Annotated in this window: 53 protein-coding genes, 1 tRNA gene and 1 pseudogene (2 of these 55 running past the window's edge); 27 read left to right on the top strand and 28 right to left on the bottom strand. The window is 70.5% G+C overall.

What is annotated here, in order from left to right:
• A protein-coding gene (locus C4V41_RS28100) for a shikimate kinase (protein ID WP_235030424.1) crosses the window boundary here: on the bottom strand, nt 1–234 show its start. The gene continues 276 nt to the left of window position 1, outside the view; 234 of the gene's 510 nt are visible here — the first part of the coding sequence; the start codon lies at nt 232–234; its stop codon lies off the left edge, out of view.
• Nucleotides 235–272: 38 nt separating this feature from the next.
• Here C4V41_RS28100 and C4V41_RS28095 point away from each other — a divergent pair, with 38 nt between their 5' ends.
• Nucleotides 273–554 carry a hypothetical protein gene (locus tag C4V41_RS28095; protein ID WP_103958957.1) on the top strand — a complete coding sequence of 94 codons (282 nt, stop codon included), beginning with the start codon at nt 273–275 and terminating at the stop codon, nt 552–554.
• A gap of 13 nt (nt 555–567) precedes the next feature.
• Nucleotides 568–951 carry a ChaB family protein gene (locus C4V41_RS28090; RefSeq protein WP_103958956.1) on the top strand — a complete coding sequence of 128 codons (384 nt, stop codon included), beginning with the start codon at nt 568–570 and terminating at the stop codon, nt 949–951.
• Nucleotides 952–1,011: 60 nt separating this feature from the next.
• Here the strand turns inward: C4V41_RS28090 and C4V41_RS28085 are convergent, their stop codons facing one another.
• Genes C4V41_RS28085 through C4V41_RS28075 form a run of 3 tightly spaced genes read right to left on the bottom strand, consistent with a single transcriptional unit; the run spans nt 1,012 to nt 4,148 of the window.
• Nucleotides 1,012–2,838: a transketolase gene (locus tag C4V41_RS28085; protein WP_103958955.1), complete on the bottom strand. Its 1,827-nt coding sequence runs from the start codon at nt 2,836–2,838 to the stop codon at nt 1,012–1,014.
• 31 nt (nt 2,839–2,869) lie between these two features.
• Nucleotides 2,870–3,883, bottom strand: coding sequence for an SDR family oxidoreductase (locus C4V41_RS28080; protein ID WP_103958954.1), 1,014 nt, complete (start codon nt 3,881–3,883; stop codon nt 2,870–2,872).
• A gap of 7 nt (nt 3,884–3,890) precedes the next feature.
• A complete protein-coding gene (locus C4V41_RS28075; protein ID WP_146103810.1) occupies nt 3,891–4,148 on the bottom strand; it encodes a hypothetical protein in 258 nt (85 codons plus the stop codon).
• 55 nt (nt 4,149–4,203) lie between these two features.
• Here C4V41_RS28075 and C4V41_RS28070 point away from each other — a divergent pair, with 55 nt between their 5' ends.
• The 3 genes from C4V41_RS28070 to C4V41_RS28060 are packed head-to-tail and all read left to right on the top strand — an operon-like array spanning nt 4,204 to nt 6,280.
• The gene (locus tag C4V41_RS28070; RefSeq protein WP_235030423.1) at nt 4,204–5,247 is read left to right on the top strand and encodes a DNA topoisomerase IB; all 1,044 of its coding nucleotides are present in this window, start codon (nt 4,204–4,206) and stop codon (nt 5,245–5,247) included.
• Nucleotides 5,248–5,292: 45 nt separating this feature from the next.
• Entirely contained in the window at nt 5,293–5,541 is a 249-nt protein-coding gene (locus tag C4V41_RS28065; protein WP_103958951.1) for a BON domain-containing protein, read from the top strand.
• Entirely contained in the window at nt 5,534–6,280 is a 747-nt protein-coding gene (locus C4V41_RS28060) for a metallophosphoesterase family protein (RefSeq protein ID WP_200824277.1), read from the top strand. Before C4V41_RS28065 ends, C4V41_RS28060 begins: the two co-directional genes overlap by 8 nt.
• A gap of 32 nt (nt 6,281–6,312) precedes the next feature.
• Here C4V41_RS28060 and C4V41_RS28055 read toward each other — a convergent pair whose 3' ends face one another.
• The 3 genes from C4V41_RS28055 to C4V41_RS28050 form a co-directional block, all read right to left on the bottom strand.
• Nucleotides 6,313–8,094, bottom strand: coding sequence for a PP2C family protein-serine/threonine phosphatase (locus C4V41_RS28055; RefSeq protein WP_103958949.1), 1,782 nt, complete (start codon nt 8,092–8,094; stop codon nt 6,313–6,315).
• A 135-nt stretch (nt 8,095–8,229) separates the two neighbouring features.
• Nucleotides 8,230–8,379, bottom strand: coding sequence for a GPGG-motif small membrane protein (locus tag C4V41_RS63170; RefSeq protein WP_020543887.1), 150 nt, complete (start codon nt 8,377–8,379; stop codon nt 8,230–8,232).
• 188 nt (nt 8,380–8,567) lie between these two features.
• Nucleotides 8,568–9,062: a DUF1360 domain-containing protein gene (locus C4V41_RS28050; RefSeq protein ID WP_103958948.1), complete on the bottom strand. Its 495-nt coding sequence runs from the start codon at nt 9,060–9,062 to the stop codon at nt 8,568–8,570.
• Nucleotides 9,063–9,158: 96 nt separating this feature from the next.
• Here C4V41_RS28050 and C4V41_RS28045 point away from each other — a divergent pair, with 96 nt between their 5' ends.
• The gene (locus C4V41_RS28045) at nt 9,159–9,755 is read left to right on the top strand and encodes a nucleotidyltransferase (RefSeq protein ID WP_103958947.1); all 597 of its coding nucleotides are present in this window, start codon (nt 9,159–9,161) and stop codon (nt 9,753–9,755) included.
• On the opposite strand, the gene secA2 is transcribed toward C4V41_RS28045, so the two are convergent.
• From secA2 to C4V41_RS28025, 4 genes are all read right to left on the bottom strand, one after another.
• A complete protein-coding gene (secA2, locus tag C4V41_RS28040) occupies nt 9,756–11,957 on the bottom strand; it encodes an accessory Sec system translocase SecA2 (protein ID WP_103958946.1) in 2,202 nt (733 codons plus the stop codon).
• Nucleotides 11,958–12,078: 121 nt separating this feature from the next.
• Nucleotides 12,079–12,945 (bottom strand): DMT family transporter, encoded by an 867-nt coding sequence (locus tag C4V41_RS28035; RefSeq protein WP_103958945.1) that lies wholly within the window; start codon nt 12,943–12,945, stop codon nt 12,079–12,081.
• 159 nt (nt 12,946–13,104) lie between these two features.
• Entirely contained in the window at nt 13,105–13,920 is an 816-nt protein-coding gene (locus tag C4V41_RS28030; protein ID WP_103958944.1) for an SAM-dependent methyltransferase, read from the bottom strand.
• Nucleotides 13,921–14,009: 89 nt separating this feature from the next.
• The gene (locus C4V41_RS28025) at nt 14,010–15,089 is read right to left on the bottom strand and encodes an acyltransferase family protein (protein WP_103958943.1); all 1,080 of its coding nucleotides are present in this window, start codon (nt 15,087–15,089) and stop codon (nt 14,010–14,012) included.
• Nucleotides 15,090–15,240: 151 nt separating this feature from the next.
• Between C4V41_RS28025 and C4V41_RS28020 the strand changes: the two genes are divergently transcribed.
• From C4V41_RS28020 to C4V41_RS28010, 3 genes are all read left to right on the top strand, one after another.
• The gene (locus C4V41_RS28020) at nt 15,241–15,585 is read left to right on the top strand and encodes a hypothetical protein (RefSeq protein ID WP_103958942.1); all 345 of its coding nucleotides are present in this window, start codon (nt 15,241–15,243) and stop codon (nt 15,583–15,585) included.
• 97 nt (nt 15,586–15,682) lie between these two features.
• Nucleotides 15,683–16,057: a VOC family protein gene (locus C4V41_RS28015; protein WP_103958941.1), complete on the top strand. Its 375-nt coding sequence runs from the start codon at nt 15,683–15,685 to the stop codon at nt 16,055–16,057.
• 155 nt (nt 16,058–16,212) lie between these two features.
• The gene (locus tag C4V41_RS28010; RefSeq protein ID WP_200824276.1) at nt 16,213–17,202 is read left to right on the top strand and encodes a DMT family transporter; all 990 of its coding nucleotides are present in this window, start codon (nt 16,213–16,215) and stop codon (nt 17,200–17,202) included.
• Here C4V41_RS28010 and C4V41_RS28005 read toward each other — a convergent pair.
• Complete coding sequence (locus C4V41_RS28005) at nt 17,129–18,265, bottom strand: FAD-dependent monooxygenase (RefSeq protein ID WP_103958940.1); 1,137 nt, start codon at nt 18,263–18,265, stop codon at nt 17,129–17,131. The genes C4V41_RS28010 and C4V41_RS28005 overlap by 74 nt on opposite strands.
• Before the next feature lie 75 nt (nt 18,266–18,340).
• On the opposite strand from C4V41_RS28005, the gene C4V41_RS28000 reads away from it, so the two are divergent.
• Nucleotides 18,341–18,895 carry a TetR/AcrR family transcriptional regulator gene (locus C4V41_RS28000; RefSeq protein ID WP_200824275.1) on the top strand — a complete coding sequence of 185 codons (555 nt, stop codon included), beginning with the start codon at nt 18,341–18,343 and terminating at the stop codon, nt 18,893–18,895.
• On the opposite strand, the gene C4V41_RS27995 is transcribed toward C4V41_RS28000, so the two are convergent.
• The 3 genes from C4V41_RS27995 to C4V41_RS27985 are packed head-to-tail and all read right to left on the bottom strand — an operon-like array spanning nt 18,892 to nt 22,626.
• Nucleotides 18,892–19,494, bottom strand: a complete 603-nt coding sequence (locus C4V41_RS27995) for a VOC family protein (RefSeq protein WP_103958939.1) — start codon at nt 19,492–19,494, stop codon at nt 18,892–18,894. The two genes, C4V41_RS28000 and C4V41_RS27995, sit on opposite strands and share 4 nt — an antisense overlap.
• Before the next feature lie 25 nt (nt 19,495–19,519).
• Nucleotides 19,520–22,021: an nSTAND1 domain-containing NTPase gene (locus tag C4V41_RS62030; protein WP_160150408.1), complete on the bottom strand. Its 2,502-nt coding sequence runs from the start codon at nt 22,019–22,021 to the stop codon at nt 19,520–19,522.
• Nucleotides 22,022–22,053: 32 nt separating this feature from the next.
• A complete protein-coding gene (locus tag C4V41_RS27985) occupies nt 22,054–22,626 on the bottom strand; it encodes a GNAT family N-acetyltransferase (RefSeq protein WP_103958938.1) in 573 nt (190 codons plus the stop codon).
• 106 nt (nt 22,627–22,732) lie between these two features.
• Between C4V41_RS27985 and C4V41_RS27980 the strand changes: the two genes are divergently transcribed.
• From C4V41_RS27980 to C4V41_RS27970, 3 genes are read left to right on the top strand one after another with little or no spacing between them, the layout of a single operon-like run.
• Nucleotides 22,733–23,935, top strand: a complete 1,203-nt coding sequence (locus C4V41_RS27980) for an acyl-CoA dehydrogenase family protein (protein WP_103958937.1) — start codon at nt 22,733–22,735, stop codon at nt 23,933–23,935.
• On the top strand, nt 23,932–25,095 hold the full coding sequence (locus tag C4V41_RS27975) for an acyl-CoA dehydrogenase family protein (protein WP_103958936.1): 1,164 nt from the start codon (nt 23,932–23,934) through the stop codon (nt 25,093–25,095). Before C4V41_RS27980 ends, C4V41_RS27975 begins: the two co-directional genes overlap by 4 nt.
• Nucleotides 25,092–26,135, top strand: coding sequence for an acyl-CoA dehydrogenase family protein (locus C4V41_RS27970; RefSeq protein ID WP_103958935.1), 1,044 nt, complete (start codon nt 25,092–25,094; stop codon nt 26,133–26,135). The genes C4V41_RS27975 and C4V41_RS27970 overlap by 4 nt, the downstream gene beginning before the upstream one ends.
• Here the strand turns inward: C4V41_RS27970 and C4V41_RS27965 are convergent.
• Nucleotides 26,106–26,726: a TetR/AcrR family transcriptional regulator gene (locus C4V41_RS27965; protein ID WP_103958934.1), complete on the bottom strand. Its 621-nt coding sequence runs from the start codon at nt 26,724–26,726 to the stop codon at nt 26,106–26,108. The genes C4V41_RS27970 and C4V41_RS27965 overlap by 30 nt on opposite strands.
• A gap of 144 nt (nt 26,727–26,870) precedes the next feature.
• Between C4V41_RS27965 and C4V41_RS27960 the strand changes: the two genes are divergently transcribed.
• Entirely contained in the window at nt 26,871–27,638 is a 768-nt protein-coding gene (locus C4V41_RS27960) for a nuclease-related domain-containing protein (protein WP_103958933.1), read from the top strand.
• Here the strand turns inward: C4V41_RS27960 and C4V41_RS27955 are convergent.
• On the bottom strand, nt 27,635–28,999 hold the full coding sequence (locus C4V41_RS27955) for a vWA domain-containing protein (protein WP_103958932.1): 1,365 nt from the start codon (nt 28,997–28,999) through the stop codon (nt 27,635–27,637). The two genes, C4V41_RS27960 and C4V41_RS27955, sit on opposite strands and share 4 nt — an antisense overlap.
• Complete coding sequence (locus C4V41_RS27950; RefSeq protein ID WP_103958931.1) at nt 28,992–29,831, bottom strand: AAA family ATPase; 840 nt, start codon at nt 29,829–29,831, stop codon at nt 28,992–28,994. The genes C4V41_RS27955 and C4V41_RS27950 overlap by 8 nt, the downstream gene beginning before the upstream one ends.
• A 101-nt stretch (nt 29,832–29,932) precedes the next feature.
• On the opposite strand from C4V41_RS27950, the gene C4V41_RS27945 reads away from it, so the two are divergent.
• Nucleotides 29,933–30,006: transfer RNA gene (locus tag C4V41_RS27945), tRNA-Lys, on the top strand.
• A 941-nt stretch (nt 30,007–30,947) separates the two neighbouring features.
• On the opposite strand, the gene C4V41_RS27940 is transcribed toward C4V41_RS27945, so the two are convergent.
• Nucleotides 30,948–32,084: a serine hydrolase domain-containing protein gene (locus tag C4V41_RS27940; protein WP_103958930.1), complete on the bottom strand. Its 1,137-nt coding sequence runs from the start codon at nt 32,082–32,084 to the stop codon at nt 30,948–30,950.
• A 136-nt stretch (nt 32,085–32,220) separates the two neighbouring features.
• Here C4V41_RS27940 and C4V41_RS27935 point away from each other — a divergent pair, with 136 nt between their 5' ends.
• A complete protein-coding gene (locus tag C4V41_RS27935) occupies nt 32,221–35,376 on the top strand; it encodes a BTAD domain-containing putative transcriptional regulator (protein WP_103958929.1) in 3,156 nt (1,051 codons plus the stop codon).
• Between the two features lie 170 nt (nt 35,377–35,546).
• On the opposite strand, the gene C4V41_RS27930 is transcribed toward C4V41_RS27935, so the two are convergent.
• On the bottom strand, nt 35,547–35,705 hold the full coding sequence (locus C4V41_RS27930; protein WP_200824273.1) for a hypothetical protein: 159 nt from the start codon (nt 35,703–35,705) through the stop codon (nt 35,547–35,549).
• Between C4V41_RS27930 and C4V41_RS27925 the strand changes: the two genes are divergently transcribed.
• Nucleotides 35,704–35,961, top strand: a complete 258-nt coding sequence (locus C4V41_RS27925) for a tyrosine-type recombinase/integrase (RefSeq protein WP_235030422.1) — start codon at nt 35,704–35,706, stop codon at nt 35,959–35,961. The genes C4V41_RS27930 and C4V41_RS27925 overlap by 2 nt on opposite strands.
• A 318-nt stretch (nt 35,962–36,279) precedes the next feature.
• Here the strand turns inward: C4V41_RS27925 and C4V41_RS27920 are convergent, their stop codons facing one another.
• Genes C4V41_RS27920 through C4V41_RS27910 form a run of 3 tightly spaced genes read right to left on the bottom strand, consistent with a single transcriptional unit; the run spans nt 36,280 to nt 38,636 of the window.
• Complete coding sequence (locus tag C4V41_RS27920; protein WP_103958928.1) at nt 36,280–37,245, bottom strand: NAD(P)-dependent alcohol dehydrogenase; 966 nt, start codon at nt 37,243–37,245, stop codon at nt 36,280–36,282.
• A 24-nt stretch (nt 37,246–37,269) separates the two neighbouring features.
• On the bottom strand, nt 37,270–38,301 hold the full coding sequence (locus tag C4V41_RS27915; RefSeq protein ID WP_103958927.1) for a permease prefix domain 1-containing protein: 1,032 nt from the start codon (nt 38,299–38,301) through the stop codon (nt 37,270–37,272).
• Nucleotides 38,298–38,636, bottom strand: a complete 339-nt coding sequence (locus tag C4V41_RS27910) for a PadR family transcriptional regulator (protein ID WP_103958926.1) — start codon at nt 38,634–38,636, stop codon at nt 38,298–38,300. The genes C4V41_RS27915 and C4V41_RS27910 overlap by 4 nt, the downstream gene beginning before the upstream one ends.
• On the opposite strand from C4V41_RS27910, the pseudogene C4V41_RS66445 reads away from it, so the two are divergent.
• Nucleotides 38,604–38,927: pseudogene (locus C4V41_RS66445) on the top strand (zinc finger domain-containing protein); the annotation flags it as partial. The gene C4V41_RS27910 and the pseudogene C4V41_RS66445 overlap by 33 nt on opposite strands.
• A gap of 288 nt (nt 38,928–39,215) precedes the next feature.
• Here C4V41_RS66445 and C4V41_RS27900 read toward each other — a convergent pair.
• Entirely contained in the window at nt 39,216–41,537 is a 2,322-nt protein-coding gene (locus C4V41_RS27900) for a right-handed parallel beta-helix repeat-containing protein (protein WP_103958925.1), read from the bottom strand.
• 172 nt (nt 41,538–41,709) lie between these two features.
• Between C4V41_RS27900 and C4V41_RS27895 the strand changes: the two genes are divergently transcribed.
• On the top strand, nt 41,710–42,084 hold the full coding sequence (locus tag C4V41_RS27895; protein WP_103959250.1) for a hypothetical protein: 375 nt from the start codon (nt 41,710–41,712) through the stop codon (nt 42,082–42,084).
• Nucleotides 42,085–42,394: 310 nt separating this feature from the next.
• Here C4V41_RS27895 and C4V41_RS27890 read toward each other — a convergent pair whose 3' ends face one another.
• Complete coding sequence (locus C4V41_RS27890; RefSeq protein ID WP_146103809.1) at nt 42,395–43,219, bottom strand: hypothetical protein; 825 nt, start codon at nt 43,217–43,219, stop codon at nt 42,395–42,397.
• A gap of 92 nt (nt 43,220–43,311) precedes the next feature.
• Here C4V41_RS27890 and C4V41_RS27885 point away from each other — a divergent pair, with 92 nt between their 5' ends.
• The 3 genes from C4V41_RS27885 to C4V41_RS27875 all read left to right on the top strand — a co-directional run bounded on the left by C4V41_RS27885 (nt 43,312) and on the right by C4V41_RS27875 (nt 44,448).
• Nucleotides 43,312–43,485, top strand: a complete 174-nt coding sequence (locus tag C4V41_RS27885) for a hypothetical protein (protein ID WP_200824272.1) — start codon at nt 43,312–43,314, stop codon at nt 43,483–43,485.
• A gap of 41 nt (nt 43,486–43,526) precedes the next feature.
• Nucleotides 43,527–43,943 carry a RidA family protein gene (locus tag C4V41_RS27880; protein WP_103958923.1) on the top strand — a complete coding sequence of 139 codons (417 nt, stop codon included), beginning with the start codon at nt 43,527–43,529 and terminating at the stop codon, nt 43,941–43,943.
• Between the two features lie 166 nt (nt 43,944–44,109).
• Nucleotides 44,110–44,448, top strand: a complete 339-nt coding sequence (locus tag C4V41_RS27875) for a hypothetical protein (protein ID WP_146103808.1) — start codon at nt 44,110–44,112, stop codon at nt 44,446–44,448.
• Nucleotides 44,449–44,518: 70 nt separating this feature from the next.
• Here C4V41_RS27875 and C4V41_RS27870 read toward each other — a convergent pair whose 3' ends face one another.
• Nucleotides 44,519–45,064: a mycothiol transferase gene (locus tag C4V41_RS27870; protein WP_235030421.1), complete on the bottom strand. Its 546-nt coding sequence runs from the start codon at nt 45,062–45,064 to the stop codon at nt 44,519–44,521.
• 173 nt (nt 45,065–45,237) lie between these two features.
• On the opposite strand from C4V41_RS27870, the gene C4V41_RS27865 reads away from it, so the two are divergent.
• The 4 genes from C4V41_RS27865 to C4V41_RS27850 are packed head-to-tail and all read left to right on the top strand — an operon-like array spanning nt 45,238 to nt 51,511.
• Nucleotides 45,238–47,004: an ATP-binding protein gene (locus tag C4V41_RS27865; RefSeq protein ID WP_103958920.1), complete on the top strand. Its 1,767-nt coding sequence runs from the start codon at nt 45,238–45,240 to the stop codon at nt 47,002–47,004.
• A 9-nt stretch (nt 47,005–47,013) separates the two neighbouring features.
• Nucleotides 47,014–48,153, top strand: a complete 1,140-nt coding sequence (locus tag C4V41_RS27860) for an exonuclease SbcCD subunit D (RefSeq protein WP_103958919.1) — start codon at nt 47,014–47,016, stop codon at nt 48,151–48,153.
• Nucleotides 48,153–50,573, top strand: coding sequence for an AAA family ATPase (locus tag C4V41_RS27855; RefSeq protein WP_103958918.1), 2,421 nt, complete (start codon nt 48,153–48,155; stop codon nt 50,571–50,573). The genes C4V41_RS27860 and C4V41_RS27855 overlap by 1 nt, the downstream gene beginning before the upstream one ends.
• Nucleotides 50,570–51,511 carry a hypothetical protein gene (locus tag C4V41_RS27850; RefSeq protein ID WP_103958917.1) on the top strand — a complete coding sequence of 314 codons (942 nt, stop codon included), beginning with the start codon at nt 50,570–50,572 and terminating at the stop codon, nt 51,509–51,511. Before C4V41_RS27855 ends, C4V41_RS27850 begins: the two co-directional genes overlap by 4 nt.
• Here C4V41_RS27850 and C4V41_RS65400 read toward each other — a convergent pair.
• Both C4V41_RS65400 and C4V41_RS27840 read right to left on the bottom strand, forming a co-directional pair.
• Nucleotides 51,508–52,974, bottom strand: a complete 1,467-nt coding sequence (locus C4V41_RS65400) for a protein kinase domain-containing protein (protein ID WP_103958916.1) — start codon at nt 52,972–52,974, stop codon at nt 51,508–51,510. The genes C4V41_RS27850 and C4V41_RS65400 overlap by 4 nt on opposite strands.
• Nucleotides 52,968–54,611 (bottom strand): serine/threonine-protein kinase, encoded by a 1,644-nt coding sequence (locus tag C4V41_RS27840; protein WP_103958915.1) that lies wholly within the window; start codon nt 54,609–54,611, stop codon nt 52,968–52,970. The genes C4V41_RS65400 and C4V41_RS27840 overlap by 7 nt, the downstream gene beginning before the upstream one ends.
• A 124-nt stretch (nt 54,612–54,735) precedes the next feature.
• On the opposite strand from C4V41_RS27840, the gene C4V41_RS27835 reads away from it, so the two are divergent.
• On the top strand, nt 54,736–55,123 hold the 5' portion of the coding sequence (locus C4V41_RS27835; RefSeq protein WP_103958914.1) for a class I SAM-dependent methyltransferase. Its footprint extends 272 nt past the window's final position; only the first 388 of its 660 coding nucleotides appear in the window; its start codon is at nt 54,736–54,738; its stop codon lies off the right edge, out of view.

The raw sequence follows: 55,123 nt of genomic DNA, 5'->3' as shown, positions 1-55,123 counted from the left end.
GATCACCTTGGGCTCGCCCGCCAGCTCGTGCAGCACGTGCTCGGCCTCGTAACGGTGCAGAACGTCGGCCCCGTCGCGGACGGCGAGCTGCGCGGCCGTGCCGCCGTACCGCTCCACGAGGAACGGGTCACTGTCGCTGAACGGCAGGTCAAGGGCGGCGGCGAGCAATTTGCCGGCGGTCGTCTTTCCGGAGCCCATGAGCCCGATCACCACGATTGGTTTGTTTTTCGCCATGTGGATAGAGGTTCCTTCGTGTTAAGGAGGTAAAGCCGATGACCATCGCCGGAAGCATCATCCTCATCATGCTCGGTGCGATCCTCACCTGGGCCGTCGAGTTCGACCTTGCCGGTCTCGACATCAACGTAGTTGGCGTCATCCTCATGCTGGGTGGCCTGGCCGGACTGCTGTTCGGCATCTACCGGATCGCTGTGACCCGCCGGGCCGTCGGCCCCATCGACGAGCCGGTGCACCGTCACGAGATCTACGAGGAGCCCGAGGCGCGCAGGACGACCGTCTACGAGGAGCGTCGCCGCTACGACGAACCGCCGCTGTAGGAGGTGTATCGACGTGCCAGGAGTCGACGAACTACCCGCAACCGTCAAACGCTCGCCGAAGAAGGCGCAGAACACGTGGATCAAGGCGCACGACTCCGCCGTCAAGGAATACGGCGAGGGGCGCCGCGCGCACATGACGGCGTTCTCCGCGCTGAAGCACTCTTTCGAGAAGGTCGGCGACCACTGGGAGCCGAAGCCGGCGAAGGGCCCGTCCGACAAGGGCGCCACGGACCGCTCCGGCCGGACGGACGAGGGCGTGAACGCCAACGCCACCAAGGAACATCTGCGGGGCGTGGCCGCCAGACTGGGCGTGGCCGGCCGGTCGCGGATGACCAAGCAGGAACTGGTGGATGCCATCAAGAAGGCGAACAGGAAGGCCACGGCGAAGTCTCGCTGATCGCCGTGCGCACCCGAGGGCCGACGAGAGATCGCCGGCCCTCCTTCCTGTCCATGGTGTTCACAGCAGCCGCTTGACGGCCGCCGCGATCGCCCGCCGGTCGATCTCCGCGTCGGCGAGCTGCTCTTCCGGGGTCGCCGAGCCGGGCAGCCCCGTCACGGCCAGCTTCACCACCCGCGGCCCCAGCTCGCTCACGGCCTCCAGCACCGCGTCGCCCAGCCCGCCCTCCAGCCGATGGTCCTCGACCGTGATCAGGTTGCCCGTCGTGGTGGCCGCCTCGATCAGCGCGGCCGTGTCGACGGGCTTGATGGAGTAGAGGTCGATCACCCCGACCGGGACCCCGGCCGCCTTCAGCTCGTCGGCCGCCGCCAGCGCCTCGTGCACGGTCACACCGGCCGCCACGATCGTGGCCCGGTCGCCGGCGGACTGCCGCAGCACCCGCGAACCGCCCACGGGGAACCGCTCGCCCGGCTGGTAGATCACCGGGGTGTCGCCCCGCGTGGTCCGCAGGTAGGAGACGCCCTCCAGGTCGGCCATCTCGGCGGTCAGCGCCGCCGCCTGGTTGGCGTCGCACGGGTAGAGCACGGTGCTGCCATAGACGGTACGGACCATGGCCAGGTCTTCCAGCCCCATCTGCGAGGGGCCGTCCTCGCCGATGGACACCCCCGCGTGCGACCCGACCAGCCGGATCGACGCCCCGCTCACCCCGGCCATCCGGACGAAGTCGAACGCCCTGGTCAGGAATGCCGCGAAGGTGGCCGCGTACGGGACCCAGCCGCGTACCTGCATGCCGATCGCGGCGGCGACGAGCTGCTGCTCGGCGATGTACATCTCGAAGAACCGCTCGGGGAACTCCTTCCCGAACGCCTCCGTCTTCGTGGAGTCGGCCACCTCGCCGTCCAGCGCGACGACGTCCCCCCGGGCCGCCCCGAGCGCCGCCAGCGCCCGCCCGTACGCCGTCCGCGTCGCCACCTGCCCTCCGACCTCGAAGGACGGCAGCTTCAGCGCCTTGCCGTCGAACCGGTACGGCGTCGCGTCCAGCTCGGGCGGATGCACCTCGACCCGCACCGAACGGGACCCGCCCAGCTCCTCCACCGCCTTGTCCGGATCCTTGAGCGCCTTCCCGTGGGCGCCCTCGCGGTTCTCGACCTCGAGCACCCCTTCGCCCTTGCGCGTCTTGGCCAGGATCACGGTGGGCCGCCTGCGCGTGTTGCGGGCGTCGCCCAGGGCGTAGTCGATCTGCCCGGGGTCGTGCCCGTCGATCTCGATCGTGTGCCACCCGAACGCCCCGAACCTGCGCGCGTAGGCCCCGGTGTCCCAGCCGTGCCGGGTGGGCCCGCGCTGACCGAGCCGGTTGACGTCCACGATCGCCGTCAGATGCGCCAGCCCCTCGGCCCCCGCGTGCTCGGCGGCCTCCCAGATGGACCCTTCGGCCAGCTCGCTGTCACCACAGAGCACCCACACCCGGTACGGCATCCGCTCCAGCCGCCCGGCCATAGCCACCCCGACCCCCACGGGCAGCCCCTGCCCGAGCGAGCCCGTGGCCACGTCCACCCAGGGCAGGCGCGGCGTCGGATGGCCTTCCAACCGGCTGCCCCGCCGCCGGAACGACAGCAGCTCCTCGTCGCTGACGGCGCCGGCCGCCTTGTAGAGCGAGTAGAGCAGGGGAGAGGCGTGGCCCTTGGAGAAGATCAAGTGGTCGTTGGCGGGGTTGTCAGGGTGGTCGAAGTCGTAGCGGAGGTGGCAGGCGAACAGCACGGCCATCAGGTCGGCCGCGGACATGGACGAGGTGGGATGGCCGGATCCGGCCGCCGCGGCCGCGCGTACGGAGTCGACGCGCAACTGCGCGGCCAGCTCGGCCAGGTAATGAAGATCGCGTTCAGGCATCGAGGCCCCCTAGAGTGAGTTTCAGCCCGTGCTAGGAGCGCTTGAAACGACGGTACGCGGCCACCGCGGCCGCCGCCGCGCCCCCGGCCAGCGTCAGCAGGACCGGCCGCCGGTGCTGGGAGAGCCAGACCTGCGGGCTGCGCGTGTGGGAGCGGCCGTCGAAGGTGCCGTGCGCGCCGTAGTCCGCCGACTCGTCCGCTGGCTTCCACAGGTTCGACACGCCGCTCGGCGCCTTCTCGTCCGTCTGCTGGGACTGGATGCCGGTCTTGGCCAGGTAGCGGTCCACCAGGGCCGGGGCCACGCGCTGCGCCAGCAGGGTGGCCACCGTGCTGGCTCCCACCCAGTACTCCTTGCGCTCCGGGTGCTCGGCGGCGTACACGATCGCCCTGGCGGCGACCTCCGGCTGGTAGATGGGGGGCACGGGCTGCGGATGGCGGCGGAGCTTGGACAGCACCCACTCGAACTGGGGCGTGTTGACCGCCGGCAACTGCACCAGCGTGATGCCGATGTTGCTCCGGTCGGCCAGCAGCTCCGTGCGCACCGACTCGGTGAAGCCCTTGACGGCGTGTTTGGCGCCGCAGTAGGCCGACTGCAGGGGGATGCCGCGATGCGACAGCGCCGAGCCCGTCTGCACGATCGCCCCCGCGTTGCGCGGCCCCATCAGCTCCAGCGCCACCTTGGTGCCCCAGACGTAGCCCAAATACGTCACGTCGGTCGTGCGGGCGAACTCGGCCGGCTCGATGTCGGTGAACTTCGCGAACACCGAGGAGAACGCGGTGTTGATCCAGACGGAGATCGGGCCCATCTCCGTCTCGATGCGCTCGGCGGCCTCCCGCACCTGGTCGTAGTCGGCGACGTCCGCCTCGTAGACCTGGCCCGTGCCGCCCTCCGTCCCGACGTCCACGGCGGCGGCGCCCAGGCCGGCCGTGCCCCGCGCGATGAGCGCCACCTTGGCGCCCTGGGCGCCGAGCTCGCGGACGACCGCACGCCCCACCCCGCCGCTCGCGCCCGTCACCACTACTACCCGCCCACGAAGTGGTGCCATGTCGAAATCAGCCCGCCTCTCCGTCACTCCGCTGCTTCTGACGCCGTACGGCCAGCACGATGTCGACGATGGTGACCACGGCCAGGGCCACGGCGATGCCGACCATGACCGGAGCCCCCGCGATGAGGCCCAGCACCGCGAACGCGAACAGGAACACCAGGGCGAAGGAGCCCACCCTGATGTGCACCACGTCGCGTGGCGTCGCGGGCACCATGGCATGACCTTTTCGGTCCCGTTCCTCGTGCCACTCTCCGTTATCAGACATGCCGCTCACCTGCCCTTCCCGTTTGCCGCCTAACGTCGGGGGTAGCCCGCCTTCCGTGCCCGAGGCAGAAGCACGTAAGGAGCCCCAGCCCGCCGGGCTGCACCCGAGCGACCAGAGCGAGCCGGGCATCTCGCGGCGCCGGCGCGGGCGCGGGTTCAGCTACCAGGGACCCGACGGGCGGCCGGTGCGCGACCCCGCCATCCTGGAGCGCATCAAGGCCCTCGTGATCCCGCCGGCCTGGACCGACGTGTGGATCTGCGCCTCGCCCGACGGGCACCTGCAGGCCGTGGGCACGGACACCGCGGGACGGCGGCAGTACCGCTACCACGACGTGTGGCGCGAGCAGCAGGACCGGGCCAAGTTCGACCGGGTGCTGGAGGTGGCCGAGCGGCTGCCCGCGTTCAGGAAGGCCGTGGACGAGCAGCTCCACGGGCGCGGCCTGACCCGGGCGCGGGTGCTGGCCACGGCCGCCCGGCTGCTCGACATCGGCTTCTTCCGCATCGGCGGCGAGAGCTACGACACCTACGGCCTGGCCACGCTCAGGATGGAGCACATCGTCTGCGCCAACGGCATCGTCACCTGCTCCTACCAGGCCAAGGGCGCCATCCTGCGCGAGGTCGAGGTGGCCGACCCGGCGGCCTGCAAGGTGCTCAGGGCGCTCAAGGCCGCGGGTGCGGAGGGCGACGAGCTGCTGCGCTATCGCCGGGCCGGCGGGTGGGCCGACATCAGGAGCGAGGACATCAACGAGTACCTGCGCGAGAGCATCGGGTACGAGGTGACCGCCAAGGACTTCCGCACCTGGCACGCCACCGTGCTGGCGGCCGTCGGGCTGGCGGTGTCGCGGCCCGCGGCCAAGGAAGGGACGGCCAGCAAGCAGCGGGCGATCGTCCGGGTGATGCGGGAGGTGGCCGAGTATCTCGGCAACACGCCGACCGTGGCGCGGGCGTCGTACGTGGACCCCCGGGTGGTGGAGGCGTACGACCAGGACAAGACCATCGCGGCGGCGCTGACCGAGCTGGGCGCGGACGCCGATTTCGGGCAACTTGCCACTGCGGGTCCGGTGGAACAAGCCGTTATTCGCCTGATTCGTGCCGTTTGAGCTGTTCATGCCCGGGCATGCGCCGACAAGAGAAGGAGGCGAGTGATGGAAGCTCCGCAGTACGTCGCGGCCCGTGTCCAGCAGGCGCTGGCCGAGGACGCGCGCACGCACGAGCTCGGAATCCGCGTCGACATACGAGGTGACCAGCTGTTCCTGCGCGGCGAGGTGTCCGGCTTCGAACAGCGGGAGAGGATCGGTCAGGTGGCGAAGGAGTCCGTGCCCGATCTCCACGTGCACAACGAGATCAATGTCGTGGAGGCGCCCAGGCCAGGGGAGGATGAGCATCTTGACTGACCTTCGGATCGCGGCCGTCGGCGACATCCACCTGGGCGAGGACGTCAGAGGCCAGTATCGGGCCAAGCTCGAAGGCATCGAGGACCGGGCCGACGTCCTCATGCTGGCGGGCGACCTGACCAGGCACGGCACGCTGGAGGAGGGCCGGCTGGTGGCCGACGAGCTGCGCGACCTGCCGATCCCGGCCGTCGCCGTGCTCGGGAACCACGACTACCACTCCGACATGCAGTACGAGATGGCGGGCGAGCTGCGCGACGCCGGGGTCATCGTGCTCGACGACGACGGCGTCGTGATCCAGTGCGGCGACCACAAGCTCGGCGTGGTCGGTGGCAAGGGGTTCGGCGGCGGGTTCGCGGGCAAGAGCGCCAGTGAGTTCGGCGAGCGCGAGATCAAGAACTTCATCGCCCACACCCGCTACATCGCCGAGGCGTGGAAGGTCGCGCTGAAGGAGATCGTGGCCGACCAGCGCGTGGTGCTGTCGCACTATTCCCCCATCAAGGAGACGCTGGAGGGCGAGCCGCCGGAGATCTACCCCTTCCTCGGGAGCTATCTGCTCGCCGAGGCGGTCGACACGGCCGGCGCCGACCTGATCCTGCACGGGCACGCCCACAAGGGCAGGGAGAAGGGCATGACGCCCGGGGGCATCAGGGTGCGCAACGTGGCGCTGCCCGTGATCGGCCGGGCGTACGCCGTCTACTGCCTGGAGTGCGACGACGGGTTCACCGGCGAGGGCGTCTAGAGCGCTTGCACGGCGAGGGCGTCTAGAGCCGTCTAGAGCACCCGTACGGCGATGACGCACACGTCGTCCTCGGCGCTCTCTCCTCCCATACGCCGCAGCAGGCAGGAGATGACCTCCTCCGGATCGTCGGCGGTGCACGAGCCGGCGGCCTGGACCAGGGCGTTCATGCCGGTGTCCAGGTCGTGGCCGCGCCGCTCGACGATCCCGTCGGTGTAGAGCACCAGCAGGTCGCCCGGTTCGAGCGGGGTGCGGGTCATGCCGTACTCGGTGGCGTCGAAGGCCCCCAGCATCATCCCGGGCACCGCGTCCACCAGCTCGGCCCGGCCCTCCCTGATCAGCACGGGTGCGGGGTGGCCGGCGTTCGTCCAGCAGAAGCTGTGGTCCTCCGGGTCGAAGTGGCCCACGATCGCGGTGCCGGTCACGGTGACGCCCTCGCTGGAGTGCACGATGAGGTCGTTCAGCCAGGTGGTGAGCTGCCCCGAGTGTGCCCCCGTGTAGGCCAGCCCGGCCAGGCCCGAGCGCATCTGCAGCATGATGCTGGCCGCGGTCAGCCCGTGGCCCATCGCGTCCCCGATCGCCAGCAGCACCCGGCCGTCGGGGATCAGGCGGGCCTTGAACCAGTCGCCGCCCAGCCGGGTGAGCTCCTCGCCGGGCAGATACCGTACGGCGGCCGTCAGCCCCGGCAACTGGATGAGGCCGCGGCGGATCGGCAGGATCGTGTTCTGGAGCTGGACCGTGACGCGGTGCTCCTCCTCAGCCCGCTTGCGCTGCCGGTGGGCCTGCTCGTGCGCGACGGCCAGGGCCCGCTCCTTGCGCCGGTTCTTGGTCACGTCCTGCACCAGGGAGCGCACCTTGACCGGCAGGCCGTCGGTGTCCAGGATCGGCTCGCTGAACACGCTGAGATGCCGGATCCCGTGCCGGTGCTGGATCCTGAACTCGCTCTCGACCGCCTCACGGAACTCCAGCAGTGAGCGGATCTGGTCCTCGATCACCGGCAGATCCTCGGGCACCACCACGGTCGGCAGTTCCTCCAGGGCCATCGGCCCCGCGGCGCGTTCGCGGCCGAACATCTCGTACATCTGGGCCGTCCACAGCGTGCGCGCCGTGGCCAGGTTCCACTCGCCCCAGCCCAGCTCGGCCAGGCGCTGGGCGCGTTCCCAGCCGGAGACCAGCAGCTCCTCGTCGTCGAGGGCCCGCCAGCTCACCAGCAGCCCGTCGTCCACCCGCGCCGCGCGCACGCTCAGCGTGGCCGGCCAGATGAGGTAGTCCATCACCTCGACGAACTCCACCGGCTCCCGGTGCACGGGATCGCCGGTCTCGTAGACGGTGTAGTAGTCGTCGAGCAGGCCCGAGCTGGCGACGCCCGGGCTGGCCGTCATGAGCCGGCACCCGACCAGCCCGGCGCCGGTCCGGCCGTCGAGGGTGCGGGCGTGCCGGTTGGCGGCCAGGATGAGGAAGTCCACAACGCGGCCCGTGGTGTCCTTGACGGGGGTGAGGTAGAGGGCCGAGGCGTGCACGGCCTCCAGCATCCCGTCCACCCAGGCGGGCGCTTCGAGGGGACTCCTGTCCTCCTCGGGCGGCCGTTCGACGCCCTTGGCGACCTCGACGAGCCCGAGCCCGCTGTGCTGCGCCGTCCTGGCGAGCTGTTCCGCTGCCTCGCCAGGACGGATGTTCAGCTGAGTGGCCAAGCGGGCGGTGGCCTCGTCGAGGATGGCCTCGCTGCGCAGGTCGTGCCGCAGCCGTGCGATCTGATCACGAACTCTCGCCGAGGCCGCGCCGGATTCGAAGCGGCTGAACGGCGGATATTTGCTCACACGTTCCTCATGCCCGAGGGGTACGGGCTAAGGATCGCTTATGACGATATTTCGGCAAAAGTAAGGTACCGCTGGGCCGTTCTCGAGGATCGGCCCAGCGGTAAGGATGGACTGGTATCAGGGCGCCTGACGCGCCTAGACATTGAAGATGCTGACCCCGCCAGGCCCGACCAGGAAACCGAGAACGATGAGCACGATCCCCCAAAGCAGGTCGCGCCGGGCCAGGATGACGTAGATCCCGGCGATGACGAGGATTACTGCGATGATCCAGAGCAAAGTAGCCATGCGCCAGCAACTGCCCTGGGGTACGCATCCCTAACATGTTTCCCTCCGCCGTTACGGGCCGGGGAAATTCCATGACGACATTCGGCTATCTCCTGTCGTGCGAGGAACACGGCCCTCAAGAGCTGATACGGCAGGCCAAGACGCCGGCGCCGTCTTCGTGACGAGCGCGAGGTCCTGCCGAGAGTCCGCTAGTCGCTTTCCCCCGCCGACTTCATGAGCTTCGCGTAGGCGAGCTGCAGCCAGTCCGAGATCGCCACCGCCGTCATCGTCGCTCCCACGAGCCTGGTGGCCTTGGGGGCGAACACCAGCCCGGCGGCGTACCCGGTGGCCACCCACTGCGCCAGGCAGAACGGGCAGGCGAGCAGCTCGCCGATCGCGCCGCGCGGCTTCTCCTGGACCTCGGAGGGGCCGGCCTGTCCCTCGTATCGGGTGAACGGGGCCCGGAGCGGGCTCGTGACGGGGTCCTTGGCCAGCCGCCGCGACACCTTGTGCGTGCACGCCGCCATCAGCAGCAGGTCCATCGTGCCGATCTCGTCGGGGGCCTTGCGGCCCGCCCACACCGCCGCGACGGCGGCCACCGCCACCGTGCCCCCGTACGCGCTGAGCAGCCCCAGATAGCCCTTGAGCGGCCGGTCGTGGCCGCCCTCGTAGTCCCGCTCCGTCTTTTCCAGCATTTCGGTCATAGCCCCTGGCGCTACCCCCAGGCCCTGCCCCTACTCGCGACGCGTGTTGCCCCAAGGGCAACGTCTAGTTGACGATCGTTTGGGTAGCCCGAACTCATGAGCAGCCACGGTCACGCCGTCACCGACGCCATCCTCGACACGCTCAAGCGCGCCAGCTCCGGGCTGAAGGATGCCGGAGTGAAGTTCGCGCTGGCCGGGGGGTGCGCGGCCTACGCGCGGGGCGCGGCGCCGTCGCTGCACGACGTCGACTTCGTGCTCACCGAGCACGACGTGCCCGCCGCCCTGGAGGCGCTGCGCGGGCTGGGTTTCCAGACGGCCAAGCCGCCGGAGGACTGGCTGGTCAAGGCGTACGACGAGGGCCGGCTGGTGGACCTGATCTTCCGGGTGTCCGACCTGGAGATCACCGACGAGCTGCTCGACCGGGCCGAGCCGCTGAAGGCGTCGGCGGTGATCGTGCCCGTCCTGGAGGCCACCGACCTGGTCATCTCGTGGCTGCTGCCGCTGTCGGAGCACGCCTGCGACTATGGCGCGCTGCTGGCCCAGGTGCGGGCGCTGCGCGAGCAGGTCGACTGGCCGCGGGTGGCCGCCGTGACGGCGCACTCGCCGTACGCGGCCACGTTCATCACCCTGCTGGAACGGCTGGGCGTGCTCGACGGCCCGATCGAGCCGCTGGGCGACCCCAAATGGCCCTGATCAGCCGCGCCGCGTCGCCGCGGTCACCCGCTTGAGGATGCGGTCCCACTCCGTGCCGAACGGGTTGTCCTGCACCAGGTAGGTCCACGTCGCCGTCGGCCGCCCCAGATCCGGCTCCGGCGCCTCGAACGACTCCAGCGAGCGCCGCTCCACCTCGGCCAGCATCGATTTGTACTCCGCCACCGCCTCCCGCTGGAACTCGTCGACCGGGCTCATCCGGCCCAGCGCGCGCAGGTGGATGCCCTCGCGCAGGTCCGTCAGGAACGCCAGGTGCTCGGTCCAGCAGTTGTCGATGGCGTGCAGGACGATCTGCCTGGCCACGTCTTCGCGGGTCTCCTCGTCCATCGACTCCCAGCGCTCGGGGTCTTTGCCGGCCAGCGCCTTGCCGGCGGCGTCGCCGTGCAGGACCTTGTCGCGCCACTCCAGGATGAGCTCGCGCTGGTGCTCAAGCAGGCGCGTGAAGCGCCAGGTGTTGCGGTGGATCTCCAGGTTGACGCCCTCGGCGACACGCTGGGCGTGGCCGACCAGGTAGGCGCCGCGCCGGTGGCGGACGATGCCGTCGGCGTCGGCGGCGGGCGGCCGCTCGTCGGGGACGAACTGGGTGATCAGGTCGTCCTGCATGCTGACGAAGAACACCGAGCCGCCCGGGTCGCCCTGGCGGCCCGCGCGGCCGCGGAGCTGGTCGTCGAGGCGGCTGCTGGCGTGGCGGCCGGAGCCGATCACGTAGAGGCCGCCGAGCTCGGCGACGCCCTCACCGAGGCGGATGTCGGTGCCGCGGCCCGCCATCTGGGTGGAGACCGTGATGGCGTCGCGCTCGCCCGCCCTGGCGATGATCGTGGCCTCTTCGGCGTCGTTCTTGGCGTTGAGCACGACCGGCTCCATGCCGCGCCGCTGCAGCAGCTTGGCGAGGTTTTCCGACTCGGCCACGTCGAGCGTGCCGATGAGGATGGGGCGGCCGGTGGCGTGCGCCTCCTGGATCTCCTCCACGAGCGCGGCGTCCTTGTCGGGGACGGTCGGGTAGAGGCGGTCGGGCTCGTCGGTGCGCACACAGGGCTGATTGGACGGGATCACCGCGACCTTGAGACCGTAGAACTCGCCGAGCTGCTCGCTGACGGCCACGGCGGTGCCAGTCATGCCGCAGATCTGCGGGTAGCGGCGGATCAGGCCCTGGACGGTGATCGAGTCGAGGATCTCGCCCTTCTCGCTCGGCGGCAGCGCCTCCTTGGCCTCCACGGCCGCCTGCAGGCCGTTGGGCCAGCGCTGCAGCAGCGCCACCCGGCCGCGCGAGGGGTTGATGAGCTGCACCTGGCCGTCGCGCACGATGTAGTCGACGTCGCGGGCCAGCAGCGCGTGGGCGTGCAGGGCCAGGTTGAGCTCGATCAGGTTGCCGGGCTCGTGCTCGTCGTAGAGCTCGACGCCGAGCAGGTTTTCCACGCTGTCGGCGCCCTTGGGCGTCAGGTAGACGTTGCGCGCCTGCTCGTCGATCTCGTAGTGGTAGCCGCGGACGAGCTGCCTGACCAGCGCCGCCATCTCCGGCACCGCGCTGCCCGGGTCGGCCGCCCCGGCCATCACCAGCGGCACGCGGGCCTCGTCGACGAGCACCGAGTCGGCCTCGTCGATCAGGGCCACCTCGGGCGCGGGCACGATGAGGTCGCCGGCGTCGGTGCGCAGCCGGTCGCGCAGCACGTCGAAGCCGATCTCGCTGACCGGCCCGTAGGTCACGTCCTTCGCGTACGCCGCGCGCCGCTCCTCCGGCGTGGAGCTCTGCCCGATCCAGCCCACGGTGACGCCGAGCGCCTCGTAGAACGGGCCCATCCATTCGGCGTCACGCCTGGCCAGGTAGTCGTTGACCGAGATGACGTGCACCCGCTTGCCCTGCAGCGCGTAACCGGCCGCCGCCATGGCGCCGGAGAGGGTCTTGCCCTCGCCGGTCGCCATCTCCGCGACCTTGCCGTCGAGCAGGGCCAGCGTTCCGAGCAACTGCACGTCGTAGGGCCGCAGGCCCAGCGTCCGGTCGGCGGCCTCGCGCGCGATGGCGCAGAACTCGGCCAGATCGTCCATCTTCGGCTCGGGCAGCTCGTCGAGCTCACCGATCCGGGCGGACCGTCCGTCGGCCGCCTTGACGATCTTCTGGTAGGAAGTCAGGGGAACCCCGCCTGGACGATCCAGGAGGTTCCTCAGTATTCCCTTAATCGAGGCCACAGTTCCTCCAACGCGCGCTTCGCCGACACCGTTCCCTCTTTCAAGGGAGGGCCGCGGAGCGACGATACGGCAAGCGTCGCCGTACCGGACCCTAACTCATCCGGCGCCCTGCGCCGTCACATCACGCCGCATCGGCACGTGAGGCGAGTACGGCGACGGCGGCCAGCAGCAGCGCGCACCCGCACCAGGCCAGGGGCGTGAGCCGCTCGCCGAACAGCGCCACGCCGAGCAGCGCCGCGCCCACCGCCTCGCCGAGCGAGATGATCGACACCGTGGTGGCCCGCAGCGCGGTGAGCGCGCGGAAGAACAGCCCGTACGCGAGCGCGGTCGGCACCGCCCCCAGATAGGCCAGCAGCCCCAGCGACGTCCAGCTCACTTCGGGCACCACCCCTTCCATCAGCGCGAACGGCGCCAGGCACACCGCGCCGACGAGGAACCCGCCGATCGCCATGCCGCGCGGGTCGTCGTCCTTGTGGCGGCGGGAGAAGAGCGTGACCCCGGCGTACCCGGCGGCGGAGATCAGGGCGAAGGAAATGCCCGCCATGGACGACGCGCGGGCCTGCAGGGCGCTCTCGCCGGTGAGCAGGGCGAGGCCGGCCAGCGCGGCGGCCAGGGCGGCGAGCGCGGTCCTGCCGAGCCGCTCGTGGAGCAGGAAGCGGCTGCCCAGGGCGGTGAAGACGGGGGTGGCGCCCATCGTCACCACCGTCGCGACGGCCACGCCGGACTGGGCGATCGCGGCGAAGTAGGCGGCCTGGTAGACGGCCATCCCGACGCCGGCGATCAGGACGCGCCCGTTGATCGCGCGCAGGACCGGCCGGGCCAGGACGAGGAGGAAGACGGCGCCGAGCAGGTAGCGCCACAGGGACACGCCGAGCGGGCCGAGGCCGCCCGTCTGGAAGAGCAGGGATCCGGCGGCGCCGCCGGTGCCCCAGGCGGTCGCGGCGACGGACACGTAGAAGGCGCCCCGGCGGGCGGAGACATGGGTCATGACAGGGGTGCTCCGAAAGGAGTGGTCGAAAGAGGGCCCGTATGCGGGCAGCGACCACCCCCGGATCTGTCAGACCCGGAAAATCAGGAAATGCCGCCCGCTACAGGGCGGGCGGAGGGGAACAGATCAACCGGTGCGGCATGCGGCCACCTTATCGCCTCAGGGCTTCCGCGCGACCCCGCCCAGCAGGAGCTCCTCCCAGGGCGCCAGCGGGCCGGGGATGCGCTCGTCGGGATGCCACTCGGGAAAGTGCACCACCCCGGGCTCGACCAGCACCAGGCCGTCGAAGAAGCGCAGGATGGCGGCCTCGTCGCGGAAGAACCCGGTGCCCATGGTGGCCTGCAGCATGACCTCCAGCGCCTTGGCCTTCGGGTTGTCGGAGGCCAGGAAGTTCGAGGCGGCCAGGTAGCTGCCGGGGGCCAGGGCGTCCATGTAGCGCCGGATGAGCGCGTGCGGGTCCTCCTGGTCGGAGAACAGGTGCAGCAGCCCGATGACCAGGATCGCCGTGGGCTGCCGCACGTCGATCAGGGCGCGCAGGGACGGGTGACCGAGCACGGCGTCCACGTCGCGGGCGTCGGCGGTGATGGCGTCCGCGTACGCGTTGCCGTGCAGGATGGCCCGCGCGTGCGGCTCCACCATGGGGTCGATGTCGACGTAGACCACCCGGGCCGCCGGGTCGGCGAACTGGGCCACCTCGTGCGTGTTCTCCACCGTGGGCAGCCCGGCGCCGAGGTCGATGATCTGCCGGATGCCCGCCTCGCGGATCAGGAAGTCGACGACCCGGCCGATGAAGGCGCGGTTGCACCAGATGAGATCGACCACCTCGGGCACCGCGGCCTTCAGCTTGCGGGCCACCGACCGGTCGGAGGCGAAGTTCTCCATGCCGCCGAGCAGCGCGTCGTGCACTCTCGCCACACTGGGCCGCTCAGGATCGACTCCGGGAGGAGCCCACTCGTGTCCGCCATCGAGACTCATCCTGCTCCCCTTACACTCCGTGACGCGGATCGTATCCACATCAGGGGCTCCCGGTCCGCTTCTGGCGAGCGGTTGTCAGGACAGTCAGCTCATCCTGTCGGGCTCCCCACGGGTTGCTTCGACTCGACCGGCTCGCGTTTCGACAGCAGCCGCTTGATCCTCGGGGCGAGCGGTCGCTCGACGAACCGGTGCACCAGGTACGCGGCCCCCAGCATCACCAGGATCAGCCCCACGACCAGCACGTACTTGTTGACCGTGCCCTCCAGCCTGGCCAGCAGGATGAAGCCGACGTGGGCGTGCAGCAGATACAGCGGGTACGTCAGCGCTCCCGCCGCCACCATCCCCGGCCGGGCCAGCGGCCGGGTCACGCGCAGGGCCACGAACGTCATCACCAGGAAGATGAGCACGACCACGGCCGTGATGATCACGGGCGAGTACGTCACCGAATACCGGTTACCCACCGACTCGGAGAACCCGATGGCCCGGTAGACCGCGTTGCCCAGGCAGATCGGCACCAGCAGGGCGATCTGCCAGTTCAGCCCGAACCGGTAGAACATGAACAGCGCCATGCCCGCGATGAAGTAGTGCGAGAACTCCGACTGCACGATCAGGTCCGCCTTCCCCGGCAGGATCCCGAACTGCACCAGGAACGTCAGCGCCAGCCAGCCCCACAGGGCCGCCATGACCCGGCCCTTGGTCATCCCGATGAAGGTCAGGGCCAGGATGAGGAAGTAGAACCGCATCTCCGCCCACAACGTCCAGTAGACGACGTCCACGTTGTCGATATTGGGGACCGCCTGGAACATCGTCAGGTTGGCCAGCACCTGCGGCAGCGTCACCGAGAACAACTTCTGCCCCAGGGTCACGGTGACGACGGCCGTGACCGCGAGGCCCACCCAGTACGCGGGATAGAGCCGCACGACCCGCGACACCACGAACTGGCGCGGGGTCCTGCCCCACGCGCTCATCAACACGACGAACCCGCTGATCAGGAAGAACAGGTCCACGCCCAGATAGCCGTACTTCGCCCACGCGCTCTCGGCGACGAAGGTCACGTTCGTCTTGCCGTTCGCCCACCCCGAGAACAGGTAGTGGAAGAGCACGACGAACAGCGCGGCCAGCAGGCGGAGGCCGTCGATCTCGTATAACCGCTCTGACTTGACTCGCATGTTGTCTCCCGTCCGATGGCAAGAGGGTGGTGGCAACAGCTTGATAGATGGTTAAAGAACGTCAAACGTATTCTTACGGGTTTACCGGGATACTGACGGGTAGCTGGGTCTATGCCCGAGAAGACGGAAAGAAGAGAGGGGACGAGCTTCGATGGAGCTCTGGAACTATCGTCCTGACGTCTACGACCGTGGGCAGGCCCTGGACCTCGTGGGTTACCACGTTCAGGCCACCGACGGGAAGATCGGGTCCGTCGATGAGGCGACGTACGAGGTCGGCGAGAGCTACCTCATCGTCGACACCGGCCCGTGGATCTTCGGTAAGAAGGTCATGCTTCCGGCGCAGGTGATCACGAGCATCGATCCCCAGGAACGCAACGTGTTCGTGGCCCGGACCAAGGCCGAGATCAAGGCCGCGCCCGAGTTCGACGAGGACGCGTTCAAGGAAACCGAGTACCGGACGCGGCTGGGGGACTACTACGGCCGCTTCCCTGGGTGACCGCGCGTCGCACGATGGGGCCGCGCCCGGTTTTTCCGGGCGCGGCCCTTTCGTGTACCTGACAGAAGATGGCAGGTACGGCTGGGAGGCTGGTCCCATGACGACGAAAGCACGGCTTCTGGCCTTCAGCATCGACTGCTCCGACCCCAAGGCGCTGGCCGCGTTCTACCACGAGGTCACCGGGATGGAGATCACCTACTCCGAGGACGAGTACGCCGCCATCAGCGACGGCACCACCAGCGTCTACTTCGGCCGCGTCGCCGACCGCAAGCCGGTCACGTGGCCCAGCCCCGACAAGCAGTTCCACTTCGACTTCCGGGTCCCGGACGTCGAGAAGGCGGTCGCGGAGTACGTCGCACTGGGGGCCACCAAGCCCGAGTTCCAGCCGGGCGTCACCGACGAGGGCACCCGCTGGATCGTCCTCCAGGATCCGCAGGGTCACCTCTTCTGCGTATGCCCTGAGCAGGCATGACACACGGTGCGAAGCTCAAGGATCCGCCACATGTCCGTGCGGGTCGCACCCCCCAAGAGTTGAATTTTCAGCCTAAAGGATGATTCTGCCGCTTCGCGGGCCTCATAAGCTGGAGCAATGCTCTTGAAAGGATCCATGGCCCTGCGTGGGCCGCGATGACCTGGGTCGGCATGCTGATCGCCCTGGCAGGGGCGTTGGGCTACGCACTCGGCGCGGCCCTGCAGCAGTACGAGGCCGTGGCCGAGGGCGCCTCGCTCCGGCTGGTGCGGCGGCCTCGCTGGTGGATCGGCGGCGCCATCAGCTTCACCGGCGCCTGCCTGCACGCCGTGGCGCTGAGCTTCGCCCCGCTGGTGGCCGTCCAGCCGATCAGCGTGGCGACGCTGGTGTTCGCCGTGCCGCTGGCCGCGTTCATGTACGGGCGCAAGCCGTACCGCGCGGAGATCCTCGGCTCGATCGCCGTCGCCGTGGGCCTGCTCTGGCTCATGCTGCTGGTGCCCACGCACAACGTGACGCCCAGGCTGAGCGACGGCGCCGCGCTCGGGTTCGTGGCCGTGATCGCGGCCATCACGCTGGCCACCCAGTTCGCCGCGAGCCGGGCGCGCGGCTCGGCCAAGGCCCTGCTGCTCGCCGCCAGCGCCGGGGTGGCCACTGCCAGCGTGTCGACCTTCGTGCGCGTGGTCGGCGGCGGGATGGAGGGTGACTGGGGGCGGCTGATCCACTGGTTCAGCCTGGCCATCCCCGTGCTGCTGATCTGCGCGACGGTGCTGCTGCAGCGCTCCTACGCCGTGGGCTACTTCGGCATCGCCTACGCCGGGGTGCAGGTCATCGACCCCATCACCTCCGTGCTGGCCGGGGCGATCCTGCTCGGCGAGCCGCTGCCGACCAACCCCTCCACGGCCGTGCCCGCCGTGCTGGCCGCCGCCCTGACCATCGGCGGCACGATCACCCTGGGGCGGCTCACGCCCGACCACCACACGCCGGCCACCGTCAAGGCTCCGCTGGAGCGCACGGTCACCGTCAAGGCTCCGCTGGAGCGCACGGTCACCGTCAAGGCTCCGCTGGAGCGCACGGTCACCGTCCAGGGTCCGCCGGTGGACGCCACCGCAACATCTCGTCCATCGACCGCAACATCAGATCTGGGCTGAGCCGGGCCGCCGTCGCGAGTCCGTGGTCGCGCAGGCCGACCGCGATCGGGTTGCGCCACTGGGAGATCCGGCACAGCGCCGCCGACCGCCGTACGATCTTCGTGGTCCGCTCCATCCGCGCGGCGCTGTAGGCGGCCAGGTCGCCGCCGGCCACGTGCGCCAGCACGACCCCGTCCTCGATCGCCTGGCAGGCGCCCTGCCCGAGGTTCGGCGTCATCGCGTGCGCCGCGTCGCCCACCAGCGCCACCTTGCCCCGGTGATAGGCGGGCAGCGGCGTGGCGTGGTGATAGATGTCGTTGCGCAGGATCCGGCCGGGGCCGGCCGCCTCCAGCAGCGCCGGGATCGGGTCGTGCCAGGTCCCGAACCTGCGCAGCAGCTCCGCGCGCTCGTCCTGGTGCACGGTTCCGGCGGGCAGCGCGTCGGTGGCGTAGACGTAGACGACGTCGCCCTCCAGCAGGTGGATGCCGAACACCGTGCCCCGGCCCCAGCTCTCCGACCTGGGGATCGTCAGGCCATTGCGCGGTATGAGGCCGCGCCAGGCGGTCACCCCCGCGTACACGGGGCCGGGGTGCTCGGGGAAGAGCGCGCGCCGGGTGGCCGAATGGATGCCGTCGGCGCCCACGATGAGGTCGGCTTCGAGATCGCCGGCCTCCGTGCGTACGACGCCTTTCACCGCGTCCACCTCTGAGACGGCCGTGTCCAGGCGCAGGTGGTCGCGGCCGAGGGCGTCCGCCAGCACGTCCATCAGCGTGGCCCGCAGCAGGACGACCATCGAGTCGCCGTACCTGCTGTCCGCGCCCGCCTCGGTGGTGTGCACGAGCCAGGTCCCGTCCGAGCGCCGCAGGCCCACGCGCCCCTCCGCCGTGGACAGCTTGCGGATGTCGTCGCCCAGCCCGACGGCGTCGAGCGCCTTCAGCGCGTTGGCCGAGATCGCCAGCCCCGACCCGACGGGCTCGATCTTCGGCACGCGTTCCAGCACGGTCACGTCCCACCCCTTGCGGCGCAGCGCCACCCCGGCGGTCAGCCCGCCGACACCTCCGCCGATCACCACTGCCCTGGCCATCGCAGGCCCTCCTTCGTACTACGTCTGTAGTTTCAACATACTACGCCTGTAGTTAGCCCGGTAATATGGGGTCTCGTGAAACGCTCAGAGACGGTCGCCGACACGGCCATCACCCTGCTGGCCGAGCGGGGCATGCGGGGCCTCACCCACCGGGCCGTCGACGAGGCCGCCGGTCTGCCGCCCGGCTCCACCTCCAACCTGGCCCGCACCCGGGCCGCGCTGCTGGAGCTGACGCTGTCGCGGCTCACCGAGCTGGAGATGCGGGCGCTGGGCGCGGCCTACGAGAACGGGTCGTACGAGGTCGACGGGCTGCCCGCGCTCATGGCCGAGGCGCTGTTCGTGCAACTGGAGGACCGCAGGCGCACCCTGGCCCGCTACGAGCTGGCGCTGGAGGCGACCAGGCGGCCCGAACTCCGCAAGATCTACGACGAGGCCGGGCGCCGCTTCCGCGACCCGGCCGTGGTCATGCTGGCGACCCTGGGGTCATCGGATCCGGTACGTCACGCGCGCCAGCTTGTTGCCTTCGGCGAAGGGATCATGTTCGACGCCATCGTGGGGGCGGGCGCCGTGCCCACCCTCGACGAGATCCACGACGCCCTGCGCGATCTCCTCGCCGGGATGTTGCGCTAGATCGTGACCTCTCCGTGCCTCCCGGACAGCACGGCGGTCAAATGGGGGCGTGGGGAGGGCACGACGTCGGTGAAGACGCCGACGGCCGCCAGGTCCTTGGTGAGGGCGCCCGGGTCGGGGTGGCCGATCGTCAGGGACACCAGGCCGGCGGCCGGCAGGCCGCTCTCGGCCGGGTGCCGGGTGGCGCCCCAGTCGATGAGGAACGGCACCAGGCCCTGCGGCCGCGTGAGCCGCCAGCTCAGGAGGTCACCGGCCGGGGTGTGCCGCGACATGTCCCGCGCGTCGCCGGGGTCGTAGCCCTGGGCGCGGGCCCGCGCGACGGCCGCGTCGATGTCCTCGACCGCCACGGCCCAGCTCACCAGCGCCGCGCCCGTCAGCTCGTCGATCCCGAACGGCCGGGGATCGGGCGGCGGGTCCTGCTCGGGGTCCGGGCCGATGATCTCCAGGTAGCTCCTGCCGCCGAGCCCGATCAGGTGGTTGCGGGTGCCGAAGCCCGGGTGCCGGCCGCCTGGCGCGGCTCGTACGCCGAGCGAACCTTCGAGGTCCGCCACGGTCGCCGGCAGGTCCGGGGTCGCGTACACGAGATGGTCCAGGCTCATCACGGTGCCATTGTGCCCCGCCGGCTCAGCAGACCTCGCGGTAGAGGAGCTCCGGCAGGTGCCTGGCCCACTCCATGGGGGAGAGGCCGCCGTAGCGGGAGCAGACGTGCGCGGCGTGGTCTCTGGGGGCGGGCTCGCCGCGCAGGTCGAGGGTGAGTACGACGCCCCGGCCGGTCAGCACGCGCAACCGGTGCCCGTCCGGTGTGAAGACGGCCTGCGCCGGGCGGTCCGCCCCGGCCGCCGCCACCGGCCGGTCCACGATCAGGTCACCACCCCCGAGAGGCGGGCTCGGGCCGTCGGCGGGGTTTGGGACGTCGGCAGGGCTTGGGGCGTCGGCGGGGCTTGGGACGTCGGCGGGGCTTGGGGCGTCGGCGAGGCGCCAGACCCGTACGCGGTCGCTGTCCGTGCTGGCCAGCAGCCGCCCGTCCGGGCTGAAGCGCAGGTGCCCCGGCGAGGGCCGCAGCCGGTCGTCACCGGCGGGCACCCCGTCTAGGCCGTAGATCTGGATGCCGCCCTCCTCCGCGATCGCCACCTGGTCTCCACCGGGCGCGAACGTCGTGTACTCCCACGGCATCCGGTCCAGCCACGGCGCGGGCGACGTCCGGCCCGGCCGCCTGATCTCCGACCGCTTCCCCTCGAACACCAGCGCCACCCGATCCCCGGGCCCGACCACCACGTACTCGCCCACGTACGCCGCCCGCCGCGCTTTCAGGTCCCACGCCCACCGCTCGCCCGTCTGCCGGGCCGCCGCGAACAGCAGCCCGCCGCTCGGGCTGAACCAGGCCGACTGTTCCCCCGACGCCCCCAGCCCCCGCCCGAACGGCGGCCCGAGGGTTCTGGATGACAGGTCGAACAGGTACGAGCGGTCCACCCCGACCAGGGCCAGCGTGCGGCCGTCCGGCGACCAGGCCAGCGCCCGCACGCTCTGCACCGGCCCCGGCAGGGTGGCGATCGGGCGGCCGGACTCGAGGTCGTACAGCCGCAGCGTGCCCTCGTCCAGCGCCGCCAGCGTGGCCCCGTCGCCGGTGACGGCGTGCAGCGAGCGCGGCCCCGCGTACGGGTCGGCGAACACGTCCATGGCCGCGTCCGGGGCCGTCAGCGCCTTGCGGGCCTCGGGAATCGGCGCCAGCCGGTAGGCGGCCAGGCTCAGCTTGCGGGCCGTCACCGGGTCGGCCAGCCGCAGCGACTCGGCCCTGGACGCCGCCACCCGCGCCATCGCCTCGTCGAACCGCACCTCGGCGGCATCGCGCTGCCAGAGCGCGACCAGCGCCGCCACCAGCGCGACCGACAGCAGGCCCGCCAGCAGCCCCGCCGTGGCGGTCCGCCGCCTGCGCGCCCGCCGGCGTACCCGTCCGATGCCGGCGTCGAGAAAGGTCTGCTCGCCCGCGCTCAGCGTCACCCGCCGCCGCGCGCCCGCCGCCCACGCCAGCGCCCGGTCCAGCGGCTCGCCCTCGAAGAGCTGCGCCTCCCGCCGCCCGCCCGCCTCCCACTGCCGGGCCGCCCCCGCCAGCTCCCGGTGCACGGGCAGTCCGTCGCGCTCGCCGTCGAGCCACTCGTGCAGCCGCGGCCAGGCCCGGAGCAGGGCCGCGTGCGCGATGGACAGCCCGTCCCGCTCGCTGACCAGCCCCGCCTTCCCGTACGCCGCCAGCACCCGCTCGATCGCGGCCACCTCTTCGGCGCCGCGCCCGGCGACCAGCTCGTCCGGGGCGGCGCGGATCACGGTGTCGGTGCCGTCGGCGTCGAGCCCCACCAGCCGCAGGAACACGTCCGGCACCAGCTCCTGCTCCGCCGGGCTGAGCGCCAGATAGACGGCCTCGGCGCGGGCTCCCAGCGGCGGGTCGTCGATGGGCTCGGGAGGCAGCAGGCGGCCCTGCTGGGACTGGGGCGCGTCGAGCAGGGACATGAGGAGCTGGCGGGCGCTCGGGCGGCGTTCGGGGTCGCGGTCGAGCGCGGCGGCCACCAGCCCGCGTAAGGGGCGGTCGAGGCGCTCGCCGCCGCCTAATCGGTCGTCGGGGCCGTACGCGGCGAAGATCAGCAGCCGCCCCCACGCGAGCAGGTCCGCGGGCGGCCCGCCGAGATCGCCCGCCAGCCCCAGCCCGACGAGCCGGGGCCCCTCGGCCCCCAGGACGACCTTGTCCGGCGTGAGCGCCCCGTGCGTCGCGCCCGCCTCGTGCACGGCCGCCAGCGCGGTGGCCGTCGCGGCGGCCAGCCGGTAGAGGTCGTCGCCCGTGTACGGGCCGTGCCGGTCGACGACCTGGCGCAGGGTGGGGCCCTCGATGTACTCGCTGACCAGGTAGGGAGGCTCCCCCCACAGGCACGCCTCGGTCAGCCCGGCGACCGACAGGGAGCGCACGTGCCCGGCGGCCTCGGCGCAGGCGGCGAACCTGGCCCTGGCCTCGTCGTCCGGCAGGTCGGGCAGGCCCAGCGCATGGCGCGCGCCCGACTCGTCGTACGCCTCGCGGACGATGACCTGCCCGCCGGTGTCGAGCCGGGCACCGAGCCAATAGCCTCCCAGGCGATCAGTCATGCCGGATGAGACGCCGCCCTTCTACGGGTGGTTCACGCCAGGCGGGCCCTGTGCCGCGGCCACTCCTCTTCGAGGATGCCGAAATAGACGGTGTCGCGCCAGGTGCCGTCGGGCCTCTTGCGGTGGCGGCGCAGGGTGCCCTCGTGCACGCCGCCGATGCGCTTGATGGCGTTCTGCGACCGGAGGTTGAGCACGTCGGTCTTGAGCAGCACGCGGTTGTAGCCGACGGTGAAGGCGTGGCCGACGAGCAGCAGCTTGCAGTTCGTGTTCACCGCCGTGCGCCAGTGGGCGCGGCCGTACCAGGTCCAGCCGATCTCGATGCTCTCGTCGAACCCGGGCACGTCGGCGTACGTGGTCCAGCCGACGGCCCGGCCGCCCTCCTTCGGCACCACGGCGAACGGCACGTGCTTGTCGTCGTCGATCAGGCCGCGGGCGATCTTGCCCAGCTCCGCCTCGCTGCGCGGCGCGGCGACCGGCATCCACCGCCAGACCTCCTCGTCCCCGCCGCCGGCGGCGAACAGGTCGGGCACGTGGTCCATGGAGAGGGGCTCAAGCCGTACGACGTCGTTCTCGAGCACCACGGGAGCGGGAAGTTGCGCGGTCATGACGGCAACTTTAGGGCGTGCAAGAAGTCCTGATTATGGCCACCTGACCCTTTTTGCGGGGAACCACCTGTCGACACTCATACCGGCCGGTCGGTAGGCTCACGGCATGGACTTCGCCTTCGACACCGTCACCGAGGACCTGCGCGAGCGACTGCTCCGCTTCATGGACGAATGCGTCTATCCCGCCGAGCCCGCCTTCGAAGAGCAGGCGGCCACCAGCGGCTGGAGCCCGCCGCCGCTGCTGGACGACCTGAAGGACGAGGCCAGGAAGCGCGGCCTGTGGAATCTGTTCCTGCCCGGCGAGCACGGCGCCGGGCTGACCAACCTGCGGTACGCGCCGCTCGCGGAGATCATGGGCCGCAGCCCGTCCCTCGCCCCCACGGCCACCAACTGCGCCGCGCCCGACACCGGCAACATGGAAGTGCTGTCCATGTTCGGCAGTGAGTGGCAGCGCAAGGAGTGGCTGACCCCGCTGCTCGACGGCGAGATCCGTTCGGCGTTCGCGATGACCGAGCCCGACGTGGCCTCCTCCGACGCCACGAACATCGCCACCTCCATCGTCCGCGACGGCGGCGAATACGTGATCAACGGCCGCAAATGGTTCATCTCCGGCGCGATGAACCCCAACTGCAAGATCTTCATCGTCATGGGCAAGACGAACCCCGACGCGCCCAAGCACCGCCAGCAGAGCATGATCCTGGTGCCCCGCGACACCCCCGGGCTGCACATCAAGCGCGGCATGCACGTGTTCGGCTACACCGACGCCGACCACGGCGGCCACGCCGAGATCGTCTTCGAGGACGTGCGCGTGCCGGCGGACAACCTCATCGGCGAGGAGGGCGGCGGCTTCGCCATCGCCCAGGCCCGCCTCGGCCCCGGCCGCATCCACCACTGCATGCGCCTGATCGGCATGGCCGAGCGCGCCGTCGAGATGATGTGCCGGCGGGCCCTGTCCAGGACCACCTTCGGCAAGCCCGTGGCCCAGCAGGGCGTGGTTCAAGACTGGATCGCCGAGTCCCGCATCAAGATCGAGCAGGCCCGCCTGCTCGTCCTCAAGACCGCCTGGCTCATGGACACGGCGGGCAACCAGGGCGCCCACACCGAGATCCAGGCCATCAAGATCTCCACCCCGATCACGGTGGAGTGGATCCTCGACAAGGCCGTCCAGGTGCACGGCGCGGGCGGCGTCTCCCAGGACTTCCCGCTGGCCGCCCTCTGGGCGGGAGCCCGCTCCCTGCGCCTGGCGGACGGGCCCGACGAGGTCCACAAGCGGTCATTGGCCTATCGCGAGCTGAAGAGGTGGATGTGAACGAGGCGGAGATCAAGGAGCGGCTGGCGGCGTTCCTCGGGGAGCACGACCCTGACGGGGATCGGCTGGAGTTCCTGCGGGCCAGGTTCGACGCCGGGCTGGCCTGGGTGTGGTTTCCCGAGGGGCTCGGTGGCCTGGGGGCGCACCGGGAGCTGCAGCAGGTCGTCGAGCGCGAGCTGGTGAACACGCCGCAGATCAGCGCCGGGCTCCAGGGCATCGGGCTGGGGATGGCGGCGCCGACGATCCTGGCGTTCGGGACCGAGGAGCAGCGGCGCCGGTTCCTGCGGCCGCTGTGGACCGGGGAGGAGATCTGGTGCCAGCTCTTCAGCGAGCCCGGCGCGGGGTCCGACCTGGCCACGCTGGGGACGCGGGCGGTCAGGGACGGTGACGAGTGGGTGGTGGACGGCCAGAAGGTGTGGACGTCCGGGGCCCATCACTCCCGGTGGGCGATCCTGGTCACCCGTACCGATCCGGACGTGCCGAAGCACCGCGGGATGACGTACTTCATCTGCGACATGCACGCCCCCGGCGTCGAGGTGCGGCCGCTGCGGCAGATCACCGGTGAGGCCGAGTTCAACGAGGTGTTCCTGACCGGCGTGCGGCTCTCCGACGACCTGCGGCTGGGCGAGGTCGGCGACGGCTGGCGGGTCGCGCAGACCACGCTGATGAACGAGCGGGTCGCGATCGGCGGCGCGCCCACGCGGCGCGGGGGCGGCATGGTGGCCTCCGTGCTCGACGCCTGGCGCGAGCGGCCGGAGCTGCGCACGCACGAGCTGCACCAGCGGCTGCTGTCGTTGTGGGTGGAGGCCGAGGTGACCCGGCTGTCGGGGGCGCGGCTGCGCGAGCAGCTCGCCGCGGGCCATCCGGGGCCCGAGGGGTCGGGGATGAAGCTGTCGTTCGCCCGGCTCAACCAGGCGTTGTCGGGGTTCGACGTGGAGTTCAGGCGCGAGCTGGGCTACGGCGACTGGACGTTCCGCCGCTCCGAGGACGTCGACTTCTACGGCCGTGACCCCGGTTACCGCTATCTGCGGGCCAAGGGCAACTCGATCGAGGGCGGCACGTCCGAGATCCTGCGCAACATCATCTCCGAGCGGGTGCTCGGCCTGCCGTCGGAACCCCGCGTCGACAAGGACGTGCCCTGGAAGGACCTGCCGCGATGACGCTGCTGTACTCGGAGGTCGAGGAAGAGCTCAGGTCCGCCGTGCGCGGGCTGCTCGCCGATCGGTGCCCGCCCGCCGCGGTGCTCAAGCGGATCGAGTCCGACCCGTACGACCTGGACCTGTGGAAGACGCTGGCGGGCGAGATCGGGGTGGCCGGGCTGCTCGTTCCCGAGGATCTGGGCGGCGCCGGCGCTTCGGCGAGCGAGGTGGCCGTGGTGCTGGAGGAGCTGGGCCGGGCGGTGGCGCCGGTGCCGTTCTTCACCAGCTCGGTGCTGGCCACGCAGGCGCTGCTGCCCACCCGTGATCCGCTGCTCCGTGAGCTGGCCGAGGGCCGGATCACGGCCGCGCTGGTGGTGTCGTTCGCGGCGTCGCCGTACCGGCCGGAGCGGGGTGCGGAGGTGCGGCTGGAGGGTGACCGGCTGACCGGCACCGTCACCGGGGTGGCCGGGGCCGAGGTGGCCGACGTGCTGCTGGTGCCGGTGGACGGCGACCTGTACGCGGTCGAGGGCGCCTCTGTGGCGGTCGTCTCCTCGCTCGATCTGACCAGGCCGGTCGCCACCGTCACGTTCGATCGGGCGCCGGCCCGGCGGGTGGGGGCGTGCGACCTGGCCGGGGTGCTGCGGTTCGGGGCCGGGCTGCTGGCCTCCGAGCAGCTCGGGGTGGCCGAGTGGTGCCTGGAGACGACGCTGGCCTACGTCAAGGAGCGTCACCAGTTCGCCCGGCCGATCGGGTCGTTCCAGGCGATCAAGCACCGGCTGGCGGATCTGTGGCTGGACGTGGTGCGGGCCAGGGCGGCGGCCCGTGGCGCCGCGGCCGACACTTCCGACATTTCGGTGGCGGTCGCCCAGTCGTGGAACGCCGGGGTCGCTGTTCACGTGGCCGAAGAAGCCCTGCAGTTGCACGGCGGGATCGGGATGACGTGGGAGCACCCCGTACATCTCTATCTCAAGCGCGCCAAGGCCACCGAGATCGCGCTGGGCACGCCCGGCGACCACCGCGAGGCGCTGGCCTCACTCGTCGGTGTCCCCGGCCCCGAGTGAGCTGAGCAGCAGGTCGGCGAAGTGCCTGCCCACCTGGGCGCCGGTCAGCGGCCCCGCCGCGTGGAACCACGTGCCCAGGTGGTGCACCGAGCCGAAGAAGAAGTCGACGACCAGCTCCGCCGGGACGCGGTCGTCGAAGATGCCGGCCCGCTGTCCCTCGGCCACGAGGGCGCGGAAGCGTTCGTGGTAGCGGCGGCGCTCGGCGCGCACGGTCTTCTGCGTCTCGGAGGCGAGCAGGTGGATCGACCTGAAGAAGATCTTCGAGTCGTCGAGGTTCGCGGTCGTCGTCTCCACGACGTCGGCCGCGGCCTTGTGCAGGCGCTGCCGCAGCGTGCCGGGCCCGTCGGCGATCTGGGTCAGCCGGTCCATCTGCATGCGCAGGACGCGGGCGTAGATCTCGTGGAGCAGGTCATCCTTGGAGTCGAAATAGTGGTACATGGCGCCTTTTGTGACGCCGGCCGCCAATACGATCTCCTGGACCGACGTGCTCTCGAAGCCGCGCTCGGCGAACAGCCGGGTGGCCTCGGCCAGCAACCGCTGCCTGACCGGTTCCTCTTTCACATGATCCCCCTTGGTCACGTGCCTTAGCATACCGACTGGTCGGTTGACCGTCTTGCCGGTGCCAAACTCCTCACCTTAGGCTTGCCTTGGTTAAGGGGCGGGTATCTCTTGACCGGCGAGGGATCTTCGGCGTGGCAGATCCTGTGAAACACCTACTCATTCGGGGAGTTTGCCGTGCCCGGTGGCTCTATCTACGTGCAGCAGAACGAGAAGTACACAGGGTCATCCCCGCAGTGGTGGTATGAGAAGTTCTGGCGCGAGGACGCTCCCAACCGGCGCAAGCACCGGTACGTCAAGGCCGGCGTGGGATTCGTCATCGGCGTCGCGATTGCCCTGCGGTTCGACCTCACCGGCGCCTCTCCGCTATTCGGCCTGCTGCTGGGCGGGATCGTGGCCGGAGCCGACTGGGGCTTCTACTGGTACTCGTTCCACCGGACGGCCGTGTGGCGTGGTGCCCGGCGGGGTGAGGTGATCACCGGCAGGACGCTGCGCCGGTCGCTCAACCGGCTCGGCTACCACGTCCTCGACGGCCGTGCGATCCGCGGCCAGGCGTCGATCGACCACCTCGTGATCGGGCCGGGCGGCCTGTGGATCATCGACAACGAGTCGTGGAGCCCGGACATCGAGATCGCCTGCTACGCGGGGCGGCTGTTCTTCGGCGAGAAATACGGCAGCAAGGTCGCCAAGCCGCTGGTGGAGACGGCCGAGGCGTTCGCCGAGCTGCTGACCCGCGAGACCGGGGTCCCGGTGACGATCCGGCCCATGATCGCGGTGCACTGCGGCATCCTGCCCAAGAACGGCGTCGTGATGGGCGAGGGGCTCACGCTGCTCAAGCCGCGGCTGACGGCCAGGCTGATCAAGGCGGCCGACGTCGACGTGCTCGACGCCGCGCAGATCGAGCTGCTGTCCCGCACCGCGGCCCGCGAGCTGCAGCGCGTTTAGGCGATGCTCTCGATGAACGCCGTGAGCTGGGTGACGTTGCGGCACTCGTACATCGGGACGATCGTGCCGTAGTCGCTCGCGATGGAGTCGCCCGTGTCCCACTGCTGCTTCGGCTCAGGGTTGAGCCAGTAGGCGTGGCGGGACCGGGCGGCGAGTGATTTCAGCACGTCCAGGGCGGGCGGCTGGTAGTTGGAGCGGGCGTCGCCCAGGATGAGCAGGGACGTCTTGGGGCCGATGGCGTCGGCGTACCGCTCGGCGAAGCGTTCCAGGGAGTGCCCGTAGTTGGTACGGCCGAAGCGCACCATGTCGGCCTCGTTCGCCAGCCTGGTCATCGCCTCGACGACGTCGGCGCCCGGCTGGAAGAACCGGGTGATCTCGTCCACCGTGTCGACGAACCCGAACGCCCTGACCTTGGTGAACTGCTCGCGCAGCGCGTACGTGAGCAGCAGCGTGAAGTGCGCGAACGACGAGACCGAGTCGCTGGTGTCACAGAGGATCACCAGCTCGGGCTTGTGCGGCCGGGGCGGCTTGAAGTGGGTCGTCAGCGGCACGCCGCCGCTCTGCAGCGAGGCCCGCATGGTCCTGCGGAAGTCGAGCCGGCCCCGCCTGCCCTTCCTGTGCTTGATGGTCAGCCGGGCGGCCAGCCGCCTGGCCAGCGGATAGACCTCCCTGCGCAGCCTGGCCAGGTCGGCCTTCGTGACGCGCAGGAAGTCGATCTGGTCGATCGGCGGCCGCACGGCCGAGCGGGCGATGCGCTCGATCCCCGAGTCCTCGGCGATGCGGCGGCGCACGTCGGTGGCCACGGCCTCCTCGAAGCGCCGCAGGTTGGAGTTGACCCGCTGGCGTACGGTCTTCTCCGCCAGCCCGCCGCGCTCCCGGCCTTGCAGGACATCGCGCAGGATGCCGGCCATCAGCGTCTCGGGCGACAGGGCGCGCATGACGCTGTAGGAGAACCAGTTCTGGCGGCCGGGCGCGGCCTGCTGCCGGCCGAACCGCTCCACCATGGCCTCGGCGAACTCGCGCAGCTCCTGGTCGGTCGAACCGGTCAGCAGCCCCGCCAGGTGCTCGCGCAGCTCCTTGACCTCGGCCGTCGCCGGCTCCGGCCGGTCGTGCGCGCGCAGCCCGCTGGTGGACGCCGGGAACCACAGGTCGAACAACACGTCGAACCCCGGCCGGTAGGCCGGCTTCTTGACCAGCGTGGCCGCGTACGCCGCCCGCAGCGACTCCCGGTCGCCCAGCTCGATCACCCGCAGGGCGTGCGCGGCGTCCAGCCCCTCGGCCACCGAGACCGGCACCCCGGCGGCGCGCAGCGCGTGCACGAAGCCGACGTGCCGGTCGACCAGCGAGCCCCGCTCAGGCATCGGACAGCCCCAGCTCCTTGATCGCCCGCGCCTGGTCGGAGGCGTGCTTGAGCACCACGCCGAGCGTGCCCGCCACGGTGGCCTCGTCGAGCTCGTCGCGGCCGAGCGCCAGCAGCGTGTTCGCCCAGTCCACGGTCTCGGCCACGGACGGCGCCTTCTTCAGCTCCAGCGCCCGCATCGTGGCCACGGTCCTGGCCAGTTGCTCGGCCAGGTCGGCCCGGATGGAGGGCACCTGGGCCAGCACGATGTCGCGCTCGCGCTCCGGGGTCGGGTATTCGATGTGCAGGTAGAGGCAGCGCCGCTTGAGCGCCTCGGACAGCTCGCGGGTGGCGTTGGAGGTGAGCACCACGAACGGCCTGCGCGTCGCGGCGATGGTGCCCAGCTCGGGGATCGTGATCTGGAAGTCGGACAGCAGCTCCAGCAGCAGCCCCTCGACCTCCACGTCGGCCTTGTCGGTCTCGTCGATGAGCAGCACGGTCGGCTCCGCGGACCTGATGGCCTTGAGCAGGGGCCGCTCCAGCAGGAACTCCTCGCTGAAGATGTCGTCGTCGGCGCTGGTGGCCTGGATGCGCAGGAGCTGCTTCTTGTAGTTCCACTCGTACAGGGCCCGGGCCTCGTCGAGCCCCTCGTAGCACTGGAGCCTGACCAGCCCGGCCCCGGTCGTCTGGGCCACCGCCTTGGCGAGCTGTGTCTTGCCGACCCCCGCGGGGCCTTCGACGAGCAGCGGCTTGCCCAGCGCCGCGGCCAGGAACACCGAGGTGGAGATGGCGTCGTCGGAGAGGTAGTCCACGGCGGCGAGCCGCTCCGTCACTTCGGCGGGCGAGTCGAACATCGATGCTCCCTGTCTGCAGGCCGAACTTTATTCTAGCCGGTTGCGTCCGGCGGATTCCGATTCGACCAGGATGACGATCGCCGGTATATTTCTTCGTGCCAGCACCGCTAGCTCAGTTGGTTAGAGCAGCTGACTCTTAATCAGCGGGTCCGGGGTTCGAGTCCCTGGCGGTGCACCGCACAGAAACCCCAGCTCAGCGCGCTGAACTGGGGTTTCTCGGTTTTCGAGTGACTCCGGCCGCCTTGAGGTGCCCCCGTGGTTGCTCGCTGGATGCTCTTCGGCACGGTTCCGGCGCGTGGCGGGGCGTTCCGCGAACGCGTTCGTCAGGTCAGACCCGTAAGACGATCAAGAGAACGCCAATCCGGAAGGTGCAGCGGGCATGCCGGGTCGGGGAGGGCTCTTGTTCCGGCAAAGAGTTGATCAAGCCGTCTGAGGCGCATATCCCGCCGCTTCGCAGCGGAATTGTGCTGACCTCCTCTGCGGAACATTGCACCTGCCGATAATTGTGTCCGCCCAGCTCACGGCTATGTTGGTCTTGCATGGCGTGCGCGAGCTCCGGCCTTCAGCAGGGGAGACGCATGCGGATTGATGATCGACCGTGCTGTTTCGCCTGGCCTGTCTCGCCGTCACGAACGCCTTTGCCGCGCTGCGGTTACCGCCGATGGGCGATCGGGACTAGGACGTGGAGATACGCGCCCTGCGCCATCGGATCACCGTGCTTGAAGGGCAACTCGGTGCCGATGCCAGGATGAGATTCGCGCCAGAGGGCCGGGTCTTCCTCGCCGTGCTGCTGACATCGCTGCCGCGTGCGGTCCTGCGCCGGGTGCGGCTGCTCGTCCGGCCGGATACCGTCTTGCGCCGGCACCGCGATCTGTTGAAACGGTGTCACGCCCGTAGCCGCCGGCCGAAGCGTCGTGGGCGCCCGCCCACGGTCTGCTCCATCCGGGTCCGGAGGACTGCGCGAGTTTCGCGATCCGGCCGCCGATGAGGAGGAATGAGGTCCATGGGTGAGCCGCGCGAGGGCCTTGGAACGACGGCCGATCAGGCGGCTGCGGGCTGGGCGATCGCCCGGACGTGCCGGTGGCGCGGTGCCCGTCCGGGCGATGTCAGCAGGCGCTACTGAGGTGGGAGGAAGGGTGAGCCGAACACCGAGTCGGCGATCTGGCTGCAGACCGGGTACCAGTTCCAGTCGCAGTTGATGTTCACTGAGACCAGGCGTCGGGCGTCAGGAGTACCCATGGTGAAACTGGCGGTGCCCAGCTCCACACCGGCCACGATGTGGAGCGTGCGGCCGTCGGCCAGCGCCCATTGACTCACGCCGGTGCCGTAGCGGGTGTTGGGCAGCCAATCCCTGGTGGGGACCGTGCTCCACATCGTGCGATGCTGCGCCGGCGGCAACAGCGAGCCGGTGATCATCGCCTTGGCGAACCGGAGCATGTCGCTGGTGGTCGAAACGACGCCGCCCGCGGCCCACCCCCAGATGGTCCTGTCGGTGACGTCGACCGGATCGGAGTCGGGGCCTTCCATCAGCGACTCGTAGTTGTCGGGCGTGAGACTTGCAGGGTCCACGCCGTCCTTGATGAACTGCCTGGTGTAGACCCTGGCGTGCGGTCCCCGGAACTGCCGCTCGTCGAGGGCCCGCGCATAGGTGCCGGTCAGTCCGAGCGGCTGGACGACTGTCCGGTCGACCTCATCCTCGTAGCTTCGCCCGGTCGCCTTCTCGATGATTGCCCCGGCGAGGTGGTAGCCGCCGTTGCTATAGGCGAAGTCCGAACCCGGCGCATACAACGGAGGAATGGCCATCTGGAGCTTCAGCAACTCCTCGACGGTCCAGACGTCATAGCGGTGTGCGGCGAACCCGGGCCGGGTGTGGTATTTGCGCGCGATCTCGACGTTCAGGCCGGTGATCCCCAGGCCGCTGGTGTGGGTCAGCAGCTGGCCGATGGTGATCTGACGGCCGTCGTTGCCGTTGCCGCGCACTACGCCGGGCAGCCACTGCTCCACGGTGTCGGTGAGGCTCAGCCTGCCCTCGGCCTCCAGCGTCAGCATCGCGGCGGCGGTGAATGCCTTGGCGCCGCTGCCGATGGTGAACTGCTCCCCGGGCTCGCGGCGGCGGCCGGCCTCAAGGTCGGACAGTCCGGCCGACCCGGTCCAGGCGCCATTCTCGTCCTGCATCGCGGTGACGATGCCGGGCGTGCCGTACTCGGCCACCGCGCTGTCGAGCACCTGCTGCACGTTCGTGATGATTGCCATCGCACTGCCTTTCGGGATGCTTCTTCGTTACGTCCTCCACGATGTTCGGTAGCTCTGACAGGCCTCTTATATCTCTCTTCCAACCGGCACCGGCTGGCTGTAAGGCGCTCTCAGCCCACCGGATAGCCTGTCGGGCATGCGGATTGAGGTGCTGGGGCCGGTTCTGGCGTATGCCGACGACGGCGCGCCGATCGACCTGGGCGGCACCAGGGTTCGCGCACTGCTGGCCAGGCTGGCACTGGCCGGGAACGAAGTGGTGTCGGTCGATTCGCTGCTCGACGGCCTGTGGGGGGACCACTCCTCCGGAGGCACCCTCAACGCGTTGCACGCGCTGGTGCACCGCCTGCGCAAGGCCCTGGCCGGGGCTGGGGTGGTGGAGACGGTGGCCGGCGGGTATCGCCTGCGCCTGCGCAGCGAGCAGGTCGACGCGGTCCGCTTCGAGGAACAGGCCAAGCGAGGCAGCCGCGAACTGGCGGCGGGCGCTGCGCAGCCGGCGGCCTCGCTGCTGGAGGAGGCGCTGGCGCTGTGGCGGGGGGAGGCGCTGGCCGACGTGCGCGACATTCCTTTTGCCGGTACGGCCGGCGCCCGCCTGGACGAACTGCGCATCGGGGCTCTCGAAGACCGCTTCGAGGCGGAGTTACGGCTTGGCCACCACGGCGAGATTCTGGCCGATGTGGAGGCGGCGTCCGCGGCCCATCCGCTCCGGGAACGACTGGCCGGGTTGCGCATGCGAGCCCTGCACGCGGCGGGCCGCCAGTCCGATGCGCTGGCCGTGTTCGACCAGGTCCGCGGGACTCTCGCCGAGGAGCTGGGCGTCGACCCCTCCGAAGAGTTGCGCAAGACGCATCTCGCCGTGCTGCGGGGTGAGCTGGAGATCCCCGAGGCGGAACAGGTCCGGCCGGAGGCGGTGCGAGGCCGTCTGCCGGCCCAGCTGACCCGCTTCATCGGCCGCGAGGACGAGTTGAGGTTGCTGGCCGGGTTGTTGGAGACCTCCCGGCTGGTCACCGTCGTGGGGCCCGGAGGAGTGGGCAAGACCCGGCTGGCCGTGGAGGCGGTGAGCCGGCATCGGGTCCATCAGCGCGGCCGGGTCTGGCTGGTTTCCCTGGCCGCGGTGGACACGGCCGACGGGCTGGTGGAGGCGGTGCTGGGCTCGCTCAGCGGCGCCGGAGCCCAGCCGGCCGGCACACCGCTGGAGCGGGTGGTCAACTTGCTCGCCGGTGGTGAGGGCGTGCTGGTGCTGGACAACTGCGAGCAGATCTCCGGAGCCGTCGCGGAGTTCGCCGGGCAGCTGCTGGAGCGCCAGCCGGACCTGACCATCCTGGCCACGAGCCGGGAACCGCTGGACGTCATGGGTGAGGCGCTGTGCCGTCTGGGACCCCTCGGTCTCCCCCCGACGGACGCGGATCGCGATCGTGTCTCCGCATCGGCCGCGGTGCGGCTGTTCCTGGACCGGGCGGGAGCCGTACGACCCGGCTTCGCACTGGACGCCTCGACCGCGCGGCCGGTTGTGGACATCGTGCGCCGGCTGGACGGGCTGCCGCTCGCCCTGGAACTGGCCGCGGCACGCCTGCGGACCATGAGCGCCGAACAGATCGCCCGGCGGCTGGATGACCGCTTCCGGCTGCTCAGCACCGGTAACCGGACCGCCCAGCCCCGCCAGCAGACGCTGCATGCGGTCATCGAATGGAGCTGGGATCTCCTCACCTCACAAGAGCGCACGCTGGCCCGCCGGATGTCGATATTTCCGGCGCGCACCGGTGTCGCCGTGATCGAGGCGGTCTGTGCGGATCCGGATGAGGGACTTCGCGCGGACGAGGTCGTCTACCTCCTGGACTCCCTGGTCGACAAGTCCATTGTGGAGTGGGCCGGCGACGGCTACTGGATGCTGGAAACCATCCGGGCCCATGCGGCGGACAAGCTCCGGCTCGCAGGCGAGGACGAAGCCGTCCTGCGCGGGCTCACCCGGTACTTCGCGGACCTGGCCGAGGAACACGAGCCGCTGCTGCGCTCGGACAAGCAGGCGGAGTCGCTGCGGCTGTTCCAGGCCGAGTACGACAACCTGATGTACGCCCTGCAAACGGTCATCAAAAGCGGCGACGCCTCGGGCTCCGCCCGGATTCTCGGGCCGCTGTACTGGTACTGGGTCATGCACCGCTACGACGCCCGCGCCGAGGCCTACGTCGCCAAGGTCGCCGAGTTCGGCGACGCGCTGCCCGCGGACGCCCGGGCCGCGTTCACCGCGATCCATCTGATCATCGGCTCGGGCGAGCCGCTCACCGAGCGGCTGGGCGCGCTCATCGACGACTGCGTGCGCACCGGCGCTCTGCGGCGTTACCCGATGCTGCTGACGATCGTGCTGGTGATGGCACCGCTGCTCGGGCTGGATGAGCTGGCCGAAAGGGAGATCGCCCGAGTACGCGGCGGCTCGGACCGCTGGGCGATCGCCTGCACCTTCATGATCGAAGCCATGTGGCATCGCGGACGGGGCGACCGGGAAAGCTCCACGACCGTGATGGCAACGGCGCTGCACGCGTTCGAGGAGGTCGGCGATCGCTGGTGGGCGGCCAAGGCGCTCTATGGCCTGGCACAGAACCACGCCATAGCCGGAGACCACGACCAGGCGATCACCGCCTACGAGCACAGCCTCGCGATCGCTATCGACCTCGGCTCGCAGGACGAGATCTCGAGTCGGCTCGGGCTCGCCACCGAACGCGTGCGTGCCGGCGATCTGACCGGCGCCAAGCGCGACATCGAGATCGCCGAACGAGCGGCCTGGCGGCGTGGTCAGCCGGCGCTGGAGATCGAGGCGCTCGGCATCCTGGCCGAGCTGTACCGCCGCTCCGGAGAGGTCGAACGCGCTGATCAAGAGCTCGATCGGATGGAGACGCTCACCCACAAGCTGCCCCTGGCGGCCGAGCACGCAGACAATCGGCTGCTCCTCGCTCGGGTGGCCAACCTTCTCACCGCCGGGAACGCCGTACGCGCCCGCGAACTACTGCCCCGCGCTGTCTACGCGGCGCAGGCGAACATGGATGCCCCCTTGGCTGCTCAACTCCTGGCCAGGCTACTGTTGCTGGAGGGCGATCCGGCAGGCGCGGCCACCGCGCTCGGCCTGAGTAAGGCCATCCGCGGCGCCTTCGACCACGGCGACACCGAGCTGCGCTCGCTTGCGGAGGCACTCGCGGAACGGCTCGGCCGTACCGACTACGAAACCGCCTACCAACGAGGGGCCGACCTGACACCGCACAAGGCCACCGACAGGCTGATAACAATGGCGGGCGCTTCACCTTGACCTGCTTCCAGTGAGATTCCAGTGGCGTCCGTCGGGGCGTGCGGACGACGTCACATGGAGTAGGAATGGAGTAGGAACTGTGCCGCAACGCGATCTGCACGCGAGAAATGTTCCCCTCGGGGCCGACCCCGGCAGGCCGCCTTTGCCCCGAAGGCTCCAAGGCCCGGCCGTCAGTCCTCACCGTCGGCGTCGTCGGCGCCCAGGACGCGGTAGACGCTGGCCAGGGAGGGGTTGCGGCCCTTGTTCTTGCCGGTGGGGATGACCAGCTTGGCCGCGATCTCCGGCACCGGAACCCCGCGTCCGCGCAGGCTGCGGGCGTAAGCGATCATGTCGTCGTCGAACACCCTCGGACGGCCGCCATGGCGGCGCGCCCGCGTCCTGCTCGACAAGCACGCCGGCCTCGACCTGCACCAGCTACGCCACAGCGCCGCCACCCACCTCGGCGAAGCCGAAGTCTCGCTGCAACTCATCATGGGCAAGACCCGGCACAAGAACCCCCGCACCGCCATGCGCTACGTCAAACCCGGCGCCGAGGCCATCGCCAAGGTCGCCGAGGTCCTAGCGCCCCGCCGCCGTACCCACTGACCCTCGTTGGAAGAGTCAGCTGACCGATCCGGAACCATCCTCGGCCAGATAGCTGTGGGTCTCCCCGGCCACTTATCGCCGGAGCTCACAGGCACGAGCCGGCCGTCGCCACGCCGGGAGGCACGCGGACGCGGCCGCGGCGCGGTGGCCGCCACCGGGGAGAGCGTCGGATTCGAGTGCTCGGTCATGGATCGATCCTGCGACGAGAGGCGGGGACGGCTCATCGGGCCACCGGCCCGACCTGCGCCCGCCCCTCGGCCGACCGCGATCTCGTACTTTCGGCCAGGCCCCGGGCCTTGGGCACCCGGCCTCCTCGTCCTACGCCAGAAGGACGATCTTGCCGCGGGCGTGCTCCCGCTCCAGGAGCCGGAGGGCGTCGGCGGTCTCGCTGAGCGGATACGTGCGTTCGATCACCGGTGTCACCTTGCCGTCGGCGACGAAGCCGGCGAGCGTCCACAGGTCCTCGGCGGTGCTCCGGGAGGTCAGGACGCGGAGCCGCTGCCGGACGAACGGCGTCTGCGCGACCGTGGCCAGCAGCCGGGGAATGGGCCCGAGCACCGGCCCACCCGCGCTGTTGGAGGCGATGTAGATGCCGCCGGGGGCGAGGAGCCGGCGCAGCGCCGAGATCGGGTGGTTGCCGACCATGTCGATCAGGACGTCGAAGCGGCGTGTATCCCGGGTGAAATCCTCGCGGGTGTAGTCGATCACGTGATCGGCGCCGAGCGAGCGCACCAGCTCGGCGTTGCGGGTGCTGCACACGCCGGTGACCTCGGCGCCGAGCGCCTTGGCGAGCTGCACGGTGAACGTGCCGACCCCGCCGGAGGCACCGTTGACCAGCACCGTCGTGCCGGGGCGCGCGGCGCCGAGCCGCAGCGCCTGCAAGGCTGTGATCCCGGCCACGGGTAAGGTGGCCGCCTGCTCGAACGTCACCTGCTCCGGCTTCCTGGCCAGGCGTTTCGCCGGGATCGCGACGTATTCGGCGAAGCCGCGCTGGGCCGCCTCGCCGAAGACCTCGTCGCCGACCTGGAGTTCCTTGACGTCCGGGCCGATCTCCGCCACCGTGCCCGCGACGGCGCGTCCCAGGACGGTCGCCTTCGGCCGCCGCACCCCGAACGCCAGGCGCAGCAGGAGCGGCGTGCCGCGCAGGGTGAGCAGGTCGGCGTGGTTGAGCGCGGCGGCGCGCACCCCGACCAGCACCTCACCCGCGGCCGGGGCGGGACGGTCGACGTCGGCGTGACGCACGACGTCGGGCGAGCCGTACTCCTGATAGACGATTGCTTTCATGCCGGTCTCCTGATTCGTGTGGGTTCAGCGACGCGTGGCTCGGGCGATGCCGTCGATGACGGCGAAGACGATCGTGAGGGCGGGCACGACGATGAGCGCGGTGTTGATCCAGGTGGTCGCGCTCTGCGGCCAGGCGGCGGCCTGGGTGAAGCCGGGGTTGAGCACCCGGTCACCGGCGGCGAGCCAGAGCAGCGCGATCGGGCAGGCGATCTCGACCAGTGTCCCGGCCACGGCGAGCGGAACGCTCCACCGGGCGTAGTGCTTGGCGTAGGCGACGGCGAGGTTCAGGGTCACCAGGGCGATGAACGCGTACACGAAGCCGGTCTGCCACAGCCACGGCGCGAACACGCCGATGGGGGCGCCGTGCGCGTCGGTCTCGGTGCTGATCACCGGGGAGAGCAGGATGAGGGTGGTGAACAGCACCATCGCCACGGTGTAGATGATCAGCTCGCCGTAGCGGGCGCGGTGGGTGGGCGGCTCGGGGAGCGCGTCGGGCGTCCAGCGCCTGGCGGGCGTGCGGCGTCCCGCGGCGCCTCCGGTCACGCGTCCGGTGACGCGTTCGATGGTCGCGAACAGCAGCGTGGTCCAGCAGACCAGGTGCGCGGCGGTGGTGAGCGCCGCACCGAGGGTGTCGCCGATCAGGTCGAGCGCGCCCGCCCCGCGCAGTCCCTGCACGAGCCCCACCGCCACGGCCACGGCGGGCACGATGGTCACGAGCAGGGCGGTCAGTAATCGCGTGTAGTCGAGGTAGAGCGCGGGGCCTATGAGCTGGAGCGGACGGTCCGCGTAACCGGCCGCCAGCCGCGCCGGGTCGCCGAGCTCGGTGAGCACCGCGAACTCGGCCTCGGCCCGGTCGGCGCCGGCCTCCACCCGGTCGTCGACGGCGTCGGCGATGGAGGCCCGCAGCTCGCGTTCGATGTCGATGTCGGGCCGCTGGTCCTCGGGCCGCTGGTCCTCGGATCGCCGGCTCCCGCTTCGCCGGCTTCCGGGCAGGTGGCGCAGGACCGCCGCGACATAGCGGTCGGTGAGCGTGTTGGTGGTGGCAGTAGTGGTCATGACGCGCCTTTCAGGGAGCGGAGTACGGTGTCGAGCTCGTCCCAGTCGCGACTGAGCTCGGCGGCGAGCGCGGCGCCCCTGTCGCTGGTGCGGTAGAACTTGCGCGGCCGGGATTCCTCGGTGTTCCAGTCGCTGGTCACCAGACCCTGCTTCTCCAGGCGGCGCAGGAGGGGGTAGAGGGTGTTGGCGTCGACGGCGAGGCCCGCCCGGGTGAGGCGGTCGAGCAGCGCGTAGCCGTAGTCGGGGCGGTCGAGCATGAGCAGGCAGGCCAGGACGACGGTGCCCCGCCGCAGCTCCTGGAGATGGGTGGCAAGCAGCTCATCGTCATCGTGCACATGTCACACGATACTGTGCGGCACACACTATTGCAACGAGCACGGCATAAAGCTGAACCATTCAGGGTGGCGCGACAGCGCTCAAAGGGCTCGACAGAGGCTCGACAGGGCCCCGTCACCGCAAGCCACGTAGCCCACAAACACGGCTTGGAGTTCGGCGCGGACCTGGCTGACCGGCTTCGACGGCACCCGTGCCCGCGCTGCGGCGTTGAAGCCGGTTCGCCCTGCCGAGCACGGTCGGGGGCGGTCGGGGGCAGCTATCACACCGGCCGGTTCACCAAAGCGCCGCGGCTGACCAAGCACCTGCGGATACTCACCCCCACCGACCGGGGACCCGGCCGGCCCTGGCGGCCCGGGTACCCCGCCGCCGGCCCCGGTCGACCCCGAAGCCCGGACCGCCGACATTCGCATCGGCTACGCCCGCTGCTCCTCCCTCACCCAGGAGTTGCAGTCCCAGCTCGACGCGCTGGCCGCGCACGGCATCGGCCGCGACAAGATCTTCGCCGAGAAGGCCTCGAGTCCCTGGCGGTGCACACGCAGACTCAGGGCACCTCCCTCGTGGGAGGTGCCCTGAGTCGTTCATCGGGGTCCGATTCCTTCCAGGGTGAAGTTCCTGTTCCAGTCCCGCACCCATCTGGGGCCGAAGCCGTCGGTGGTGTTCAGGGACGTGGTCCGCTCGTCGAACCGGCCCGTGGCGGGGTCGAAGGCGAAGTCGGCGGCCGTGGGCCGTTTGACGTTGTGGGAGTCGAAGTCCGGGTTGAAGGTCTTGACGCTCAGGCCGCCGGCGTCGTCGGTGTAGGCGAAGTCGCCCGCGGCGATGCTCACCGAGCGGGTCAGGACATTGTGTGACGGGACGTACAGGGAGTTCGGGTTCGCCCAGACGTACTCGTCGGTGCAGTCCGTGGTGCCGACCGCGGTGCAGACCCGGCCCTGGGAGTCGGTGGGGACGTACCAGTCGCGGATGTTCGGATACTGCCTGGCGTAGCGGCCGTACCACTTCGCGATGTTCGCGCGGGTGTTGGTGAAACCGGTGCCGTCGCCGGCCTTCAGCATGTCGTTGAAGCGCTCGACCACCACCTTCGCGTTCGCCACCGGCAGGCGCTTGCCGCCCTCGTGGTAGAGCTTGTCGTGGCCGATGTACTTCACGTTCAGGAACACGTTGTCCGACGCCACGTTGCTGTGACCCGACTGGTAGAACAGGCCGTGCTGGGCGTTGTCGAAGACGTTGTGGTGCACGACCATGCCGGACATTCCATCGTCCATGTAGATGGCCTGGTTGCCGTCGGCGCCGACGTCCTTGAACAGGTTGTGGGCCACCACGTTGTTCAGGAACGTGTAGTCCCGGCCCGCGTAGATCACGCCCTGGTCGGAGGCGTCCGTCACGAGGTTCTCGAACCTGTTGTGGGTGATCTCCATGTCGTTGCCCATGATCTGGATGGCCATGTGGGGCGCGTCATGGACGTCGTTGTGGCGGAAGGTGTTGCCGACTCCGTACATGTAGCCCGCCGGTGTGTAGGTGGCCAGCTTCGAGAAGTCGTAGATCTCGTTGTGCTCGACGACGTGGTCGCCGCGTTCGAGTGAGTCGCGGTCGCCGCCCGCCGTGAAGACGCCGCCGCCGCCCAGGTCGTGCAGCCTGCTGTTGACCACGCGGTTGCGGTGGCCGCCCCGGCTCGTGCGATATTCGGCGATGGCCGTGATCGCGTCGTTGGCCTCGCCGATCGCGACCGCGTCCATGCTGACGTTGAGGATCTCCAGGCCGTCGATGGTGCACGACTCGGCGTCCAGCAGGCGTACGCCGGTGCCCGTGGTGCCGTTCAGCCTCAGGCCCTTGAGGGTGACGCCCGTGACGTTCTCCAACTGGAAGAACGGCGCGTCGAACGAGGTGAGGCTGATCTCCTTGCCCTCGACCGTGCCGCCGGGCGGATAGTAGTAGAGGGTGTTGTTGCCCTGATGGCGGTCGATGTAATACTCGCCCTCGGCGTCGAGTTCGCTCAGCAGGTTCTGGCCGACGAACGACGTCCACTTGTCGACCGCGATGTACATCGTGGGGTAGCGGGTCGCGACGTCGGCGCCGGTGACCGAGGCGATGCGTACCCGGTCGTTCGCATAGTTGTTGCCGAAATATCCGGACAACCAGCCGTCGGTCTCCGCCGCCCACGTCGCGGCGTGCTCCGCCAGCGCGGGGTCGAGGACCGTGTAGACGGGGCCGGGGAGTTCGAGCATGTCCTCGTACGGCAGCGTCGTGCCGTCGGCGGTCTTGTCCGAGAAGTAGTCGCGGGCGCCCTTCGGGGCCGTCTTGACCTTGATGTGCGTACGGTCGAGCTTCGCCGCGCCGTTCGGATACTGGGCCAGCGTCTGCGTCGCGTCGTCGGTGATCAGCTCGGGGGCGAAGGGCTGGGGCTTCCAGTTGAAGCCATTCTTGTTGAGTGTGCCGGTGGGGATGCCGTCGGCGCCCAGGTCGTACACCCAGATGTTGGGAGCGGTGGCGGCGGGGACGCGCGACTTCGACGACCACTTGGGTTCGTCGGGGACGTCGCCCAGCTTGCGGAACCTGCCGGCGGCGAGGGTGGTGACGCCGGCGAGCTCGACCTGTTCGCCGGGGTAGGCGGCGTAGGTGACGTAGGAGTCTTTGGCGCCGTTCAGCCGGATCGTCTTGGAGGTCTGGTAGACGCCTTCGCGGATGTGGACGAGGCCGGGGGAGCGTGGGCCGGTCTTGCCGGCCAGGGCGTCGCGGGCTCGTTCAATCGTGGCGAACGGGTCTTTCATCGTTCCGGTCGCGGTGTCGCTGCCATCGGGGGACACATAAACGATCTTTTTCGCGGGGGTGGCCGCTGCGGGGGCGGCGCCGGTGGCGATCGTGAGTAACGCCGCCAGCAGGGTGATCGTCACTTTCTTCGGCATGCTCGGGCAGACCTCGTTAAGTAGTAATCGATACAATATGACAGATTACAGAAAGTCACTTCAGGTGCACCGTAACGGCGGCGGCGCCGGAGTTCAATGGTTTGACCTGGTTCTGTCGGCGACGGCTGATATCCGTGTCCTCAACACGTCGACGCATCCGATGGTGTCGCACATGGCCACGGTCACCTTCAGGGACGAGAGCTCCACCGGTAAGCCGCTGGACGAGTTCACGCTGCCCGGCCTGCCCGAGCGCATCTCGGCGCGCGAGCTCGTCCGGCTGCGCGTCCGCGAGGAGATCGCCCGCCACAACGCCGCCCCGAAGGCCCGCTTCAACGGGCTGGTCCGGCCCGTGGACACCGAGGTCGAGCTGAACGGCACGGGCACCCGCCGACGCGTCGACCGGGAGCGTCAGGCCGACATCGCCGAGCGGGCGTTCCAGCGCAACGGGTTCCTGCTGCTGGTGGGGGAGCGTCGGATCGACGACCTGTCGGAGACTGTCGATCCGGTGATGTCGTTCGTCAAGCTCGTCCCGCTGGTCGGGGGATGAGGTGGGCGGGACCGCCCAGGACGTCGACTTCCTGTGGTCGGCGGCGCACGCGCTGATGACCTGGCGCCACACCGGCTACCAGGAGCTCTACCGGATTCCGCCGGCCGCCGCGCGGTCCTGTCCTGGACACCCGACTGGTTCCGGAAGTACCAGCGCTTCCGTATGGGACGCGCTGCGTGATCAGCTCGAAGACGTGTTGCTGGAACCGGCCGAGAACGGTGCGGCGGCGGAGCCGGTGTTCCTGCCGTTCGAGGAGGACGGGGGCAGGCTGTCGATCATCCGGTCCATGGCGTTCCCGCCGACACGGCCATCACGGACCCGTCGATCGCCCGCCTGCTCGCGGCGACCTGACCTTCCGCGGCCTCCGCAACCGCAGCCCGGCCACCGCCGCCAGCATGATCACCACCCCAGTCCCCATCACCATCCGCCCATCAGGCCCGGCCTCACCCCCGGCCCCGGTGTCCGCCCCACCGGCCGGCGTCTCGGTGACGGTGTCCTCCGGCTCGGGATCGGTGACGTCGGTTTCGTCCTTGGTGTCAGTGCCGGGGTCGGTCGTCTCGGTGTCCGTGTCGTCGGGATCGGGGCTCGGAGCGGTGGAGTCGCCGGCACCGGTGACGGTGAGGGGGTATTCGGTCAGGTCGCCCTTGTCCTTGACCTCACACTCGATCAGGCGCTCCTGGGGACGGGGACCTAAGTTGAAGGAGGCGGCGTGCACGGTGCCTGAGCCCGGCTTCTTCGGTGTCGTCTTGAGCTCGACCGACGTCTGGGGAAGCGGAATGGGCTCGCCCGGGACGATCGTGCCGATGGGGGAGACACCGGTGGCCGAGGTCAGGTTCTCGATCTTGCTGATGCCGGCGTAGGCGTACAGATTGATCTCGCCCTCCATCCCTGCGGCGGGGGCGACCAGCTCGGAGCCGGTGACATAGGTGCCGTTCCAGCCGATCGTCATCTGCACGTCCACCGCGGCCTGAGCGGGCACCGTCAGGTCGACGTTCAGGCTGACCTGCTGCTTCTCGCCTGTGGCCTTGGTGGTGCACTCATAGGCCACCACCTCGGCGGCGGCCGCATGCGCGGGGATCGCGACGACGGACGCGAGGATCAGGGCGGCGGCTGAGACGACCAACTGAACACGCACGGCGGCTCCCTTGCGACGGCTGATGCACAAGAGGGGACGGGGCTCGTGGTCACTTGGTTGACACGCCGGTCGTTCGTGGATGCGGATCTTGCGTGGCGGAGCTCGCCGATCGGGCGGGCATGACCGAGATCGAGTGCATCGAGGAGGGCGGGACCGCGCCCACCGTCGCGCCGCTCCGGCACCTGGCCGCCGCGTTGGACGCCGAGGTGCGGCTCACCGCCGGGCACGATCTGGGGCCGGTCCGGTCCGAGGCTCACGCCGCTTAATCAGAGGCGTCCGGGCTGCCGGTGGTGGTAGGAAAACGTCCATGACCACAGGCGTTCGACTCATTCGCAGTGACCAGCTCACCCAGCAGGTCGACTACGCCTACGCGGCGGTCGTCGACGCGCCCGTGCGCAGTGTCTGGGTGGCCGGCGCTTGTCCGCTCGACATGGACGGCAAGACCGTGGCCGCCGGGGACTATGCCGGGCAGGCGCATCAGGTGATGAAGAATCTCGTGACGGCCCTCGAAGGGGCGGGGGCGTCGTTGACCGATGTCGTCAAGACGACCGTTTATGTGGCCTCTGGCAACCGGCCCGATCTGGTGGCCGCCTGGCAGGTGTATCGGGAGTACATGAAGGAGCACGACGTGCCCAGTACGTTGCTCGGCGTGACCGTGCTGGGGTACGACGATCAGCTCGTCGAGGTTGAGGCGGTGGCGGTTATTTCCGGTATTTCGGACTGAGGGGGCAGGCCGGAGAGCGGTTGCTCTTTGTCCAATGTCCAGAGTCGGAGGCTCGGACAAAGAGCGGTGGGGCGGGCGGTGTCGCTGGTGGCAACGTGGCAGGAGCACCCGGTGCGGGAAGCCACCGGGAATCCATGACCACCACCAGAGGGGAATTCTCATGTCCATGAGCGCTCATATGGCCGGTCTGCGCAACCGTGCGGCGGTCGTCGCCGCCGCCTCCGTCGTCACCGCCGGCCTGGGGGTCGGGGTCGGCGCCACGCCGGCCTCGGCGGACGTCCATCGGGGTGTGGCCGGGTGCTTCGCCTGGTCCTGGGGGGACGGGAACACCTCGGTGACCGTCTACTGGAGCAACCGGTGCAAGACGACCCACAAGCTCAAGATCAAGTACAGCCTCGGCTGGACCACCAAGAACTACACGGCGGTGGTCGGCGGTAAGGACAAGGGGCACAAGAGGTTCCAGACCGCGTCCATCGTGTCCATCAAGGACGGCGGCCGGGCCTAGAGGGCAGCCGGGCCCAAGGCCGGCCGGGCCAGAGGGCAGCCGGGCCAAGGTCGGCTGGGCCTGAAGGGCGTCAGCCCGGCTGCGGCGGGTCCTCGCCCACCAGGCCGTCGATCACCTCGCGGAACAGGTCCGCGTGGCCGACGTGCCGGGCGTATTCGTCGTGGAGGTCCACCAGGAAACGGCGCACGTTGGGTGAGCGGCCGTCGGCGGTGGTGAATCCGGCGAGCCGGTCGAGGCCGCCGTCGGCCAGCACCTTGGCCACGGCGGCCCGGGTGCGGGCGGCGGCCTCCCGCCAGCGGGTGTAGAGCTCGTCGGGGGTGTCATCGGCGGCGGACGCCCATTCCCAGCCGTTGTCGGCGGTGTCCCAGGGCGGCGGGGGCCGCTCCCCGAACAGGCGCCAGGTCGCCGTCTCCTCCTCGACCCTGGTCAGGTGCTTGATCAGCCCGGCCAGGGTCATCGCGCTCGGCGGGTGCGGCCGGGTCAGGGCGGCGGCGTCGAGGCCGCCGGTCTTCCAGGCGAACGTGGCACGGGAGCGGTCGAGGGCGAACAGCAGCATCTCGACTTCGCCGGCGGTCAGGGACGGCTCGTGGATGATGGTGTCGTCGGTCGCGGTCATGGCCAGCATGTTAGGGGTGGGCCCTGACATTTCCGCGGCCGAGGCGCTCACCACGAACAGGGCAGCTTAAGGCATGCCTCCGACATTTTCGCCAGCCGTCCTCAGCCTGCTCCGGAACCCCTCAAGCGCCGCTACGCTCGCTAGGAACGGCATGTGTGGGGGCGGAGGGATCAGTGACGGTCAACGGGGCCGCGAGCCAGGAGACGCCACAGGCTGCGCCTGTGGCCGGTGAGGCGGTCGGGCGGGTGCTGGGCACGCAGGCGGCCTCGCCCCTGTCGTTCTGGATCGGCCTGGAGCCCGGCAAGGTCGTCCAGCTCGACGACGTGGTGGTCACCAGGCGCGACGTGCCCGGCTACGGGCCGGTGCTGGTGGCGGGTGTGGTGACGGCCGTGGAGGCCAGGCACGAGGGCGCCGCGTACGACTCCGACGTCTTCCTCATCGCCGACGGCGCCCTGCCTGCGGCCGTGGTCGAGGTGGCCGAGGTGCGGGTGACCAGGGTCGAGCCGGAGGTCTTCGTGCCGCCGCTGCCCGGCGCCAAGGTGCACCTGGCCAGTGCCGGCGACCGCGACCAGGCGCTCTATTTCGACGTGATGGACCGGCGCATCCCCCTCGGCATGGGGCGCGACGGGCAGCCGCTCTACGTCAACTTCGACTTCCTCGACGGCACCCGCGGCGCGCACGTGTCGATCTCCGGCGTGTCGGGTGTGGCCACCAAGACCTCGTTCGCGACGTTCCTGCTCTACTCGATCTTCAACTCGGGGGTGCTGCAGCAGGAGGCGGCCAACACCAAGGCGCTGATCTTCTCCGTCAAGGGCGAGGACCTGCTCTTCCTCGACCACGACAACACCCGGCTCGACGAGCGGGCCCGCTCCGTCTACGCCGGTCTGGGGCTGCCGGCCCGGCCGTTCGGCAGTGTGCACGTCTTCGCCCCGCCCAGGCCCAACGACCCCAACGGCGTGCCGCACGTCTCCGCCCGCACCCACGGGGTGAGCGCGTTCTACTGGACGCTGGTCGAGTTCTGCGAGGAGGAGCTGCTGCGGTTCGTCTTCGCCGACGCCGACGACGAGCGGGCCGGCTACTCGCTGCTGGTGGGGCAGGTCGCCGCCCGGCTGAAGGCGTGGGCCCAGCCGGTCGGCGACGGGGGCGCGGTGATGGTGCGCGGCACCGCCTGCCGTACCTTCACCGACCTGGTCGAACTGCTGTCGGACCAGCTCCAGGACGAGGCCGAGCGGCACGAGTGGACCGGCGCGCAGACCCCGCTCGGCACCGTCAACGCGTTCCTGCGCCGGCTCCGCAGCGGCGTGCGCGCGCTCTCGCCGATCATCCGCGGCGACCTGCCGTTCTTCCGCAGCCACTCCGTCAAGACCTCCGACGCGCAGGTCTCCATCGTCGACCTGCACAACCTGCCGGAGCGGGCGCAGCGGTTCGTGGTGGGCGTGGTGCTGCGCGGCGAGTTCCACCGCAAGGAGTCCGCGGGCACGGCCAAGCCGCTGCTGTTCGTGGTGCTCGACGAGCTGAACAAGTACGCTCCGCGCGAAGGCGACTCCCCGATCAAGGAGATCCTGCTCGACGTGGCCGAGCGGGGCCGCTCGCTGGGCGTGATCCTCATCGGCGCCCAGCAGACCGCCTCCGAGGTGGAGCGCCGCATCGTCGCCAACAGCGCCGTACGCGTCGCGGGCCGCCTGGACCCGGCCGAGGCCATGAGGTCCGAATACGGCTGGCTGCCCACGGCGGTACGGGAACGCGCCACCATCGCCAAACCGGGCACCATGTTCGTGGCCCAGCCGGAGATCCCGGTGCCGCTGGCCGTCGCGTTCCCGTTCCCCGCCTGGGCCACCCGCCCGTCGGAGGCCGCGACCCAGACGGTCAAGGGCAAGGGCCCGGCGGATCCGTTCCAGGGGCTGCCCGGCGTCGTCGAAGAGGACATTCCGCCGTTCTGAGGGGGTTTTGTGAAGATCCTGCACACCGCGGACTGGCACGTGGGCAAGGTGCTCAAGGGCCGCCCGCGCTTCGAGGAGCACCGCGCGGTGCTGCGTGAGCTCTACACCGCCGCCCGCACCCACGACGTCGACGCCGTCATCGTGGCCGGAGACCTCTTCGACACCTCCGCCCCGACGCCGGAGGCCCAGTCGCTGGTCCTCAACGTGCTCATGGCCCTGCGCGGTGACGGCCGCGACGTGATCGTGCTCGCCGGCAACCACGACAACCCGCAGCTCCTGGAGGTCTACCGGCCGGTGCTGGGCAAGCTGGGCATGCATGTGGTGGGCACGTTCCGCCGCCCCGACGCGGGCGGCACGCTGGCGTTCACCGCGCGTTCCGGCGAGTCCGTACGGCTGGGCGTGCTGCCGTTCCTCTCGCACAGATACGTCGTACGCGCCGGCGAGGTGCTGACCGGCACCGCCGCCGACCACAACCGCGACTACGCGGCCCGCATCTCCGAGCTGATCGGCGCGCTGACCGACGGCTTCCAGGGCGACACCGTCAACCTGATCACCACCCACGGCACGCTGCCCGGCGGCGGGTTCGGCGGCGGCGAGCGCGAGTCGCAGTCGATCTTCTCCTACTACTTCGAGCCGACCGCGTTCCCGACCTCGACCCAATACGCCGCGCTCGGCCACCTGCACCGCCGCCAGCAGATCCCGGGCCCCTGCCCGATCTGGTACAGCGGCTCGCCCCTCGCCGTCGACTTCGGCGAGGAGGGCAACACCCCGGGCGCGCTGCTCGTGGAGGTCGAGCCGGGCCGCCCGGCCGTGGTGACGGAGCTGACGTTCAGCTCGGCCCGCAAGCTGCGCACGGTGCGCGGCACGCTGGAGCAGTTGGAGGGCCTGGAGGCGGGTGACGACTGGCTCAAGGTGATCGTGGAGGAGAAACCCCGGGTCGGGCTGTCCGACGACGTACGCGACCTGCTGCCGGGCTCCGTTGACGTCGTGCTGGACGAGCGGTTCCGACCCGTGCCCGCCACGCGCCAGGGCGGCACGGCCGGGCGCAGCCCGCGCGAGCTGTTCCGCGAATACCTCACCGCCACCGGGCGCCACGACGAGCAGGTGGCCACGCTGTTCGACCGGCTCTACGACGAGGTGAGCGGCTGATGCGTCCCCTGCTCCTGCACCTCGACCACTTCGGCAGCTTCCGCGAGCCGGTGAGCGTCGACTTCTCCGACACCGAATACTTCGCCCTGGTGGGGCCGACCGGCGCGGGCAAGAGCACGATCATCGACGCGATCTGCTTCGCCCTCTACGGCACCGTCCCCCGCTGGGGCAAGGAGAACATCATCGCCCACGCCCTGGCGCCGTCGGCGAGCGCGGGCAAGGTGGCGCTGGTGTTCGAGAGCGAGGGGCGGCGCTACGGCGTGGTCCGCTCCATGGTGCGCGACGCCAAGGGCGCGGTGCGCACCAAAGAGGCCAGGATCGACGAGCTGGATCCGGCCGAACCGCTGGAGAGCGCATACGACGCGGTGGTCAAACCCCTGGCCGAGGGCGAGAACGTCACCCCCGAGGTGCAGCGGGTGACCGGCCTCGAATACCGGTTCTTCACCCAGTGCGTGGTGCTGCCGCAGGGGCGCTTCGCCGAGTTCCTGCACGCCGCGCCGCGCGAGCGGCAGGACCTGCTGGTGCAACTGCTCGACGCCGACGTCTACGAGCTGATCAGGCAGCAGGCCGTACGCGAGGAGGAGAGCGCCAAGCAGGCCGCCTCCTTCGCCCGCGACCAGCTCGCCCGGCTGTCGGGCGCGTCGGAGGAGGCCGAGCGGGAGTTGTCCGACCGGCTGGCGGCGCTGCGGCGGCTGGCCGGGACCATCGACACCGACCTCGACCTGCTGCGCGCCCGCGAGGCCGACATTCAGCGCGCCGACCAGGAGCGGGCCTCCGTGGCCGAACGACAGTCGGTGCTGTCGTCGCTGCGCATGCCGGACGCGGTGCCCACCCTGGCCACGGCCCGGCGCACGGCCGCCGACGCGATCGACGGGCTGAGCGCCGACGTGGCGGGGCTGGAGGCCGACGAGCACGAGGCGTACGAAGCGCTGGCCGCCCTGGGTGATCGCGCGGAGCCGCTGGCGGCGCTGGCCGCCCTGGACGCCCGCGACCGCCTGACCACCGAGGCCGCCCGCGCCAAGACCGACGCCGCCAGGGCGGCCACCTCACTGGAGGGCCTGGCCGGCGAGCTGACCACGGCGGAGCAGGCGCTGGCCGGCGCCGAACGCGAGCGCGAACGGCTGCGCGACGCCCACGCCGCCGCCGACCTGGCGCAGCGCGTGACGGCGGGGGAGCCGTGCCCGGTCTGCCTGCGTACGCTCTCGGAAACGCCGCATCACGGCCCGCTCGCCGGCCTCGGCTCGGCCGACCGCGCGCTGTCGGGCGCCCGCGATCGGGCGGCCCGCGCCAGGTCGGCGCACACCAAGGCCGAGACGTCGGCGACGATGCTCGCCACGCAGGCCACCCGGCTGGAGTCCGAGCTGGCCGCGCTGCCCGCCCCGGGCGACCGGGCCGCGCTCGAAGCGGCGCTGGCCGCGATCGCCAAGGCCGGCGAGGTGGCCGGCGAGGCGCGCACGGCGGCACGGGCCGCCCGCGCGAAGCTCGACCGGGCGCGCGCCGAGGTCCAGCGGATCGAGCGCCAGGCCGAGAGCGCCTGGAACACCCTGCAGTCCGTCCGCGACCGCCTGCTCGTCTCCGGCCCGCACGACGACCCGCCGCCACCCTTGACGCGCGGCGACCTGCACGTGGCCTGGACCGAGCTGCTCGGCTGGCGCGACCGTGCCGCCCAGGCCGCCAAAGCGGCGCTGACCGAGCGCGAGCAGGAGCTCGAACAGGCCCGCGGCCGGCTCGCCCAGGAGCGCCACAGGCTGGGCGAACGCCTGGCCGAACACGGCGTCACCCTGCCGCGCGAGGCGACGCCCGACCAGTTCGGCGCCGCCGTCGCCGGATCGGTCGCCCGCGTCGAAGGAGCACTCGAACGCGTCAAGGAAGACCGCAGGCGCGCCGCCGAGCTCGACAAGGCCGCCGCCCAGAAGGAGCACGAGGCCAAGGTCGCCCACGAGCTGGCCCTGCGCCTGCGCGCCAACGCCTTCGAACGGTGGTTGTGCGCCGAGGCCCTGGCCATCCTGGTCGCCACCGCCTCCGAGACGCTGCGCGAGCTGTCCGGCGGCCAGTACGAGCTGGCCCTCAGCGACCGGACCGGCGACATCGAGGTCATCGACCACAGCGAGGCCGGCCTGCGGCGCAACGCCCGCACACTCTCCGGCGGCGAGACCTTCCAGGCCGCGCTCGCCCTGGCGCTGGCGCTGTCCGGGGCCGTCGCCAGGGGCCTGGACGCGATCTTCCTCGACGAGGGCTTCGGCACCCTCGACCCCGCCACCCTCGACACCGTCGCCACCACCCTCGAACGCCTGGCCACCGGCGGCGAACGCATGATCGGCGTGGTCACCCATGTCCCGGCGCTGGCCGACCGGGTGCCGGTACGCTTCGAGGTCAGGCGTGACGCCAAGGGCTCACACGTGCGGAAGGCGGCTCTTTGACAGGCTTCACCGTCGACCCGTGGGATCCGGGATACGCCGCGGCCCTCGCGGTCGAGGCGCTGTCCGAACTCGGGTCCACCAGTGCCGAGCTGGTCCTCGACATCGAGTGCCCGGCCGCCGACTGGAAGCCGGTCACCCCCGGACCCGATGCCAGTGCGCCGGAGACGCTGCTGGTCGCGGACGGTGTGCGCAGGATCGACGCGCGTGTCTGGGTGCACGACGCGGGCGCGGCGATGCCCGTTCCCGGGATCGCCGCCTCCTACGCGGCCGGGATCGTACGCTGCGGCCCCGAGGGCGCCGATCTGGCCGAGATCGAGGTCAACAGGACACTGATCTCCGCCTCGCCGAACACGCCCGAGGTCAAGACGCCGCACGCCGTGTTCCGGCCGAGCAAGGCCGCCGACTCCAGCTTCGAGGAGCTGTCGCTGGCGCTGCAGCGGCAGGTCACCCAGTTGGAGGTGGATCTGGCCGTGCGGCACCGGACCAGGAGCGACGATCTGCTGCTGGTGGACGGGCCGTTGCGGGGGCGCACCCATCTGCCGCGGACGGTCGGCTACGTCAAGACCCACCACGCCGCCTACCTGCCGTCGCCGCAGGCGGGGGTGGTGGGGGCGCTGGGTTCCGGGCAGCGCACACCGGTGTTCCTCATGGGCACGAGCTGGCGGCGGCACGCCTGGTACCTCCGGCTTCCCGTCCAGTCGACGGCGCCGTGGGCGGGCATCGCGCGCTGCGAGGCCGGGGCCGATCTGGATCCGGCCGAGGTGGTACGGCTGGCCGACTCGCTGACGCTGGCCCTGCCGGCGCTGGCCGGGGTCGACTACAAGGACCCGCGCGCGCCGCAGAACCTGGTGCCGATCGGTGGGCTGGAGAAGCTGCTACGGCATCATTTGGGTGATCCGCGCCTGCTGTATCGGGCGCTGCGGACGGCCGCGCGTTAGCCGCCCGCGTCGAAGTCGCAGATGGTCACCGTGAAGCTGCGGCGGAGCTTGTTGGGGCTGAAGACCTCGAAGACGACGTTCTGCGGGCCGCCCTTCTTCCACACGATGGAGGGCAGCAGGGGTCTTCTGTCCCCCGGGCCCACCATGGCGCCCTGGCTCTGGCCGTTGAGATACCAGCGGTAGCTGTACTGGCCGGTGGCCGTGACGTTGGCCCAGATGTTGGTGTCGTAGGGCCAGCAGGAGCCGCCGTCCCTGATGCCTTCGTACTCGAACGACACCGCCTTCACGCCGCCCGCCGTCGTGGGTTTGGCGGTGGTGGGTTTCGACGTCGGTTTCTTGGTGGTGGGGGTGCTGGGTTCCGCTTCGGTTGGGGTGGTTGACGGGCTGGCTTTGGGGGTCTCGCGGGTCTTGGTGGGGCGGGGGCGCAGGGCCCTGGCGGTCTCCTTCGGGGCCTTGACCTGGCTCGATGCTGCAGGGGTCGAGGCGGGGATCATCGCGGTGGTGTCTCGGCCCGGCCAGAGGGGCGACCAGGCCAGGGCGGCCACGACGCCGCCGGTCACGACGACGGCCGCCGCCGCGCCGCCGGCCATGAGCACCCCGTTGCGCCGCCGCCGGACGGGGCCGGTCTGGAGGGCGGCGATCGCACGGTCCTGACCTGGGTGCGCAGGTGGCCTCATGGGTCCGGGCGGGGGCGCGCTGGGGGCAGGACGGGCGCCGATGAGCTGGAAGAGGACGTCCTGCATGGCGGGGCGGGCGTCGGGGTTCTTGTTCAGGCAGGCGTACACGATCGAGCGGAGCGGCTCGGGGACCTCGCCGAGGTTCGGCTCCTCGTACTGGATCCTCCTGAGCACCGCCGGTAGGGAGTCGTTGCCGAACGGCGGGGCGCCGATGGCGGCGTACACCATGACCGATCCCCACGCGAACACGTCCACGGCCGGTCCCGCCGGCGCGCCCAAGAACTGCTCGGGCGCCATGTACGCGGGCGTCCCCACCACACTGCTGGTACGCGTCAGCGCGGCGTCCATCGCCCGGGCGATGCCGAAATCGATCACGCGCGGCCCGTCACGCCCGAGCAGCACGTTGTGCGGCTTGAAGTCCCGGTGCACGACGCCGGCCCGGTGCACGGCGGCCAGGGCGGTGGCCGTCGCGACCGCCAGCCGCTGCAGGTCGGCACCGCTGTGGCGGCCCGCCTGATGGAGGGAGGGGCCTTCGACGTACTCGGTCACGATGTACGGCCGCGCGCCCAGCGAGGCGTCGAGCACCTGCGCGATGCAGAACGGCTCCACCCGCCGCGCCGCCGCGATCTCCTTCTCGAACCGGCCGTCACCGGGCACGCCCTCGCGCAGCACCTTGACGGCGACGCGGGTGCCGTCGGGGGCGGTGGCCAGGTAGACCACGCCCTGACCGCCCTCCCCGAGCTGCTTGACGACCCGGTACGGGCCGATGGCCTCGTCCATCACCATGTCGGCATGGCGCAGACGTTGAAGTTCAGGGTCTTCTGCGTCACGGACGGCGAGGTGACCTTGAGGGTGAGGCTGTGGCGGCCGGCCTTGAGCATGTACTGGCCGGAGCTCACGAACGCCGTGTACACGTCCGCCGACACCCAGTTCTTCCGCTGCCCGAGCGACTTGCCGTCGAGAATCCACGCGGAGGAGACCCAGATCTCCCGTTTGGTCGTCTCCACGTAGGTCTGGAAGCCGACCGGGGGCATGTAGCAGCCGGACCCCTGCTCCTGGCCGGGGCCGCCCTTCATCTCGATCTCCAGAATGCCGGCCCTGGCGCTCACCACGGGCTTCTTGGTGGTACGGACGGGGGTGGGGCTGGGGCGTTTGGTGGTGCGCGCGGGGGTCGGCGTGGACGCGGCCGTGGTCTTCGGTGTGGTGGGCTTCGCGGTGGTCGGCCGGGTGGTGGGTTTCTTGGTCGGTTTGGTGGACTTCGGGGAGGTGGTGGCCTTCGTGCCTTTGGTGCTCTTCGTGGTGGAAGGGCTCGGGGAGGTGAGGGCGAGGGTGGCTGTGGTGGGGTCGCCGGGGTTGGACGAGAACCACACGGCACCCGCCACGAGCGCCGCCACCATGATCCCGGACACGCTGACGCTCACTGCCACAGGCAGCCCGACCCGCCGCCCACCGGCCCTGCGTCCGGGCATCGGCCCTTGACCCGGCATAGGTCCTCGGCCTGGCATCGGACCTGGGCCTTGGCCTGGCATTGGTCTCATCCCAGGACCTGGCATCGGGCCCTGGCCGGGCATCGGCCCGGTACCGGGACCCGTCCCTGGCCCCTGCCCCGGTCCCGACATATAGCCCTGCCCCGGCATGGGGTTCTGGCCACTCAGCAGCCGCAGGATCACATCCCGCATCGTCGGCCGGTTGCGCGGATCCTTGGCCAGGCAGTCGTACACGATCGACCGCATCGGATGCGGCAGATCACCCAGCTGAGGTTCGTTGTTCAGGATCCGGTTGATGATCGCGGGCAGCGTGTCCTGCCCGAACGGCGGCGTACCCGTACCCGCCCAAACCATCACCGACGCCCAGGCGAACACATCCGCCTGCGGCCCCACCTGATGCCCCCCCAACTGTTCGGGAGCCATGTACGCGGGCGTCCCCACGATCCCGCTCGTATGCGTGACCGCCTCGTCCAGGGCCCGGGCGATGCCGAAGTCGATGACGCGGGGCCCGCCCGGCCCGAGCAGCACGTTCGCGGGCTTGAAGTCCCGGTGCACGATGCCCGCCTCGTGGATGGCGGCCAGCGCGGTGGCCGTCGCGACCGCCAGCCGCTGCAGGCCGGCACCGCTGTGGCGGCCCGCCTGCTGCAACGAGGGGCCTTCGACGTACTCGGTCACGATGTACGGCTGCGCGCCCAGCGAGGCGTCGAGCACCTGCGCGATGCAGAACGGCTCCACCCGCCGCGCCGCCGCGATCTCCTTGGCGAACCGCTCGTCGAACCCGGTGCCTTCCCGCAGCACCTTGACCGCCACGGCCCGCCCGTCGGGTCCCTGCCCGAGGTACACGGTGCCCTGCCCGCCCGCGCCCAGCCGGCCGAGCAGTCGATATGTCCCTACCGCCGGCGGATCATCCTCCCGCAGCGGTTCAACGTGCGCCATGAGAGAAGTGACTCCTGAGACGGGTGCGGCGGATCTTTACGTACGATAGCGACTCATTTCTGGATTTGTAGTGAAGTTACCGAGTCGTCGGAAACCTTCCTGTCACGGCCGTAGGGTGAGGATCATGCCCCTGACCACGGACGCCGAGCTCGAGCGGTCCACGGTGGTGGCCAACCGCCTGATGAACCGCGAACGCCGCCTCCGCGCCTACGACCGCGAACTCGGCATCGACACCCTCGACGTGCTCCGCGCCGCCATCGGCCCTCGACCGGCCCGCTGGCTGGATCTGTGCTGCGGGGCCGCGTACGCGCTCGGCGAGGCCGCCCACCTGCTCGGAGACGACGCGGAGATCGTCGGCGTGGACCTGGTCGACTTCTTCGCCTGCCGCCCGAACCCGCCACGCCTGAACCTGACCACCGCCTCCGTCACCACGTGGCGTCCGGAAGCCCCGTTCGACCTGATCACCTGCGTCCACGGCCTGCACTACGTCGGCGACAAACTCGGCCTCCTTA

It is taken from the genome of Nonomuraea solani, assembly GCF_900108335.1.
GTDB lineage: Bacteria > Actinomycetota > Actinomycetes > Streptosporangiales > Streptosporangiaceae > Nonomuraea > Nonomuraea solani.
This window is presented reverse-complemented; position numbering and strand designations above follow the sequence as displayed.

What these genes read in the sequence shown, in the direction of transcription:
- C4V41_RS27895 (WP_103959250.1), top strand. Translation starts at nt 41,710, where the DNA reads ATGGCCACGGTCACCTTCAGGGACGAGAGCTCCACCGGTAAGCCGCTG.
- C4V41_RS27930 (WP_200824273.1), bottom strand. Translation starts at nt 35,705, where the DNA reads ATGATCGCTTACGCCCGCAGCCTGCGCGGACGCGGGGTTCCGGTGCCG.
- C4V41_RS28045 (WP_103958947.1), top strand. Translation starts at nt 9,159, where the DNA reads ATGAGCAGCCACGGTCACGCCGTCACCGACGCCATCCTCGACACGCTC.
- C4V41_RS27925 (WP_235030422.1), top strand. Translation starts at nt 35,704, where the DNA reads ATGTCGTCGTCGAACACCCTCGGACGGCCGCCATGGCGGCGCGCCCGC.
- C4V41_RS28035 (WP_103958945.1), bottom strand. Translation starts at nt 12,945, where the DNA reads ATGACCCATGTCTCCGCCCGCCGGGGCGCCTTCTACGTGTCCGTCGCC.
- C4V41_RS27935 (WP_103958929.1), top strand. Translation starts at nt 32,221, where the DNA reads ATGCGGATTGAGGTGCTGGGGCCGGTTCTGGCGTATGCCGACGACGGC.
- C4V41_RS28010 (WP_200824276.1), top strand. Translation starts at nt 16,213, where the DNA reads ATGACCTGGGTCGGCATGCTGATCGCCCTGGCAGGGGCGTTGGGCTAC.
- C4V41_RS28020 (WP_103958942.1), top strand. Translation starts at nt 15,241, where the DNA reads ATGGAGCTCTGGAACTATCGTCCTGACGTCTACGACCGTGGGCAGGCC.
- C4V41_RS27985 (WP_103958938.1), bottom strand. Translation starts at nt 22,626, where the DNA reads ATGACCGCGCAACTTCCCGCTCCCGTGGTGCTCGAGAACGACGTCGTA.
- C4V41_RS27840 (WP_103958915.1), bottom strand. Translation starts at nt 54,611, where the DNA reads ATGGCGCACGTTGAACCGCTGCGGGAGGATGATCCGCCGGCGGTAGGG.
- C4V41_RS27900 (WP_103958925.1), bottom strand. Translation starts at nt 41,537, where the DNA reads ATGCCGAAGAAAGTGACGATCACCCTGCTGGCGGCGTTACTCACGATC.
- C4V41_RS27955 (WP_103958932.1), bottom strand. Translation starts at nt 28,999, where the DNA reads ATGCCTGAGCGGGGCTCGCTGGTCGACCGGCACGTCGGCTTCGTGCAC.
- C4V41_RS27920 (WP_103958928.1), bottom strand. Translation starts at nt 37,245, where the DNA reads ATGAAAGCAATCGTCTATCAGGAGTACGGCTCGCCCGACGTCGTGCGT.
- C4V41_RS28005 (WP_103958940.1), bottom strand. Translation starts at nt 18,265, where the DNA reads ATGGCCAGGGCAGTGGTGATCGGCGGAGGTGTCGGCGGGCTGACCGCC.
- C4V41_RS65400 (WP_103958916.1), bottom strand. Translation starts at nt 52,974, where the DNA reads ATGGTGATGGACGAGGCCATCGGCCCGTACCGGGTCGTCAAGCAGCTC.
- C4V41_RS27870 (WP_235030421.1), bottom strand. Translation starts at nt 45,064, where the DNA reads ATGACCGCGACCGACGACACCATCATCCACGAGCCGTCCCTGACCGCC.
- C4V41_RS27915 (WP_103958927.1), bottom strand. Translation starts at nt 38,301, where the DNA reads ATGACCACTACTGCCACCACCAACACGCTCACCGACCGCTATGTCGCG.
- C4V41_RS63170 (WP_020543887.1), bottom strand. Translation starts at nt 8,379, where the DNA reads ATGGCTACTTTGCTCTGGATCATCGCAGTAATCCTCGTCATCGCCGGG.
- C4V41_RS27875 (WP_146103808.1), top strand. Translation starts at nt 44,110, where the DNA reads ATGAGCGCTCATATGGCCGGTCTGCGCAACCGTGCGGCGGTCGTCGCC.
- C4V41_RS27855 (WP_103958918.1), top strand. Translation starts at nt 48,153, where the DNA reads ATGCGTCCCCTGCTCCTGCACCTCGACCACTTCGGCAGCTTCCGCGAG.
- C4V41_RS28030 (WP_103958944.1), bottom strand. Translation starts at nt 13,920, where the DNA reads ATGAGTCTCGATGGCGGACACGAGTGGGCTCCTCCCGGAGTCGATCCT.
- C4V41_RS28050 (WP_103958948.1), bottom strand. Translation starts at nt 9,062, where the DNA reads ATGACCGAAATGCTGGAAAAGACGGAGCGGGACTACGAGGGCGGCCAC.
- C4V41_RS28065 (WP_103958951.1), top strand. Translation starts at nt 5,293, where the DNA reads ATGGAAGCTCCGCAGTACGTCGCGGCCCGTGTCCAGCAGGCGCTGGCC.
- C4V41_RS28085 (WP_103958955.1), bottom strand. Translation starts at nt 2,838, where the DNA reads ATGCCTGAACGCGATCTTCATTACCTGGCCGAGCTGGCCGCGCAGTTG.
- C4V41_RS28025 (WP_103958943.1), bottom strand. Translation starts at nt 15,089, where the DNA reads ATGCGAGTCAAGTCAGAGCGGTTATACGAGATCGACGGCCTCCGCCTG.
- C4V41_RS62030 (WP_160150408.1), bottom strand. Translation starts at nt 22,021, where the DNA reads ATGACTGATCGCCTGGGAGGCTATTGGCTCGGTGCCCGGCTCGACACC.
- C4V41_RS28015 (WP_103958941.1), top strand. Translation starts at nt 15,683, where the DNA reads ATGACGACGAAAGCACGGCTTCTGGCCTTCAGCATCGACTGCTCCGAC.
- C4V41_RS28095 (WP_103958957.1), top strand. Translation starts at nt 273, where the DNA reads ATGACCATCGCCGGAAGCATCATCCTCATCATGCTCGGTGCGATCCTC.
- C4V41_RS27970 (WP_103958935.1), top strand. Translation starts at nt 25,092, where the DNA reads ATGACGCTGCTGTACTCGGAGGTCGAGGAAGAGCTCAGGTCCGCCGTG.
- C4V41_RS27965 (WP_103958934.1), bottom strand. Translation starts at nt 26,726, where the DNA reads ATGCTAAGGCACGTGACCAAGGGGGATCATGTGAAAGAGGAACCGGTC.
- C4V41_RS27995 (WP_103958939.1), bottom strand. Translation starts at nt 19,494, where the DNA reads ATGAGCCTGGACCATCTCGTGTACGCGACCCCGGACCTGCCGGCGACC.
- C4V41_RS28075 (WP_146103810.1), bottom strand. Translation starts at nt 4,148, where the DNA reads ATGTCTGATAACGGAGAGTGGCACGAGGAACGGGACCGAAAAGGTCAT.
- C4V41_RS28080 (WP_103958954.1), bottom strand. Translation starts at nt 3,883, where the DNA reads ATGGCACCACTTCGTGGGCGGGTAGTAGTGGTGACGGGCGCGAGCGGC.
- C4V41_RS27980 (WP_103958937.1), top strand. Translation starts at nt 22,733, where the DNA reads ATGGACTTCGCCTTCGACACCGTCACCGAGGACCTGCGCGAGCGACTG.
- C4V41_RS27940 (WP_103958930.1), bottom strand. Translation starts at nt 32,084, where the DNA reads ATGGCAATCATCACGAACGTGCAGCAGGTGCTCGACAGCGCGGTGGCC.
- C4V41_RS27880 (WP_103958923.1), top strand. Translation starts at nt 43,527, where the DNA reads ATGACCACAGGCGTTCGACTCATTCGCAGTGACCAGCTCACCCAGCAG.
- C4V41_RS27950 (WP_103958931.1), bottom strand. Translation starts at nt 29,831, where the DNA reads ATGTTCGACTCGCCCGCCGAAGTGACGGAGCGGCTCGCCGCCGTGGAC.